General features: G+C 70.5%; 55 protein-coding genes and 1 other RNA gene (1 of these 56 running past the window's edge). 34 read left to right on the top strand and 22 right to left on the bottom strand.

Features of this window, described 5'->3' with window-relative positions:
• On the top strand, positions 1-38 hold the 3' end of the coding sequence (locus QUV83_RS03505; protein WP_289562680.1) for a PadR family transcriptional regulator. 631 nt of this gene lie to the left of the window's left edge; 38 of the gene's 669 nt are visible here — the last part of the coding sequence; its start codon lies off the left edge, out of view; its stop codon occupies positions 36-38.
• A 4-nt stretch (positions 39-42) separates the two neighbouring features.
• Here QUV83_RS03505 and QUV83_RS03500 read toward each other — a convergent pair whose 3' ends face one another.
• The gene (locus QUV83_RS03500; protein WP_289562678.1) at positions 43-648 is read right to left on the bottom strand and encodes a GDSL-type esterase/lipase family protein; all 606 of its coding nucleotides are present in this window, start codon (positions 646-648) and stop codon (positions 43-45) included.
• 163 nt (positions 649-811) lie between these two features.
• Complete coding sequence (locus QUV83_RS03495; RefSeq protein ID WP_289562676.1) at positions 812-973, bottom strand: hypothetical protein; 162 nt, start codon at positions 971-973, stop codon at positions 812-814.
• Positions 974-1,066: 93 nt separating this feature from the next.
• Between QUV83_RS03495 and QUV83_RS03490 the strand changes: the two genes are divergently transcribed.
• Entirely contained in the window at positions 1,067-2,059 is a 993-nt protein-coding gene (locus QUV83_RS03490; protein ID WP_289562674.1) for a GlxA family transcriptional regulator, read from the top strand.
• Between the two features lie 83 nt (positions 2,060-2,142).
• On the opposite strand, the gene QUV83_RS03485 is transcribed toward QUV83_RS03490, so the two are convergent.
• The 7 genes from QUV83_RS03485 to QUV83_RS03455 form a co-directional block, all read right to left on the bottom strand.
• Positions 2,143-2,919: a hypothetical protein gene (locus QUV83_RS03485; RefSeq protein ID WP_289562673.1), complete on the bottom strand. Its 777-nt coding sequence runs from the start codon at positions 2,917-2,919 to the stop codon at positions 2,143-2,145.
• A 136-nt stretch (positions 2,920-3,055) separates the two neighbouring features.
• Positions 3,056-3,697, bottom strand: a complete 642-nt coding sequence (locus tag QUV83_RS03480) for a DUF6318 family protein (RefSeq protein ID WP_289562671.1) — start codon at positions 3,695-3,697, stop codon at positions 3,056-3,058.
• A gap of 132 nt (positions 3,698-3,829) precedes the next feature.
• Positions 3,830-7,573: a multifunctional oxoglutarate decarboxylase/oxoglutarate dehydrogenase thiamine pyrophosphate-binding subunit/dihydrolipoyllysine-residue succinyltransferase subunit gene (locus QUV83_RS03475; RefSeq protein WP_289562669.1), complete on the bottom strand. Its 3,744-nt coding sequence runs from the start codon at positions 7,571-7,573 to the stop codon at positions 3,830-3,832.
• Positions 7,574-7,777: 204 nt separating this feature from the next.
• Positions 7,778-8,581, bottom strand: a complete 804-nt coding sequence (locus QUV83_RS03470; RefSeq protein WP_289562667.1) for an ABC transporter permease — start codon at positions 8,579-8,581, stop codon at positions 7,778-7,780.
• A complete protein-coding gene (locus QUV83_RS03465) occupies positions 8,578-9,513 on the bottom strand; it encodes an ABC transporter ATP-binding protein (protein ID WP_289562665.1) in 936 nt (311 codons plus the stop codon). Before QUV83_RS03465 ends, QUV83_RS03470 begins: the two co-directional genes overlap by 4 nt.
• Before the next feature lie 94 nt (positions 9,514-9,607).
• Entirely contained in the window at positions 9,608-10,654 is a 1,047-nt protein-coding gene (locus QUV83_RS03460; RefSeq protein WP_289562663.1) for a sensor histidine kinase, read from the bottom strand.
• Entirely contained in the window at positions 10,651-11,424 is a 774-nt protein-coding gene (locus QUV83_RS03455; protein WP_289562661.1) for a response regulator transcription factor, read from the bottom strand. The genes QUV83_RS03460 and QUV83_RS03455 overlap by 4 nt, the downstream gene beginning before the upstream one ends.
• A 281-nt stretch (positions 11,425-11,705) precedes the next feature.
• Here QUV83_RS03455 and QUV83_RS03450 point away from each other — a divergent pair, with 281 nt between their 5' ends.
• From QUV83_RS03450 to QUV83_RS03440, 3 genes are all read left to right on the top strand, one after another.
• Positions 11,706-13,073 (top strand): hemolysin family protein, encoded by a 1,368-nt coding sequence (locus QUV83_RS03450; protein WP_289562659.1) that lies wholly within the window; start codon positions 11,706-11,708, stop codon positions 13,071-13,073.
• On the top strand, positions 13,070-14,113 hold the full coding sequence (locus QUV83_RS03445; protein ID WP_289562658.1) for a hemolysin family protein: 1,044 nt from the start codon (positions 13,070-13,072) through the stop codon (positions 14,111-14,113). Before QUV83_RS03450 ends, QUV83_RS03445 begins: the two co-directional genes overlap by 4 nt.
• Before the next feature lie 204 nt (positions 14,114-14,317).
• Positions 14,318-15,244 (top strand): M15 family metallopeptidase, encoded by a 927-nt coding sequence (locus tag QUV83_RS03440; protein WP_289562656.1) that lies wholly within the window; start codon positions 14,318-14,320, stop codon positions 15,242-15,244.
• A gap of 91 nt (positions 15,245-15,335) precedes the next feature.
• Here QUV83_RS03440 and QUV83_RS03435 read toward each other — a convergent pair whose 3' ends face one another.
• Positions 15,336-16,247: an aldose 1-epimerase family protein gene (locus tag QUV83_RS03435; protein ID WP_289562654.1), complete on the bottom strand. Its 912-nt coding sequence runs from the start codon at positions 16,245-16,247 to the stop codon at positions 15,336-15,338.
• Between the two features lie 540 nt (positions 16,248-16,787).
• On the opposite strand from QUV83_RS03435, the gene QUV83_RS03430 reads away from it, so the two are divergent.
• The 16 genes from QUV83_RS03430 (at position 16,788) to QUV83_RS03355 (ending at position 30,490) form a co-directional block, all read left to right on the top strand.
• Entirely contained in the window at positions 16,788-17,618 is an 831-nt protein-coding gene (locus QUV83_RS03430; RefSeq protein WP_289562652.1) for a DUF3800 domain-containing protein, read from the top strand.
• A 545-nt stretch (positions 17,619-18,163) separates the two neighbouring features.
• Positions 18,164-18,451: a hypothetical protein gene (locus QUV83_RS03425; RefSeq protein ID WP_289562651.1), complete on the top strand. Its 288-nt coding sequence runs from the start codon at positions 18,164-18,166 to the stop codon at positions 18,449-18,451.
• Between the two features lie 63 nt (positions 18,452-18,514).
• Entirely contained in the window at positions 18,515-18,787 is a 273-nt protein-coding gene (locus tag QUV83_RS03420; RefSeq protein WP_289562650.1) for a hypothetical protein, read from the top strand.
• A 265-nt stretch (positions 18,788-19,052) separates the two neighbouring features.
• A complete protein-coding gene (locus tag QUV83_RS03415) occupies positions 19,053-20,279 on the top strand; it encodes a CpaF family protein (RefSeq protein ID WP_289562648.1) in 1,227 nt (408 codons plus the stop codon).
• Positions 20,280-20,289: 10 nt separating this feature from the next.
• Complete coding sequence (locus QUV83_RS03410) at positions 20,290-21,150, top strand: type II secretion system F family protein (RefSeq protein WP_289562646.1); 861 nt, start codon at positions 20,290-20,292, stop codon at positions 21,148-21,150.
• Positions 21,147-22,079: a type II secretion system F family protein gene (locus tag QUV83_RS03405; protein WP_289562645.1), complete on the top strand. Its 933-nt coding sequence runs from the start codon at positions 21,147-21,149 to the stop codon at positions 22,077-22,079. The genes QUV83_RS03410 and QUV83_RS03405 overlap by 4 nt, the downstream gene beginning before the upstream one ends.
• 53 nt (positions 22,080-22,132) lie before the next feature.
• A complete protein-coding gene (locus QUV83_RS03400) occupies positions 22,133-22,369 on the top strand; it encodes a hypothetical protein (RefSeq protein ID WP_436231877.1) in 237 nt (78 codons plus the stop codon).
• A gap of 56 nt (positions 22,370-22,425) precedes the next feature.
• Positions 22,426-22,806: a TadE family protein gene (locus tag QUV83_RS03395; RefSeq protein WP_289562643.1), complete on the top strand. Its 381-nt coding sequence runs from the start codon at positions 22,426-22,428 to the stop codon at positions 22,804-22,806.
• A complete protein-coding gene (locus QUV83_RS03390; protein ID WP_289562641.1) occupies positions 22,803-23,279 on the top strand; it encodes a pilus assembly protein in 477 nt (158 codons plus the stop codon). Before QUV83_RS03395 ends, QUV83_RS03390 begins: the two co-directional genes overlap by 4 nt.
• The gene (locus QUV83_RS03385; protein WP_289562639.1) at positions 23,276-23,743 is read left to right on the top strand and encodes a pilus assembly protein TadG-related protein; all 468 of its coding nucleotides are present in this window, start codon (positions 23,276-23,278) and stop codon (positions 23,741-23,743) included. Before QUV83_RS03390 ends, QUV83_RS03385 begins: the two co-directional genes overlap by 4 nt.
• Before the next feature lie 51 nt (positions 23,744-23,794).
• Positions 23,795-24,910 carry a peptide chain release factor 2 gene (gene prfB, locus QUV83_RS03380; protein ID WP_289562637.1) on the top strand — a complete coding sequence of 372 codons (1,116 nt, stop codon included), beginning with the start codon at positions 23,795-23,797 and terminating at the stop codon, positions 24,908-24,910.
• 115 nt (positions 24,911-25,025) lie between these two features.
• Positions 25,026-25,715: a cell division ATP-binding protein FtsE gene (gene ftsE, locus QUV83_RS03375; RefSeq protein WP_066582583.1), complete on the top strand. Its 690-nt coding sequence runs from the start codon at positions 25,026-25,028 to the stop codon at positions 25,713-25,715.
• 12 nt (positions 25,716-25,727) lie between these two features.
• The gene (gene ftsX, locus QUV83_RS03370; protein ID WP_066582582.1) at positions 25,728-26,642 is read left to right on the top strand and encodes a permease-like cell division protein FtsX; all 915 of its coding nucleotides are present in this window, start codon (positions 25,728-25,730) and stop codon (positions 26,640-26,642) included.
• Between the two features lie 4 nt (positions 26,643-26,646).
• Complete coding sequence (locus tag QUV83_RS03365) at positions 26,647-27,969, top strand: peptidoglycan DD-metalloendopeptidase family protein (RefSeq protein WP_289562632.1); 1,323 nt, start codon at positions 26,647-26,649, stop codon at positions 27,967-27,969.
• Positions 27,970-28,108: 139 nt separating this feature from the next.
• The gene (smpB, locus tag QUV83_RS03360) at positions 28,109-28,579 is read left to right on the top strand and encodes an SsrA-binding protein SmpB (protein WP_289562630.1); all 471 of its coding nucleotides are present in this window, start codon (positions 28,109-28,111) and stop codon (positions 28,577-28,579) included.
• Positions 28,580-30,490 carry a DUF2207 domain-containing protein gene (locus QUV83_RS03355; protein ID WP_289562628.1) on the top strand — a complete coding sequence of 637 codons (1,911 nt, stop codon included), beginning with the start codon at positions 28,580-28,582 and terminating at the stop codon, positions 30,488-30,490.
• 3 nt (positions 30,491-30,493) lie between these two features.
• On the opposite strand, the gene QUV83_RS03350 is transcribed toward QUV83_RS03355, so the two are convergent.
• Positions 30,494-31,075, bottom strand: a complete 582-nt coding sequence (locus QUV83_RS03350) for a TIGR03086 family metal-binding protein (RefSeq protein WP_289562626.1) — start codon at positions 31,073-31,075, stop codon at positions 30,494-30,496.
• A 3-nt stretch (positions 31,076-31,078) separates the two neighbouring features.
• Entirely contained in the window at positions 31,079-33,181 is a 2,103-nt protein-coding gene (locus tag QUV83_RS03345; RefSeq protein ID WP_289562625.1) for a thioredoxin domain-containing protein, read from the bottom strand.
• A 90-nt stretch (positions 33,182-33,271) separates the two neighbouring features.
• Here QUV83_RS03345 and QUV83_RS03340 point away from each other — a divergent pair, with 90 nt between their 5' ends.
• The 5 genes from QUV83_RS03340 (at position 33,272) to QUV83_RS03320 (ending at position 39,058) form a co-directional block, all read left to right on the top strand.
• Complete coding sequence (locus tag QUV83_RS03340) at positions 33,272-34,123, top strand: CPBP family glutamic-type intramembrane protease (RefSeq protein ID WP_436231871.1); 852 nt, start codon at positions 33,272-33,274, stop codon at positions 34,121-34,123.
• Positions 34,124-34,185: 62 nt separating this feature from the next.
• Entirely contained in the window at positions 34,186-35,004 is an 819-nt protein-coding gene (locus QUV83_RS03335) for an SDR family oxidoreductase (RefSeq protein ID WP_289562623.1), read from the top strand.
• Between the two features lie 36 nt (positions 35,005-35,040).
• Positions 35,041-36,717, top strand: coding sequence for a class I adenylate-forming enzyme family protein (locus QUV83_RS03330; protein ID WP_289562622.1), 1,677 nt, complete (start codon positions 35,041-35,043; stop codon positions 36,715-36,717).
• Positions 36,710-37,948 carry a beta-ketoacyl-[acyl-carrier-protein] synthase family protein gene (locus tag QUV83_RS03325; RefSeq protein WP_289562620.1) on the top strand — a complete coding sequence of 413 codons (1,239 nt, stop codon included), beginning with the start codon at positions 36,710-36,712 and terminating at the stop codon, positions 37,946-37,948. Before QUV83_RS03330 ends, QUV83_RS03325 begins: the two co-directional genes overlap by 8 nt.
• A 51-nt stretch (positions 37,949-37,999) precedes the next feature.
• Positions 38,000-39,058, top strand: coding sequence for an ATP-dependent DNA ligase (locus QUV83_RS03320; RefSeq protein WP_289562619.1), 1,059 nt, complete (start codon positions 38,000-38,002; stop codon positions 39,056-39,058).
• An 11-nt stretch (positions 39,059-39,069) separates the two neighbouring features.
• Here the strand turns inward: QUV83_RS03320 and QUV83_RS03315 are convergent, their stop codons facing one another.
• Positions 39,070-39,366, bottom strand: coding sequence for a hypothetical protein (locus tag QUV83_RS03315; protein WP_289562617.1), 297 nt, complete (start codon positions 39,364-39,366; stop codon positions 39,070-39,072).
• An 86-nt stretch (positions 39,367-39,452) separates the two neighbouring features.
• Positions 39,453-39,956 carry a DUF6328 family protein gene (locus QUV83_RS03310; RefSeq protein ID WP_289562615.1) on the bottom strand — a complete coding sequence of 168 codons (504 nt, stop codon included), beginning with the start codon at positions 39,954-39,956 and terminating at the stop codon, positions 39,453-39,455.
• Between the two features lie 249 nt (positions 39,957-40,205).
• Between QUV83_RS03310 and ssrA the strand changes: the two genes are divergently transcribed.
• Positions 40,206-40,575, top strand: a transfer-messenger RNA (tmRNA) gene (gene ssrA / locus QUV83_RS03305).
• Between the two features lie 96 nt (positions 40,576-40,671).
• Here ssrA and QUV83_RS03300 read toward each other — a convergent pair.
• The 4 genes from QUV83_RS03300 to QUV83_RS03285 all read right to left on the bottom strand — a co-directional run bounded on the left by QUV83_RS03300 (position 40,672) and on the right by QUV83_RS03285 (position 45,538).
• On the bottom strand, positions 40,672-41,646 hold the full coding sequence (locus QUV83_RS03300; RefSeq protein WP_289562613.1) for a 5'-nucleotidase: 975 nt from the start codon (positions 41,644-41,646) through the stop codon (positions 40,672-40,674).
• A gap of 62 nt (positions 41,647-41,708) precedes the next feature.
• Positions 41,709-43,556, bottom strand: coding sequence for a hypothetical protein (locus tag QUV83_RS03295; protein WP_289562612.1), 1,848 nt, complete (start codon positions 43,554-43,556; stop codon positions 41,709-41,711).
• A gap of 65 nt (positions 43,557-43,621) precedes the next feature.
• Entirely contained in the window at positions 43,622-44,641 is a 1,020-nt protein-coding gene (locus tag QUV83_RS03290) for a hypothetical protein (RefSeq protein WP_289562609.1), read from the bottom strand.
• Between the two features lie 81 nt (positions 44,642-44,722).
• The gene (locus QUV83_RS03285; RefSeq protein ID WP_289562607.1) at positions 44,723-45,538 is read right to left on the bottom strand and encodes a hypothetical protein; all 816 of its coding nucleotides are present in this window, start codon (positions 45,536-45,538) and stop codon (positions 44,723-44,725) included.
• A 538-nt stretch (positions 45,539-46,076) separates the two neighbouring features.
• On the opposite strand from QUV83_RS03285, the gene QUV83_RS03280 reads away from it, so the two are divergent.
• Positions 46,077-46,436: a hypothetical protein gene (locus QUV83_RS03280; RefSeq protein ID WP_289562605.1), complete on the top strand. Its 360-nt coding sequence runs from the start codon at positions 46,077-46,079 to the stop codon at positions 46,434-46,436.
• A 57-nt stretch (positions 46,437-46,493) separates the two neighbouring features.
• Here the strand turns inward: QUV83_RS03280 and QUV83_RS03275 are convergent, their stop codons facing one another.
• Entirely contained in the window at positions 46,494-47,801 is a 1,308-nt protein-coding gene (locus QUV83_RS03275) for an AAA family ATPase (protein ID WP_289562603.1), read from the bottom strand.
• 477 nt (positions 47,802-48,278) lie between these two features.
• Here QUV83_RS03275 and QUV83_RS03270 point away from each other — a divergent pair, with 477 nt between their 5' ends.
• From QUV83_RS03270 to QUV83_RS03260, 3 genes are read left to right on the top strand one after another with little or no spacing between them, the layout of a single operon-like run.
• Positions 48,279-48,923 (top strand): hypothetical protein, encoded by a 645-nt coding sequence (locus QUV83_RS03270; RefSeq protein ID WP_289562601.1) that lies wholly within the window; start codon positions 48,279-48,281, stop codon positions 48,921-48,923.
• Positions 48,916-50,070, top strand: a complete 1,155-nt coding sequence (locus QUV83_RS03265; protein ID WP_289562599.1) for an ImmA/IrrE family metallo-endopeptidase — start codon at positions 48,916-48,918, stop codon at positions 50,068-50,070. Before QUV83_RS03270 ends, QUV83_RS03265 begins: the two co-directional genes overlap by 8 nt.
• A gap of 46 nt (positions 50,071-50,116) precedes the next feature.
• A complete protein-coding gene (locus QUV83_RS03260; protein WP_289562597.1) occupies positions 50,117-50,464 on the top strand; it encodes a hypothetical protein in 348 nt (115 codons plus the stop codon).
• A gap of 33 nt (positions 50,465-50,497) precedes the next feature.
• Here the strand turns inward: QUV83_RS03260 and QUV83_RS03255 are convergent, their stop codons facing one another.
• Both QUV83_RS03255 and QUV83_RS03250 read right to left on the bottom strand, forming a co-directional pair.
• On the bottom strand, positions 50,498-50,848 hold the full coding sequence (locus QUV83_RS03255) for a hypothetical protein (RefSeq protein WP_289562595.1): 351 nt from the start codon (positions 50,846-50,848) through the stop codon (positions 50,498-50,500).
• Between the two features lie 215 nt (positions 50,849-51,063).
• Positions 51,064-51,198 (bottom strand): hypothetical protein, encoded by a 135-nt coding sequence (locus tag QUV83_RS03250; RefSeq protein ID WP_289562594.1) that lies wholly within the window; start codon positions 51,196-51,198, stop codon positions 51,064-51,066.
• A 185-nt stretch (positions 51,199-51,383) separates the two neighbouring features.
• On the opposite strand from QUV83_RS03250, the gene QUV83_RS03245 reads away from it, so the two are divergent.
• The gene (locus QUV83_RS03245; RefSeq protein WP_289562592.1) at positions 51,384-51,842 is read left to right on the top strand and encodes a hypothetical protein; all 459 of its coding nucleotides are present in this window, start codon (positions 51,384-51,386) and stop codon (positions 51,840-51,842) included.
• A 61-nt stretch (positions 51,843-51,903) separates the two neighbouring features.
• Positions 51,904-52,821 carry a hypothetical protein gene (locus QUV83_RS03240; RefSeq protein WP_289562591.1) on the top strand — a complete coding sequence of 306 codons (918 nt, stop codon included), beginning with the start codon at positions 51,904-51,906 and terminating at the stop codon, positions 52,819-52,821.
• A gap of 17 nt (positions 52,822-52,838) precedes the next feature.
• Here the strand turns inward: QUV83_RS03240 and QUV83_RS03235 are convergent, their stop codons facing one another.
• On the bottom strand, positions 52,839-53,861 hold the full coding sequence (locus tag QUV83_RS03235) for a hypothetical protein (protein ID WP_289562589.1): 1,023 nt from the start codon (positions 53,859-53,861) through the stop codon (positions 52,839-52,841).
• A 593-nt stretch (positions 53,862-54,454) separates the two neighbouring features.
• Here QUV83_RS03235 and QUV83_RS03230 point away from each other — a divergent pair.
• Entirely contained in the window at positions 54,455-56,425 is a 1,971-nt protein-coding gene (locus tag QUV83_RS03230) for a competence protein CoiA family protein (RefSeq protein ID WP_289562587.1), read from the top strand.
• Positions 56,426-56,613: the final 188 nt, after the last annotated feature.

The raw sequence follows: 56,613 nt of genomic DNA, 5'->3' as shown, positions 1-56,613 counted from the left end.
ACAGCGCCCTGGCGGCGGTCCGGTCGACGCTGCGCTGAGCGCTCAGACGGTGTCGTCGGGCAGGCCGAGCCAGGTGTGCCAGCCGGTGTGCAGCACCAGCCACGCCATCAGGCCGTAGCCGGCCTGGCCGGGGAGCAGGCCGTCACCCGACGCCATGTCGGCGAGCCACTGCTCGTGCGCGGCGAGCGGGGTGAAGGTGTCGACGTAGGGCACGCGGCGGCGGGTCGCGACGTCGGCGTAGGCGGCCGAGAGGTCGGCGAGCCGGTCCGCGTCGGCGGCGCGTCCGGGCGGCGGGCCCACGACGAACGCGGGGATGCGTCGCTGCTCCGCGATGTCGAGGATGTTGGCGAGGTTGAGGCGGCTGCGGGCCAGTGACAGCCCGGCGCCGATGTCCGCGCGGCCCAGGCCGATGACGAGGCGGTTGTCCGCGTCGGAGGCGAACCGGCGGTCGGCCTCCTCCTCCCAGCGGGCGCCGAGCGCGGTGCTGGTCTCGCCGGGAACTGCGAGCGTGAGGACGGCCGGCGGCGCGGCGGTGGGGGTGCGGGCCGTCACGCGACCGACCCATCCGAGGCCCTTCGGGTCGCCGACGCCGGCTGCCAGCTCGTCGCCGACCACCGCGAGGCGCAGCGGCTGCTCGCCCACACTCATCACTCCAGCCCATCTCGTGTGCGCGCACCTGGCGCCTGCGGGCTCCAGGGACGCGCGCGTCCGGGGCCCAGTGTCTCAGGCGGGGCACTGCCGCACGGGATGATCTGCGGGCGCGGCGCGACCACGATCGTGGAGCGCGCCGGGGTGCGCCGGGGCGAACAGGTCAGAAGTAGGGCGTTCCACGCGTCGTGTCGACGGCGGGAGTGGAGGCGTGGGAGGCGGGCGGAGGCGTCGATCCGTACCCATCCCGACGGACCTGCTGTGCCAGGGCCACGAGCAATGCGATGAGGGCGGCCAGCCCCAGGATGATCCACAGAATGTCCATGGCAGAAAGTCTCCACTCGTGAGAATCCTGCCACCAGTGGCGGAAATGCTGGTTCCCGTTGAGTTCCTGCCAAAGCGGGTCGACACTGGGAAGATGCTGCGCACAGTCACGGCCATCGTGCTTCCCGGCGTCGCCCCGTTCGAGCTGGGCGTGGTGTGCGAAGTGTTCGGCATCGACCGCAGCGACACCGGCGGCCCATGCTTCGACCTCACCGTGTGCGGGATCGAGCCTGGCGTCGTGCCCACCAAGATCGGCATGAGCATCGTCGTCGAGCACGGCCTAGAGGCTGCGGCGCACGCCGACCTGGTGGTCATGCCCGCCTACGACGCCGCGTCCACGCCACCGCCGCAGGTGCTCGACGCGCTGCGCGAAGCCCACGCCCGGGGCGCCTGGGTGCTGAGCGTGTGCAGCGGGGCCTTCGCCCTCGGCGCCGCCGGGCTGCTCGACGGCAAACGCTGCACCACCCACTGGATGTACACCGAGGAGCTCGCCCACCGGCACCCCACAGCGATGGTCGACCCGGCAGTGCTGTACGTCGAGGACGACCGCGTGATCACCAGCGCCGGCACAGCCGCCGGCATCGACGCATGCCTGCACCTGGTCCGGCGTGAGCTCGGCGCAGCCGCAGCGGCAGCCGTCGCCCGGCGCATGGTGGTCGCGCCCCACCGGGACGGCGGGCAGGCCCAGTACGTCGAGACGCCGCTCCCGCCCGACGCCGACACCCTCGCCCCGCTGCTCGCCTGGATGCAGGAGCGCCTGGACGCGGACCTCTCAGTGCCAGTGCTCGCCAGCCACGCGCTCATGTCCGAGCGGACCTTCGCCCGGCGCTTCCGGGCCGAGACGGGAGCAACCCCCGCCGCCTGGGTCACCCGCCAGCGCGTGGCGCGCGCACAGGAGCTGCTTGAGCGGACCGACGCCAGCGTCGAGGAGGTCGCCCGCCGCAGCGGCCTCGGCACGGCAGCGGTGCTGCGCCACCACTTCGCACGTCTGCTGGGCACCAGCCCCGTGGCCTACCGCCGAACGTTCGCTGGCACGACGCGCAGTGCGCCGCGCGAGCACGCCATCGCCGCGACGACGCCCGCCTAACGGGCCCGCCCCGTCGTCTGCCGCTCCACCGGTCAGGTGGATGCCAGGTCGCGTCTCAGACGCCACTGCTGGCCCGTGATCGATCAGCAGCCGGGTGCTGTGGGGTTGTCGTGGCAGGTGTCGGCGACGAGGTGGGAGCGGGATTCGTGGATGGTGACTGGGGGGTGGGTTGTGGTGGTGGTGGCGGTGCCGGTGATGGGGTGCCAGGTGGTGGTGCCGGCGATCTGGTACTCGCCGGTCCAGGTGGTGGTGAGGGTGATGGTGTAGGTGCCCAGGTGGGGGTAGGGGTGGCCGATGACGCCGGTGGGGAAGGTGCCGGCGCGGACCTGTCCGGTGGTGGGGAAGGGTTCGCCGGGGTTGGTGGTGGTCACCGGTGGGGTGGTGTCGCCGAAGTCCCAGGTGTAGTGGGCGGGGGTGGCGCGCACGGTGATGGGGAAGCCCAGGAGTGTGGTGGTGAGTTCTTGGGTGGTGGGGGTGGCGGTGACCACGACGCCGAGGCCGGTGAGCAGGTTCGGGTCGTCGGGGTGCAGGCGTGTGGTGGTGGGGGCCAGGGGGAGGCGGCGGAAGTCCTCGGCGGTGAACGCGGGCAGGACGTCTTGGGGGCAGGACGCGTCGGCGACCTTGGCCCAGGGGCCCCAGGGGTCGTCGGCGGTGGGGCGGGTGTGCCGCCACAGGTGCAGCAGCGGTGGGTATCCGCCGCAGTCGGGTAGCGGGACGGCGCCGTCGGCTGGTGGGCAGGGAGCTGTCTCGGCGGGGTAGACCTGCCCGGCCACCTCGCACTGCTCCATGCGCTTGTACTCCGTCAGCACCGCAGCGGGATCAGCCGCGGCCTTCGCCGCTTCCCAGGCCGCCAGGCCCATCGCCGATTGCCTGGCCTCGACTTGAGCTGCATTGTCGCCCAAGGTCGCCTTCAACGAGTGGGATGGAGGAGGTGACGGGGCCGGGGACGGGGTCGCCACCGCGAGGACTAAGGCCGTCACGACAACAGCCAGGGCGTTACCCATCGGAGTCCGAGGTCTCGAGAGCACGCACGAGCCACTCGTCCCCCTCCCAGAACATGACGATTTTCGCGTCGGAGGTCTGCGTTGCGGAGGTCTGCGACACCACGGCTCCTGTGGCGTCGATCTCAGTGGTCGGGCCTTGCGACAGGGTGGCTTGCACCGTGAACGAGTGCCCCGGGTTCAGTTCGACTGCGCTGGCGTTCGCGACGACCATTTCGGCGCCCACTGAGTGATTCCCGCGGTTGTGCATCTCCTCCACGCCGTCAACGACGCTCGCACAGAAGATGCACTCGGGGTGGCTGAGCGCGTTCCACTCCGCGAGGTCGCCGGTGTTGTAGACGTACGGGTAGAGCGAGATGAAGTACGTCGCGGCAGCGACCGCGCCGTCGACGGTGGCGTCGGTCATCGCGGCGGGGCGCGCGGGCGGGGCCGAGCGGGTCGGGCTCGGGGCGGGCGTCAGGCTGGGCGTGGCGGCGGCGCCGGTCGCCGTGGGCTCAGCCCTCGGCCTCTCGTCGGCCTGTGTGCACCCGGCGAGCCCGAGCGTTGTGGCCAAGACGAGTGCGGCTACACCCGCGCACGAGGGACGACGCCTCGGCTCGTCGCGGGCGAAGGGGCGCGGGCGCAGCGGCGGGGGCATGCGTGTGAACCTAGCGAGAACCCGACATCTCGGTCACCCATGATCTCTCGCTGTGGACAACGGGCCTCATGACGACGGACGCCCCACCCCGAGATGGGGCAGGGCGTCCGTCGTCAGGTCAGCGACCGCCGGTCAGCGCGCGAACGCGTCTTCCAGCAGCTGGGCCTGCTCGGCCTGGTGCTTCTTCGCCGAGCCGGTGGCGGGGGAGGCCGACGCGGGCCGCGAGACGACCCGGATCGAGCGCCCGACGAGCTGCGGCATGTTCATCGACACGTGCGTCCACGGGCCCTGGTTCTCGGGCTCGTCCTGGACCCACACCAGTTCCGCGTCGCCGAACGGCGCGATCGCCTCGCGCAGCCCGTCCTCGTCGAGCGGGTAGAGCTGCTCGAGCCGGACGATCGCGGTGCGCTCGTCACCGGTCTTCACGCGCTGCGCGAGCAGGTCCCAGTAGACCTTGCCCGAGCACAGCAGCACCCGGTCGACCTGGCCGGCCTTCGCGGTGGCCAGCTCGTCGGCGATCACCGGCAGGAACGTGCCGGAGGTGAACTCGGAGACGTCCGACGAGGCCGCCTTGAGCCGCAGCATCGACTTCGGGGTGAAGACGACCAGCGGGCGGCGCGGACGGGCGTAGGCCTGGCGGCGCAGCAGGTGGAAGTACGACGCGGGCGTCGACGGCTGCGCGACGGTGAGGTTCTCCTCCGCGCACATCTGCAGGAACCGCTCGATGCGCGCCGACGAGTGGTCGGGCCCCTGGCCCTCGTAGCCGTGGGGGAGCAGCAGCACGACGGACGACCGCTGGCCCCACTTCTGCTCGGCGGAGGAGATGAACTCGTCGATGACGGTCTGGGCGCCGTTGACGAAGTCGCCGAACTGCGCCTCCCAGAGCACCAGCGCGTCCGGCCGCTCCACCGAGTAGCCGTATTCGAAGCCGAGGGCCGCGTACTCGCTGAGCGAGGAGTCGTACACCCAGAACTTCGCCTGGTCCGCCGTGAGGTAGAGCAGCGGTGTCCACTCGGCGCCGGTCTCGCGGTCGTGCATCACGGCGTGCCGCTGCACGAACGTGCCGCGTCGCGAGTCCTGCCCGGCGAGGCGCACCGGAGTGCCCTCGACCAGCAGCGACCCGAAGGCCAGCAGCTCGCCGAAGCCCCAGTCGATGCCGCCCTCGCGGGACATCTGCTCGCGCTTGGCGAGGAGCTGGGCGAGCTTCGGGTGGACGGTGAAGCCCTCGGGCGGGCGGATGTGCGCGCGTCCGATGCGCTCGAGCACGCTCACGTCGACGGCTGTCTTCCAGCCGACCATGACGCCGGCGTCCTCGAGCTGCGACTCGGGCCGCTCGAGCCCGGCGATCGGCTCGCTCTCGGCCGGCGGGGTGTAGCCGCCCTCGCGGGTCTCGGTGAAGACCCGTTCGAGCTGCTTCTGGTAGTCCTGCAGCACCTGCTCGGCCTCGTCGACGGTGATGTCGCCGCGGGAGACGAGCGTCTCGGTGTAGATCTTGCGCACCGAGCGCTTGGCCTCGATGAGGTTGTACATCAGCGGCTGCGTCATCGAGGGGTCGTCGCCCTCGTTGTGGCCGCGTCGGCGGTAGCAGAGCATGTCGATGATGACGTCGCGGCCGAACTGCTCGCGGTACTCGAACGCCAGCTCGGCGACGCGCACGCAGGCCTCGGGGTCGTCCCCGTTGACGTGGAAGATCGGCAGCTGCAGGCCCTTGGCCACGTCGGTCGCGTACTGCGAGGAGCGCGACGAGGACGGGCCGGTGGTGAACCCGACCTGGTTGTTGATGATGACGTGGACGGTGCCGCCGGTGCGGTACCCGCGCAGCTGCGCCAGGTTCAGCGTCTCGAAGACCACGCCCTGCCCGGCGAACGCCGCGTCGCCGTGGATGAGGATCGGCAGCACGGAGAAGCCGTCGCCGCCCAGGTCGATGCGGTCCTGCTTGGCGCGCACGATGCCCTCGAGCACCGGGTCGACTGCCTCGAGGTGCGAGGGGTTCGCCGCGAGGTACACCCGCGTGGTGGCGCCCGACTCGGCGGTGAAGGTGCCCTCAGTGCCGAGGTGGTACTTCACGTCGCCGGAGCCCTGCACGGACTTCGGGTCCTGGTTGCCCTCGAACTCGCTGAAGATCTGCCCGTAGCTCTTGCCGGCGATGTTCGCGAGCACGTTGAGCCGGCCGCGGTGGGCCATGCCGATGCCCACCTCGTCGAGCCCGTTGTCGGCGGCCTTGGACAGGATGGCGTCGAGCAGCGGGATGACGGACTCGCCGCCCTCGAGTGAGAAGCGCTTCTGGCCGACGTACTTGGTCTGCAGGAACGTCTCGAAGGCCTCGGCCGCGTTCAGGCGGCGCAGGATGCGCAGCTGGTCCTCACGCGGGGTGCGGGCGTAGCCCGTCTCGAGCCGCTCCTGGAGCCAGCGGCGCTGCCGCGGGTCCTGCAGGTGCATGTACTCGACGCCCACGGAGCGGCAGTACGAGTCGCGCAGCAGCCCGAGCACCTCGCGCATCTTGGCGCGCGACTTGCCGGTGAACCCGCCGGTGGGGAAGGTGCGGTCCAGGTCCCACAGCGTCAGGCCGTGGGTCTGGATGTCCAGGTCCGGGTGCTTGCGCTGGCGGTAGGCGAGCGGGTCGGTGTCCGCCATGAGGTGCCCGCGCGAGCGGTAGGAGTGGATCAGCTCGGCGATGCGGGCCGGCTTGATGGCCTCCGCGTCCGGGTCGGACGAGACGTCGCGGACCCAGCGCACGGGCTCGTAGGGCACGCGCAGCGCGGCGAACACGCGGTCGTAGAACCCGTCCTCGCCGAGCAGCTTCTGGCCGAGGATGCGCAGGAAGTCGCCGGACTGGGCGCCCTGGATGATCCGGTGGTCGTACGTCGAGGTGATCGTGATGGTCTTGGAGATGCCCATCCGGTTGAGCTGCTCCTCGGACGTCCCGGCGAACTCGGCCGGGTAGTCCATGGCGCCGACGCCGATGATGGCGCCCTGGCCGGCCATCAGGCGCGGCACGGAGTGCACGGTGCCGATGGTGCCGGGGTTCGTCAGGGAGATCGTCGTCCCAGCGAAGTCCTCGACGGTGAGCTTGCCGCCGCGCGCCCGGCGCACCACGTCCTCGTACGCGCTCCAGAAGTGCGCGAAGTCGAGCGTGTCGGCTTTCTTGATGCTGGGCACCAGGAGCTGCCGGGTGCCGTCGGGCTTGGCCAGGTCGATCGCGAGCCCGAGGTTCACGTGTCCGGGGGTCAGCACGGCCGGCTTGCCGTCGAGCTGGGTGTAGCCCGCGTTCATGGCCGGCATGTCGGCAAGCGCTTCGACGAGCGCGTAGCCGATGAGGTGCGTGAACGAGATCTTCCCGCCCCGGCCGCGTGCCAGGTGGTTGTTGATGACGATGCGGTTGTCGACCATCAGCTTGGCCGGGATCGCGCGGACCGACGTCGCCGTCGGCACCTCGAGGGAGGCCTCCATGTTGGTGACGACGCGCGCGGCCGGGCCGCGGAGCTTCTGCACCGAGTCCTCGGTGGGCTGGGCCTCCGCGGCCAGGCGGCGCGCCGGGGCGACCTCGGCGTACGGGGCGGTCGCCGGCTGGGCGGTCGCTATCGGCGCCGTGGTGCTCACCGGGGTCGGCTCGTCGCCCGCGGCCGCCGGTCGCGGGGTGGGCGCGGGCTCGGTGGCTGCAGGCTTCGCCCGCCCGTTCGACCCGGAAGCCGGCGCGGAGGCGCCGTCGGCCGGGGCCGAGGGCTTCTCCTCGGGCTTGTAGCCCTCGAAGAACTCCCACCACGCGGGATCGACCGCGTTCTTGTCCTGGAGATACTGCTCGTAGAGCTCGTCAACAAGCCATTCATTGGCGCCGAAATCGGCCCGCGTCGAATCTGGCTCTGCCTTCTGGGACACGCGAGGTTCGCCCACTTCCGCCGCGGCGTCGCCGCGTCATCGCCGGTTCTGTTGACGACAACACTACGGCCTGGACCCTGGGAAGTCAGACCGGCAGGGCGTGTCTGGGAGGCGAGTCACCCCACCGCCACGCGGGTGGTCAACGCCGGGCAACGTGAGCGTCGACGCTGCCCAAAGCAGGGGTCGACGCCGCGTCTTTCCAGGTCATGTGATGTCCCGGCGCAGTGTCGTCGCCCGACCGATCGCGGCGAAGACCAACGCGTAGGCGACCAGCACCAGGAAGCCCTGCCACGGCGCGAGCAGGTCGGAGATGCCTCCGGCCGAGTAGAAGCTGGACCCGACGATCGCCTCGCCTGCCGCTCCGGGGAGGTAGGGGGCGACGCCCTTGCCCCAGGAGACGAATCCGAAGACGACGCGCAGCACCGGCTCGACGAACTGGGTGAAGGCGAGCAGGACGACGATGGCCGCGACCTGGTTGGTCAGGAGCGTGCCGAACCCGACGCCGACCACCGCCCACACCGCGAGCGCGACGACGGACAGTGCGAGGGTGCGCAGCACGTCCGGGTCCGTCAGGTACGTCTGCTCGCCGAGCGCCGCGAGGACGCCGGCTCCCACGCCGACCGTCGCGAGCGTGCCCACCAGTCCGAAGGCGAGGCCGAACACGCCTGACGACACGAGCTTCGCGCCGAGGACGACCGTGCGGCGCGGCTCGGCGAGCAGTGCGGGGGTGATCGTCTGGTGGCGGAACTCGTTGGTCATGGCGAGCGCGCCGACGATCAGCGGGAACACGTAGCCGAGGGACGGCGCGAGCGTGTAGACGACGCGGCTGAGCTCGTTGGCGGTGAGCGCCACACCGCCCTCCGCCGTGGACATCTCATTGCCCTGCGTGAGGGTCCATGCCATCACCGCGGCGAGGAAGGCCATGTACAGGGCCATCGCGAGGAGCAGGATCCACCACAGGCGGGTGGTGACGAGCTTGCGGTACTCGGTGGTCAGCGCGGCCCTCATCGGGCGACTCCGTTCGTGGCGTCCTGGGCGGGGGAGGTGAGGTCGAGGAAGATCGACTCGAGCCCGGGATCGTGCGGGGTGAGCTCGGACAGCTCGAGGCGGGCGGCGAACGCGGCGGCCCCGACGGTCGCGGCGTCGACGCCGAGCAGCTCGACGCGACCGGGCGTCGGGGCCTCGGCGGGCGCCGTCTCCCAGCCGGCCTGGGCGACGAGGGCGGCGAGCCCGTCGGCGTGTGGGGAGGCCACCCGAACCCTGGGCAGCGCGAGGCGCGCCAGGGCGTCGAGGGTGGAGGAGTGCACGAGCCGGCCGCGGGCGATGATGATGACGTCGTCCACCGTCTGCTCGACCTCGGACAGCACGTGGCTGGAGACGAGCACGGTGCGGCCCTGGGCGGCCAGTGAGCGCAGGAACACGCGCAGCCACCGGATCCCCTCGGGGTCCAACCCGTTGGCGGGCTCGTCGAGGAGCAGCACCGGGGGGTCGGCGAGCAGCGTGGTCGCCAGACCGAGCCGCTGCCGCATGCCGAGCGAGAAGCCGCCGACGCGGCGGTCCGCCGCGAAGGACAGGCCCACGAGGTCGAGCACCTCGGACGCGCGGGAGTCGGGCACCCCGGCCTGGGGGGCGTAGACGCGCAGGTGGTCGAGCGCGGTGCGACCGGGGTGGAAGCTGGCGGCCTCGAGCGCGGCGCCGACGGTGCGCGTCGGCTTGTCGAGCTCGCGGTAGGGCTTGCCGCCGATGGTGGCGGAGCCGCTGGTGGGGGTCACCAGGCCGAGCAGCATGCGCAGCGTGGTGGTCTTGCCGGCTCCGTTGGGGCCGAGGAACCCGGTCACGCGCCCGGGCTGGACCTGGAAGGTGAGGTCGTCGACGGCGCGGACGGCGCCGAACGACTTGGACAGGTGGGCGACCTCGATGACGCCGTCGGTCGATGACATGCCGGTGAGCCTAACTGTAATAGTTGGACTAGAACAAGTCCCCACTCTCACAGATCATCAACAGCCGGGCCCCAGGTCAGGGGCGCGCCAGCCCTCAGGTCCGATATGCCGGCAGCGTCAGCCGCATCGTGCAGCCGACCTCGGTGTCGGCCACCTCGATGGTCCCGCCGTGCAGGTCCACCGCCCACCGCACGATCGCCAAGCCCAGGCCCGTGCCGCCCGTCGAGATCTGCCCGGTCGTCGCCGGCATATTGCCGCGCGCGAACCGATCGAAGACCCGGGTGCGCTGATCCCGCGCGATCCCCGGCCCCCGGTCCACCACGTCGATGCGCACGTCCTGCCCGGAGCGCACCGCCACCAGCCGCACCTCCTCGCCCGCGGGGGAGTGCCGCACAGCGTTGTGCAACAGGTTCGCCACCACTTGGTGCAGGCGCTCGGTGTCGGCGGGCACCGTCAGGTCCGGCGGGGTCACCTCCACCGGGAAGGTCAGGCCCTTGTCCGCCCCGACCAGGGCAGCGCTCTCCGCGGCGTCCAGCAGGAAGTCGCGCAACGGCACGTCGGTGATGTCCAGCCCCACAGCGCCGGCCTCGACGCGGGACAGGTCCAAGAGGTACGTCACGAGCCGGCCGAGCCGCTCGGTCTGCGACAGCGCGGCCTGCAGCGTGGCGGCGTCCGGCTCGCTCACCCCGTCGACGATGTTCTCGAGCTGGGCCTGCAACGCCGTCACCGGCGTGCGCAGCTCATGGGAGACATTCGCGACCAGCTCGCGGCGCAGCGTGTCCGCCGACTCCAAGTCCTCGGCCATCGTGTTGAACGCCGAGGCGAGCTGCCCCACCTCGTCGCGACTCGTGGCCTGCACGCGCTGCGAGTAGTCGCCCGCGGCCATGGCCTGGGCGGCGGCGGTCATCTCCCGCAGCGGCGACGTCATCCCGCGCGCGAGCAGCTGCGTCACCACGAGCGACGCGAGGATCGCCAGCGGGAGCGTGCGGGACGGGCCCAGGTGATTGTTGAGGCCGAGCCACGTGACGAAGGCGGCCAGCGTCACCGTCGCGGCGACGAGCACGCCCAACTTGATCTTGATCGACCGGAGGCGGTCGAGCGGACGGACGTCCGGCAGCCTGCGGGCGTGCCGAGGGCTCATACGTCGGCCTCGGCGGCCGCGGACGGCTCCGAGGGCTCGAACGCGTACCCGACGCCGTGCACAGTGCGGATCAGGTCAGCGCCGAGCTTGCGGCGCAACGCCTTGACATGGGAGTCGACGGTGCGGGTGCCGCTCGCGTCGACCCAGTCCCACACCTCGGCCAGCAGCCGCTCGCGCGTCAACACGGTGCGCGGGCTCGACGCGAGCGCGACCAGCAGGTCGAACTCCGTCGGGGTCAGGTGCACCTCGACCCCGCCCCGGTGCACACGGCGCTGCGCGCGGTCCACCACCACGTCGCCGATCTCCAGGGCGGGCACCGGCGTCGACTGCGTGCTCATCAGCTCGGCCGCCCGCGCGGCGCGCTCGGTGCGGCGCAGCAGCGCCTTGATCCGCGCCACGAGCTCGCGCATCGAGAACGGCTTGGTCATGTAGTCGTCGGCGCCCACGCCCAGGCCGATGAGCATGTCCGTCTCATCGTCGCGCGCGGTCAGCATCAGCACCGGCACCGGGCGCTCCGCCTGGATCCGCCGGCACACCTCAAGGCCGTCGATGCCGGGCAGCATCACGTCCAGCACCACCACGTCGGGCTTGAGCCGCGACGCCGCCGCGACACCCGCATGGCCGTCACCGACCGTCTCCACCCGCCAGCCCTCGGCTGACAGGCGGTGCGCCACCGCCTGGGCGATCGCTGGCTCGTCCTCGACGACGAGCACCATGGTCGACGAGGGACCCGTGCCGGTGCTCGCGCCGGCTCCATGACTGATCGACATGCGCCCCAGGGTGGCACAACGTCCTTGGGAGCCGGGCCAGGCTTGCGGGGGGAATTCGGGCGACGCCGGGCGTGGCCCGCGGCGCGGCTGTGTACGACGTCGAGGAGCGTTCCGTAGGATGTCCTCACCATGAGCAGCTCAAGTAGCTGCCGGCGTCCCGCCCGGGCCTCAGAGCCCGGGTGCGACCATGCCGGCTCCTTTCCTGTCCTGATCATCCGCGCCCTCCACACGGCTCACCCCGTGCGCACGGCGCCTGCCCGCGCGACGGGCGGTGGTCTCCCGTGCTGACCGAATGGCTCCTCGTGGGCCTCGGTGTGCTGCTCACCATGGGGACGGCGGTGTTCGTCGCCAGCGAGTTCTCCCTGGTGACGCTCGACGCCGGGCTCATGGACAAGCAGACCCGCCCGGACGACCGCCGCGGCCAGTCCGTGCTCAAGGCGCTGCGGCAGCTCTCCACCGAGCTGTCCGGAGCCCAGGTGGGCATCACCGTCACCACCATCCTGCTCGGCTACACCACACAGCCCGCCGTCGCGCGGATGCTGAGCGGTGCGCTGGAGGGCTCCCCGCTCAGCCCGGCCGTCGTCGCGGGCGTCGCGGGGCTTGGCACCGCCATCCTCGTCAACGGCTACTCCATGCTGTTCGGCGAGCTGGTGCCCAAGAACTTCGCGATCAGCCACCCCGAGGGGACGGCCCGGCTGGCGGCGCCGTTCCAGCGCGCGTTCACCGCCGCGCTGCGCCCGCTCATCACCCTGTTCAACAACAGCGCCAACGCGCTGCTGCGCCGCGTCGGCGTCGAGCCGCGCGAGGAGCTCTCCGGTGGGCGCTCCTCGCAGGAGCTCGCGTCGCTGGTGCGCCGCTCCGCCCAGGTCGGCACCCTCGACATGTCCACAGCGACACTGCTCACGAACTCGCTCGACTTCGAGGAGCTCACCGCCGTGGACGCGATGACCGACCGGCAGCGCCTGGTCGTGCTGCGCCGCGACGACTCCGCCGCCGACGTGGTCGCGCGCTCGCGGGAGACCGGGCACTCGCGCTTCCCGGTGATCGGCGAGGACCGGGACGACATCCTCGGCCTGGTGCACCTGCGCCGGGCGATCGCGGTGCCCTATGAGCGGCGCGCCGACGTGCCCGCCGCCGCGCTGATGGTCGAGGCGCCGCGCGTGCCCGAGACCGTGCACCTGGGCCCACTGCTCGACGAGCTGCGCGAGCTGGGCCTGCAGATGGCCGTGGTGGTCGACGAGTACGGCGGCACGTCCGGCATCGTCACCCTGGAGGACGTCGTCGAGGAGCTCGTCGGGGACGTCGCCGACGAGCACGACAGGCGCCGCAACCCCGCCTCGCTGCGGGCCGATGGCTCCTGGGTGCTGCCCGGGCTGCTGCGGCCCGACGAGCTGACCGAGGTCACCGGGCTCACCGTGCCCGCCGACGGCCCCTACGAGACGCTCGGCGGGCTGGTGATGGCGCTGCTTGGCCGCGTGCCCGAGACCGGCGACGAGGTCTCCGCCGCCGGTGTGCGGCTGCGCGTCGAGCAGATGCAGGGCCGACGCGTCGAACGGGTGGCCGTCACCCCGGAACCCCCGGGCGAGGATCTCGACGACGAGCGCGGGCGCACCGTGCCGGATCGCGACCAGCGGGGTGAGCGCGCGTGAACAGCACAGTCGCCCTGCTCCTGGCCGTCATCCTGCTCGCGGGCAACGCGTTCTTCGTCGGCGCGGAGTTCGCCATCATCTCCGCGCGGCGCAGCGCCATCGAGCCGCTCGCCGAGGCGGGCAACCGGCGCGCGCGCACCGTGCTGTGGGCCATGGAGCACGTGTCGCTCATGCTCGCGTGCGCCCAACTCGGCGTGACCGTCTGCTCGACCACCCTGGGCCTGGTCGCCGAGCCCGCGCTGGCGCATCTCATCGAGGACCCGCTGCGCGCCCTGGGGGTGAGCACGAGCCTCGCGCACCCCATCGCGTTCGTGATGGCGCTCGCCATCGTGGTCTACCTGCACGTGGTGCTCGGCGAGATGGTGCCCAAGAACCTCGCCGTCGCCGGCCCGGACCGTGCGGTGCTGTGGTTCGGGCCACCGCTGGTGTGGCTCGGCCGGGTGCTGCGCCCGGTGATCGCCGCGCTCAACTGGCTCGCCAACCACGTGCTGCGCCTGTTCGGCGTGGAGCCCAAGGACGAGGTGGCCTCCGCCTTCACCGCGCAGGAGGTGCGCTCGATCGTGGAGCTGTCGCAGGCCGAGGGGCTCATCGACGACGCGCAGGGGCTGCTCTCCGGCGCGATCCAGTTCTCCGACCGGACCGCGGCCGAGGTGATGGTCCCGCTCGCGGACCTGGTGACGCTCGACGTGGCGGCGACGCCCGCCGATGTCGAGAGGCATGTGGCGCGCACCGGCTACAGCCGGTTCCCGGTGCTGGACGCCGGCGGTGTCCCCACGGGCTACCTGCACCTCAAGGACGTCCTGTACGCCGATGAGGACTCCCGCGACCTGCCGGTCCCCACCTGGCGGGTGCGGGCGCTGGCCGTCGTCGAGCCCGGCGCGGAAGTGGAGGAGGCGCTCGCCGCGATGCAGCGCTCCGGCACCCACCTGGCGCGCGTCGAGCGCGACGGGCGCACCGAGGGCGTTGTGTTCCTGGAGGACATCCTCGAAGAGCTGGTGGGTGAAGTTCGCGACGCGATGCAGCGAGACGGCCTGCGCTGACGTGCGAGATGTCCGTTTCGTTGGTTACCTGGAAGCGCAACCGGGGGAATCTGGCCTGGACGACCGTCCAAGCCAGTTGGAACAGACGCCTGTGTCCGTTATGGTTTCGTGACCGCTCAGGGCGTAGGGCCTCCGGCAGAAGCACGCCGCGACCTGCACCAGGACGGATCAAACTCTCGTCCTGGTCCGAGCTCTGGAGGTGCCGTGGGGTCGCAGCCCGATCCGCGCGCGCCAGTCGTCTCGCGACGCCAGCTCCGTGAGCAAGCAGCCCAGGCCGAGCGCGCACAGCGCCGCGGCAAGCCGGCGCCCACGACCGTCCACGCGGCCGCGCAGGAGCCCGCCAGCACTGTGTTGGAGAGCGGCCAGCGGCACGCCCCGAAGCCCGCGAAGAGCCAGCAGCAGAGCGTGCCCCGGGGGCCGGTGAGCCGGTCCGCGAGTTGGACGGTGCGACTCGGCGTCCTCGCGGCGCTCGCCGGGGTGACAGTCGTCGTCCCCCTCACGCAGAAGTCCCTGCCGACCGGTGGCATCGCCGCCGACCTGCAGGCCCAAGTGGAGCTGCCGAGCACCGTCGAGGCGCTCACCTCCTCGGCGGTCCCCGGGCTGCCGTCCTCCCTCATCTCCACCGACGCCACGGCGCTGCGCTCGATGGTCACCACGAGCCGCTCCGAAGAGCGCGAGGAGCTCGCCGGCTGCGACGGCTCCACCCGAGCCCCGGGCACCAACGGACAGCTCAAGACCGCCGACCTGTGCACCCTCTGGGACGGCAAGACCCAGCTCCGCGCCGACGCCGCCGTCTCCCTCGCGGTGCTCAACGAGGCGTTCGTCGCCCGGTTCGGCGCCGACATGTGCCTGTCCAGCGGCTACCGCACGCTGTCCCAGCAGATATCCGTCAAGGCCCAGAAGGGCGGCTTGGCAGCGGCGCCGGGCAAGTCCAACCACGGCTGGGGCCTCGCCGTGGACCTCTGCTCGTCCGAGACGAGCGGCAGCAAGTGGACCTGGCTCAACCAGAACGCGCCGTCCTACGGCTGGGACAACCCCGAGTGGGCCCGCCCCGGGGGATCCGGCCCGTATGAGCGCTGGCACTGGGAGTACACGCAGGGCGTCAAGGACGACGGCGAGTACTACGGCTGACGCTCGGCGCATGGCGCTGGCCCGCAGGACATGACAGAGCCCGACCACGCCAGGCGCGGTCGGGCTCCTTGGTGTCCGGGGGAGTCCCCGATCAGCTCAGCGTCAGGCCCCACGTCACGGTGTGCGTGTCGCCCGGGGCGAGGCGCACCAGGCGCTCACCGGTGCGGAACGCGTCGGCGATGCAGCTCATCGGCTCGGCGGCGACACCGCCACGGTCGATGCCGGGGATCCCGTTGCCCGTGCACACCTGCCAGGTGTCCATCGTCCCGTCCATCCACACCGACGCGGTGCGCCCATCCGGGGCCGCCAGGTGGATCCAGGACAGGCCGTCCGCGTCGCGCAGCGGGTCGACGAACGCGTCGTCCAACACGATCCCCGCGAGCAGGCGCGGCGCCCGGAGGTCGAAGTCGCCGTCGACCGGCTCGACGCCGATCGGCAACAGACGCTCGTCGTTGACCACATGCGTCGCCGCGTCCAACCGCAGCGTGCACTCGTCGACGCTCGCGTCGCCGGGGGACAGCCACGGGTGGAAGCCGACGCCATACGGCGCCTCGGAGCCGCTCAGGTTCGTGGCCGACACCTCCACGCGCAGGCCCTCGTCGGACAGCGTGTACGTGGACTCGACCCGCAGCTCCCACGGGTAACCGGGCGTCGGCACGATGTCGTGGCGCAGCGTGACCGACGTGCCGGTGGGCTCGCCCACAGGGGTGAACCGCGCGTGGCTGACCAGCCCGTGCAGGGCCGTGCGCCGGTCGTGCTCGTTGAGCGGCACCTCGTACGTGACGCCGTCGACGGTGTACTCGCCGTCCCGCAGCCGGTTGGGCCACGGGGCGAGCACGGCGCCCGAGTACGCGGGCGCGATGACGTCCTCGGCGAAGGGGAGGGTGACAGGACGCTCGGCCACCGCGTACTCGCGGATGCTGGCGCCGACCTCGGCGATGGTGGCGCGGTGGTCGCCATGGACCAGGTGGTGCTGGCGACCGGACGGGGAGGGAGTGTTCACGCTCACAACGGTAGCGGGGCGTGGGACACCTTCGCGCGCCCTTGGCGCCGGCCAAGGATGACGGTCATCGCCTATAAAGGATCGGCCCCGCCTGTTCGGTTCATAGTTGCTTCGTGCCATGCTGGTGCGGTTCAACCGACGCCACCCCAGACGAACTGACGCCGAAGATCAGTTTTAGTAGGCGGGGCGAACTTCTCGACCTGACCAGGCCTAAAATAGAGCAGAAGCAATACCCACATCGCCGCGCTGCAATCCGGTTTCACCGGGTGGCACCTCAGTGCGCCGGTGTCGGTGGGCGGTGTGCTCTGCGAGCACCAGTGCGGGATCGACCTCGCGGCTGGGGTGCGCGGCGGCATCCCGAAGCGCGAATGGGCGCTCACCCTCGATGACGCGCTGCACAGCCTGCGGAGTGCCCTGGTCCGCGGCTGGAACCCCCATCGGGCTTGGGTTGCCGCCCGACGCATTCTTTCCCTAGCCTGGCGAGCTTGGCTAGAAGCAATGCAGGCACCGTAGGGCGGTGAGAGAGAGGAAGGGGAATACATGCGAATCGCGTACGTTGACGACACGAAGCAGCGCGGGAAGCGTGCGGGGATGGGGAGCCTGGTTGCCCTCGGGGCCGCGATCTTCGATGAGGAAATGATCCAGCCGTTCGCGCAGGCGTTCCGTGCTGTCTACAGGGATTTCGACGTGCCCCCTAACGTCGAACTCAAATGGGCGAACCCGCGGGAAAAGAGCTGGTGGGCGGAGTCGGCGGAGAATCGCGCGAAGCAGACGCCTTTCCGGAAGCGGATGCTTGAAGTGGCGGAGGCGCACGAGGTCAAGGTGATCGTCGTGATCTGGGATCTGGGCGCGGGAATCTCATCCGCAGGCGGAGAGGGCCCCGAGGATGCGGTCGTCACGTTCATGTTCGAGCGGATTTCGATGCAGATCGAGAACTCTGGCGAGCGAGGGATAATTGTGTTCGATAAGCCCGGCGGTGACCATCGTGACGAGGCGGCCTGGCTTACGAGTCGTGAGGAGATGGTCCGCGTCGGTACGGAGTACGTGAAGCCGAATGCGATCGTGACTCAGGTCCTGACAGCCCCGTCCCACCTCCATCCGCATCTCCAGCTCGCTGACCTGGTCGCCGGAAGCGTGACTGCCGCAGTGGCTGGCAACCGATACGGCACGGAGTTGATCCCGCTCATCAAGCCGATGTTCTGCACCGGTAACTGGGGTATCGGGCAGGCGGGACTAAAGCTCTACCCCGACGCGCTGAATAACCTCCACTACTGGGTACACGGCGGTACTTCTTACGGGCGGGGGCAGTCGGGGATCGGCCTGCCGTACGAGGGCGCGGGGTGGCGGTACGCCACGCATGACGGCCTCTAAAGATAGTGCCTAGGTGGGCCTGGCCCTGCGACACGGGTTCGTGGAGGCGGTGCTGACCCTTGGCTGGTCGAGCGCGTCTTGCCTGGCACCCGGCAGCGCGGTTATGCGCATTGGTGCCCGTGCCTTCGCGCCGTCTTTCCTGTGCGACGTCGTACCGTTGGAGAGCAGCGTGGGAGTCCTGCCCTCGCTCGGACGCGAGCCATGTGTCGACATTCACCGTTGGTGATGCTGCCGGGCTCGATCTGGGTGTGCTCGAATGTGCCACCGAGCGTGAGGCGCGTGAGGGTGTGGCAGGTCGCCTGCGACGGGCCGTCCTTGGAGTCGGTGACGACCGGCTGCTGCCGCTGACTCGTGCCGAGTGCGGCCCGGGCGGCCCGACCTCACCGAGCTCGAGCAGGGCGCACGGCCTGGTGGGCCACCTCGGCGACTGAGAGTAGGTCGCGCCAGCGGCCACACCGACCGGCGGCGGGTGCGGCCGGGTGAAAGTCGTACCGATTCTCGCTCTTTCGGTCGTCTTGCCCGCGGCCCGCGGGATGATGCAGCCCATGGTCAAGCCGTCTGCCCCGCTCCTAGCCACTGGGCTCCTGCTCACACTCCTCGGCGGTTTCTTCACAACGCTTGCTGCGGCAGCCCAGTGGGGCAGCGGCGCCGCATTCGTGGGCGCGTTCCTGGGGGGCGTTGGCACTGCCGTCCTGGTCGTCGGGGTGTACCGGCTTGCTTCCAACGTCGACGCGGCGGCAGGTCTCGAGTACGCGCCCAGCGCGCCGGCTCCGGTCAGCGACGACGAGCGCTCCCGCCAGGCTGCGGCCCGCCGCGCCCTGGCGCGGGATTGAAGCCTCAGGTCACGGTGCCGGCCTGGGCAAATCGCAGCGACGCCTGACGGCACACGCGCATCGATGCCTGCATCGACGGAGCAGCACCGACCGAAGGGCCCGCCCGAGCGGCGCGGGCGCGGGTTGGGCGAGGCGAGGTTGCAGCAGCAGTCGATGAACGTTTCCCGGCACGGCCTGGCCTGGCCGCGGGGGTGGATCATGTCGGCCATCGCCAGTGCGAACCCGTCGGCGTCGTCGAACGGGTGCACGCGCGTCGTGACCTTGACGCGGCGGCTGATGGCGGTCGGCACCGCCGATCAGGAATCGGCACTCCGGTGGGGCTTCGCGTATGCGTGACCGGCGCATGTCCAAACGCCTGCCGCCAGGCCCCCACCCAGCACGCCGACGACGAGATGTCGACTGAGCTAGAGGTCTGGTCTGGCGCCGTCATTCCGGAGTGATTCTCGGGCGAGTAGCAGGGAGGCGTGGTCGTTCCAGACGGGAGGCGCTCACTCCCGCGCTGGGCCCGGCTTGTGGACGGACAGTGCGGTCTGTCCGGTTCCTCCCCTAGTGTCGGGTCGCCCGCGCGTCAGCCGGGTGGCATCGGCCCAAGGGAGCAGCCGTGGACGGGGTGGCGATCCTCGAGACTGAGGTCCGCGAGCTGATCCGCCGACGTGGCCTGGACCCGGTGCGCGACCGCAACGGTGTGCGGCAGCTCGTCACCGACGCGATCGCCGATTACGACGCCCGGAGCGTTGTGGGCGCCGTGCCGCCGTTGGCTGACTCGGCGGGCGCGTTGAAGAGCGTCGTGGACGCGGTCGCCGGGCTCGGGCCGTTGCAGCGGTACCTCGACGACCCGGAGGTCGAGGAGATCTGGATCAACTCGCCCACCGAGGTGTTCGTCGCCCGGCGCGGCGAGCCCGAGCTGACGACCACGATCCTCACCGCCGGGCAGGTGCGCGACCTGGTGGAGCAGATGCTCAAGGCGTCCGGTCGACGGCTCGACCTGTCCAGCCCGTTCGTCGACGCGAGCCTTCCGGGTGGCGAGCGCTTGCACGTGGTGATCCCCGATGTGACGCGGCGCGACTGGGCCGTCAACATCCGCAAGTTCGTGGCCCGCGCGCAACGGCTCGACGACCTCGTCGCCCTGGGGTCGCTGCCCGTCGCGGCGGCGGTCTTCCTCGACGCCGCCGTGCGGGTGGGGCTCAACGTGCTCGTGGCCGGGTCGACGCAGGCGGGCAAGACGACGATGCTCGGCGCGCTCGCGGGCTCGGTGCCCGCCCGGCAGCGGATCGTCACGTGCGAGGAGGTCTTCGAGCTGCGGCTCGTGCACCGGGACGTCGTGGCCCTGCAGTGCCGCCAGCCCAGCCTGGAGGGCACCGGCGAGATCCCGCTGCGGCGCCTGGTCAAGGAGGCGCTGCGGATGCGCCCTGACCGGCTGCTCATCGGCGAGGTCCGCGAGGCGGAGGCGCTGGACCTGCTGGTGGCTCTCAACGCGGGCGTGCCGGGGATGTGCACGCTGCACGCGAACTCCGCCCGTGAGGCGCTGACCAAGCTGTGCACGCTGCCGCTGCTCGCGGGGGAGAACATCTCCGACCGCTTCGTGGTGCCGACCGTCGCGGCGGCCATCGACGTCGTGGTGCACCTGGGGTTGGACGCGCGGGGCCGGCGCCGGGTCCGCGAGATCGTCGCGGTGCCGGGCCGGGTGGAGAACGGGATCGTGGAGACGGCCGACCTGTTCCACCTGCGCGGTGAGGAGCTCGTGCGGGGCGAGGGGTACCCGCCGCATCCCGAGCGGTTCGCGATCGCCGGCATCGACCTGCCCGCGCTGCTGCGCGCCGGGCGCTGAGGGGCGCGTCGTGGGCGTCGTGATCGGCCTGCTGCTCGGGGCGGGACTGTGCTGCGTGTGGTGGTCGTGGTGGGCGCCGCCCCGCCGTTCGACGGCGGCCTCCGACGGCTGGGCGGTGCGCACCCAGGACCTGCTGGTGCAGGCGGGCGCGCCGCAGGTGACTCCGGGCGCGCTGGTGACCGCGTGCACCGGGCTGGGCGCCCTCGTGCTGCTGATCGGGGTGGCGCTGACCAGGTCGCCGGCGGTGGCCGCCTGCTTCGCCGCGATGGCCGCTGGGGCGCCCGTCGCGCTGGTGAGGGGGAGGGCGCGGCGCCGCCGAATCCGGTTGCGCGATGTGTGGCCGGAGGTGGTGGACCACCTGGGCTCGGGCATCCGGGCCGGGCTGTCACTGCCGGAGGCGCTCGCGCAGCTGGGCGATCGGGGCCCGGTGGAGCTGCGTGAGCCGTTCGCCGCCTTCGCCGAGGACTACCGGGTCAGTGGGAGGTTCGGGGACTGCCTCGACGACCTGAAGGCACGGCTCGCCGACCCGGTCGCGGACCGGATCATCGAGGCGCTGCGCCTGACGCGCGACGTGGGCGGCACCGACCTGGGCCGCCTGTTGCGCACGCTGTCGGGGTTCCTGCGCGAGGACGCGCGCACCCGCGGCGAGCTCGAGGCCCGGCAGGGCTGGACGGTGTACGCGGCGCGGCTCGCCGTCGCGGCGCCGTGGGTGGTGCTCGCGATGCTGGCCACCCGCACCGAGGCCGCCAGCGCCTACAACTCCGTGGCCGGCTCGCTGGTGCTGCTCATGGGCGCCGCCTGCTCCGTGGCGGCCTACCTGATCATGGTGCGGATCGGGCGCCTGCCCGAGGACCCGCGGGTGCTGCGATGAGCGCCGTGCTGCTGGGCGCCGGGGTGGGCGCCCTGGGCGGGCTGGGGCTCGCCCTCGTGACGTGGCGGCTCGGCGCGCGGCGCATCACCTTCGACGAGCGGCTCGCCCCCTACCTGCGACCGCAGCGCACCGGGTCGCGCCTCCTGCGCGCCTCGGCCACCCGCACCCCCTTCCCGACGCTCGAGCGGCTCATCGCCCCGGTGATGGCCGACGGGGTGCGCTTCGTCTCCCGGATCGGCTCGCCTGCCGCCGAGCTGCGCCGCCGGCTCGAGCGCGCGGGGCGGAGTGAGACCGTCGAGGAGTTCCGCGCCGGCCAGGTGGTGTGGGGTGTGGTCGGCCTCGCGGCGGGACTGGCCCTGGCCCTGATGATCGCCGCCGGGCGCTCGGCCGGCGTGGTCCCGTTGCTCGTCCTGGTGCTCGTGGCGGGCGCCACTGGTGTGCTGTTCCGCGACTATCAGCTCACCCGTGAGATCGCGGCGCGCGAGGAGCGGCTCCTGGCCGAGCTGCCCACCATCGCCGAACTGCTCGCGCTGTCTGTCAGCGCCGGGGAGGGCGCCGTCGGCGCGCTGGAGCGGGTGGTGCGCACGACGCACGGGGAGCTGTCCGGCGAGCTGGCCCGCACCCTCGCGGACGCCCGCTCCGGGACACCGCTGGCCTACGCGTTGGAGAACCTCGCCGACCGGACGGGCCTGGCCGCGTTGGCGCGCTTCGCCGAGGGGGTGGCCGTCGCCGTGGAGCGCGGCACCCCGCTGGCCGAGGTGCTGCGCTCCCAGGCGCAGGACGTCCGCGAGCAGCGACGTCGCGGGCTGATGGAGCTGGGCGGCCGCAAGGAGGTGCTGATGATGGTGCCGGTGGTGTTCCTCATCCTGCCGGTGACGGTCGTCTTCGCGGTGTTCCCGAGCATCGCGGTGCTCAAGGTCGGGCTGTGAGCGCATGTGGACGGAGTCGAATGATGAAGGAGAGCGCCATGCACGACGAGACGATGATTCAGGCCGACGGTGGGGACACACCCGTGGGGGATGGCTCCGCTACGCCGCAGGCGACGCCGGGGGCCGCCCGTCGAAGGCGCTGGGCGGGGGGCGACCGGGGGGACGTGCCCGGTTGGGTTCTGATCACCCTGATGACGGCAGGGCTGGTGGTCGCGTTGTGGGCGGTGGCCGGGCCGTTGCTCGCCGACCTCTTCGAGACCTCGATCGCGAGCGTGACCGGCCCCGAGTGACGGTGGTGGGCGCGCCCCCGGCCCCGGCCCCGGCCGACGTGAGGGCGGCGGATGCGGTGGCCGAGCGTGAGCGTGGCTCGGCGATCGTCGACTTCGTGCTCGTCGGCGCCCTCACCTCGTTGCTGTTCGCCGCCGTGCTGCAGCTCGCGCTCGTCCAGCACGTGCGCAACACCCTCGTGGACTGCGCCGCCGAGGGCGCCCGGTACGCCGCGCTCGCGGACCGCAGCGAGGAGGACGGCGCCGAGCGGACGCGTGCGCTGGTCACGGCGGCGTTGTCGGCCGACTACGCGCAGGACGTGACGGCCCGGCGCGCCGAGGTCGACGGGCTGGACGTCGTCGAGGTGCGGATCACCGCGCCGCTGCCCGTCGCCGGGCTGCTCGGGCCGGGGCGTGGGCTCACCGTCGTGGGGCATGCGCTCGCCGAGGGGGATCCGTGAGGCGCGTCGTGACGTGGTGGCGGGCCCGGCTGGCCGCCGCGGGGGATGACAGTGGCAACGCCATCGTCGAGTTCCTGGGTGTGGCGCTGCTGCTCTTGGTCCCCGTCGTGTACCTGGTGCTCGTCCTGGGCCGGGTGCAGGCGGCGACGTTCGCCGTCGAGGGGGCCGCGCGGGAGGCCGGAAGGGCATTCGCCCGGGCGGACGACCCGGCGACGGGCGCCGACCGCGCGGTGGCGGCGGTGGGCTTGGCCCTGGGCGACCAGGGGTTCTCCGATGTGGACCCGGCTGAGGCGCTGACGCTCGACTGCTCGAGCGTGCCGTGCCTGGCGCCAGGCAGTGAGGTCGTCGCGGAGGTCGTCGTCGCGGTGCCGTTGCCGTTCGTGCCGTCGTTCGTGCGCGAGGAGGTCCCGTTGGAGATCCCGGTCAGCGCTCGGCATGTGGCGCCGGTGGACCGGTTCCGGGAGGCGTCGTGAGCAGGCGTTGGCGGATGCCGGCGGGGGAGGACGGGCAGACGTCGGTTCTGGCGATCGGCTTCGTGGTGCTGGCGCTGCTGCTGGTCACCGGCGTGGTCTCGGCCACCGGGGTGCACCTGGACCGCAAGCGGCTGCTGGCGACGGCGGACGCGGCGGCCATCAACGCCTCCGACGCGCTGTCCGACCCCGGGTACTACGCGGAGGGCCGGCGCCCGACGGCCGAGGGGCATGTGCCGATCACCGACGAGGATGTGCGGCGCGCGGTGCTCGAGCATCTGGCCGACCACCCGGAGCTCACCGAGGGCCTGGAGCGCGTCGAGGTGCTAGAGGCCGCGGCGCCAGATGGGCGCACCGCCGTGGTGCGGCTCGGCGCGTACACCCGGCCTGCGCTGATCAGCTGGGTCACGGCGCCGTGGTCGGACGGCATCGCGCTCGAGGCGGAGTCGAGCGCGCGAGCGTGGTGACGGCGGGCGCGCAGGCCGCGTGTCCAGTCTGAGCGGGTAACCTGGACCGCCGTGGCCACCACTGACTTCTCCGCGGAGATCCGCGACCTCCGTACGACGCTGGAATCCATCCAGGCGGTGAGCGACCCGACGGTGCTCCACGCCAAGATCGCCGAGCTGTCCGAGAAGGCGTCCGCGCCGGATCTGTGGGACGACCCGGAGGCGGCGCAGCGCATCACGTCGGCCCTGTCGGCGACGCAGGCGGAGCTGGACCGGGTGCAGAAGCTCGGCGGCCGCATCGACGACCTCGAGACGCTCGTCGAGATGGCCACCGAGGACGGCGGCGACGAGGAGACCCTGGCCGAGGCCGAGGCCGACCTCGTGAAGATCCGCAAGGACCTCGACGCGCTCGAGGTCCGCACGCTGCTCGCCGGCGAGTACGACCAGCGCGAGGCCGTCGTGACGATCCGCGCGGGCGCCGGTGGCGTCGACGCCGCCGACTTCGCGGAGATGCTGCTGCGCATGTACCTGCGCTGGGCGGAGCGCCACGGCTACCCGACGGCCGTGCTGGACACGTCCTACGCGGAGGAGGCCGGCCTGAAGTCGGCGACCTTCGAGGTGAAGGTCCCGTACGCGTTCGGGCACCTGTCCGTCGAGGCGGGCACCCACCGCCTGGTGCGGATCTCGCCGTTCGACAACCAGGGCCGTCGGCAGACGTCCTTCGCGGCGGTCGAGGTCATCCCGCTCATCGAGCAGACGGACTCCATCGAGATCCCCGAGAACGAGATCAAGGTCGACGTGTTCCGCTCGTCGGGCCCGGGTGGCCAGTCGGTCAACACCACCGACTCGGCGGTGCGCATGACGCACATCCCCACGGGCATCGTCGTGTCGATGCAGAACGAGAAGTCGCAGATCCAGAACCGCGCCGCCGCGCTGCGCGTGCTCCAGTCCCGGCTGCTGCTGCAGCGCCAGGCGGAGGAGAACGCCGCGAAGAAGGCCCTGGCCGGCGACATCAAGGCGAGCTGGGGCGACCAGATGCGCTCCTACGTGCTGCACCCGTACCAGATGGTCAAGGACCTGCGCACGGAGCACGAGGTCGGGAACACGGCTGCCGTGTTCGACGGCGACATCGACGGCTTCCTCGAGGCGGGCATCCGCTGGCGCCGCAGCCAGGACGTCCGCGAGTAGGAACACTCACAGGTTCCCGGCGGCGTGTCTGCGGGGGATCGTCGGGGGCGGCTGCCTAGGCTCGTCGCGGCCAGAGCCGCACCGCCCTCCCATCCCCGAAGACTGGCCGCGAGCCGTGATCCGATTCGAGAACGTCACCAAGGTCTATGCGCGCGGCGCGAGGCCTGCCCTCGACCAGGTCTCCCTGGAGGTCGAGCGAGGGGAGTTCGTGTTCCTCGTCGGGTCGTCGGGCTCGGGGAAGTCGACCTTCCTGCGGCTGGTGCTGCGTGAGGAGCGGCCGTCGGCGGGGCGGGTCTTCGTCGCCGGCAAGGACCTGACGACGCTGTCGTCGTGGAAGGTGCCGCACCTGCGCCGGCAGATCGGCGCGGTGTTCCAGGACTTCCGGCTGCTGCCCAACAAGACGGTCTTCGAGAACGTGGCGTTCGCGTTGCAGGTCATCGGCAAGCCGCGGCACCACATCCTGACGACGGTGCCGGACACCCTCGAGATGGTGGGCCTGGCGGGCAAGGAGAAGCGGCGCCCGCATGAGCTCTCGGGTGGCGAGCAGCAGCGCGTGGCGATCGCGCGCGCGTTCGTGAACCGTCCGTCGATCCTGCTGGCCGACGAGCCCACCGGGAACCTCGACCCGACGACGTCGCTGGGCATCATGCGGCTGCTCGACCGGATCAACCGGACGGGCACCACCGTGGTGATGGCCACCCATGACGACGAGATCGTCGACCAGATGCGCAAGCGCGTGATCGAGCTGTCGTCGGGCGAGCTGGTCCGGGACCAGTCGCGCGGCGTCTACGGCTCGGCGCGCTGAGGGGGCACGGCAGTGAGACTTCAGTTCATCCTCTCCGAGATTGGCATCGGGTTGCGGCGCAACCTGTCGATGACGATCTCGGTCGTCCTCGTCACGTTCGTCTCGCTCACGTTCGTGGGCGCCGCGGCGCTGCTGCAGATGCAGATCGGCGCGATGAAGGACGACTGGTACGACAAGGTCGAGGTCTCGGTGTACCTGTGCCCGCAGGTGTCGTCGAAGGCGACGTGCGCGGGCGGCGAGGTCACGGACGACCAGAAGGGCGCCATCGAGGCCGAGCTGGCGTCGGCGGACATCGGGCCGTACGTCGAGAAGGTGTACTTCGAGACGAAGGAAGAGGCGTACGAGTCCTTCCAGAAGATGTACTCCGACCAGTGGTGGGCGGAGGAGACGACAGCCGACGACATGAGCTCGTCGTTCCGGATCAAGTTGGCCGACCCCACGAAGTACCAGGTGGTGGCCGACGTGCTGTCCGGGCGGCAGGGCGTCGAGGAGGTCCAGGACCAGCGCAAGCTCTTCGACTCGCTGTTCCTGGTGCTGAACCGCGCGACGCTGCTGTCGGTGGGGCTGGCCGCGGTGATGCTGTTGGCGGCGATGCTGCTGATCACCACGACGATCCGGCTGTCCGCGATGAGCCGCCGCCGCGAGACGGGGATCATGCGGCTGGTCGGCGCCTCGAACATGTTCATCCAGCTGCCGTTCATGCTCGAGGGCGCCATCGCCGCGACGCTGGGCGCCGCGCTCGCCGTGGGGGCGCTGTGGGCGGGCGTGCACTATCTGATCGCGGACTGGCTGGGGAACTCGCTGACCTGGATCCCGTACGTCACGACGGCCGATGTGATGGTCATCGCGCCGTTCCTGGCCGTCGTGGCCATCGGCTTGGCGGCCATCGCCTCGCTGGTGACCCTGAGCCGTTACACCAAGGTGTGATCACATGAGCCGACGACCTCGTGCGCTGAGCAGGATGCTCGCACTCGTGCTGGTGGGAGCCCTCGCCGCGCTGACGACCGTGGGCGGCCCGGCGATCGCCGACACGCTGTCCGACAAGCGGGCCGCCGCGAAGAAGCTCGAGCGGGAGAACGCCGCGAAGCGTGAGCAGCTCGCCGCGTCGCTCGAGGGCCTGAGCGCTGAGCTGAGCCAGGCGCTGCTGGACCTGCAGGCCATGGAGGCGCGGATGCCCCAGGCCCAGTTCGAGCTGGCGGAGGCCGAGGCGTCACTGGAGCGCTCGCAGCGGGAGGCCACGCTCGTCGCGGCCCGCCTGCAGGACGCGCAGGACCAGGAGACGTCCATCGGCACGACGATCGAGCAGGACACGGCGCGGGCCACCCAGATCCGCGAGTCGATCGGGCAGATGGCCCGTGAGGCGTACAAGGGCCGCGGCGCGGCGTCGAGCATGGGCGTCGTGCTGGGCGCGGAGAGCACCGAGGACTTCATCGAGCAGTACGGCCTGGTCAGCACGGCGCTGCGCACGCAGACCAGCACCCTGGAGGAGATGCGCACGCTGCAAGCCCAGAACGTCAACAGCCAGGCGCGGCTGGAGGCGGTGCGCGGCCGCATCCAGGAGCTCAAGGCCGAGGCCGATCAGAAGGTCGTCGAGGCGGACGCGGCGCGGGCCCAGGCGGAGGATCGCAAGAACGAGATCGAGCAGCTCATCGTCGAGCAGGCCGCCAAGAAGGCGCAGATCGAGGACCAGAAGGCCGCCGCCGAGGCCGAGGCAGCAGCCGCGGACGCGGAGGCCGCGAAGATCACCGCCGAGCTCGCCGCGATCGCCGAGGCACAGCGGGCCGCCGACGCCGCCGCGGCCGCCGCGGCGGGCAAGCCGCAGACGCCGGCCGGCCCGGTCTCCGGGAGCCTGTTCGCGAACCCCACCAGCATCAAGCCGATGTACGTCACGTCGAACTACGGCATGCGCCTGCACCCCACGCTCGGGTACGTGCGGCTGCACGCCGGCATCGACCTGCGCACCTACTGCGGCAACCCGATCTACGCGGGGCGCGCCGGCACTGTGCAGTGGGCCCGGTACCGGTACGGCTTCGGCAACCAGGTGATGCTCGACCACGGGCTGGTCAACGGCAGCTCGCTGATGTCGAGCTACAACCACATGACCAGCTTCGTGGTGGGGGCTGGCCAGCGCGTGGAGCAGGGCACGCTGCTGGGCTACTCGGGCAACACGGGGACGTCGGCGGCATGCCACCTGCACCTCGAGGTGTACGTGAACGGCGCCACGCAGGACCCGGGCCCGCTGCTGGGCCTCTGAGCCTCTGTGCCGAACGCCCCGACACCTCGCCGCGGCGATAAGGACTCGGGCCGGATGTCTTCCGAGCGGTAGGCTCGACGACCGGGAACTGGAGCGCGTGCTGCCCAGCAGCATGCGGTGAGGCGAGGAAGGGGAGGTCGTGGCCAAGGACACTGGGCGCAAGCTCGTCGCGTCCAACAAGAAGGCACGTCACGACTACCTGATCGAGGACGTCTTCGAGGCGGGAGTGGTGCTCACGGGCACCGAGGTCAAGGCGCTGCGCGCGGGCCGGGCGTCGCTGGTGGACGGCTGGTGCGAGGTGGAGAACGGGGAGGCGTGGCTCGAAGGGGTGCACATCCCCGAGTACACGCAGGGCACCTGGACCAACCACGCGCCGCGGCGCAAGCGCAAGCTGCTGCTGCACCGCTCGGAGATCGACCGCCTCGACATGAAGGTGCGGGCCAAGGGCCAGACGATCATCCCGCTGTCGCTGTACTTCCTCGACGGCCGGGCCAAGGTCGAGATCGCCCTGGCGCGCGGCAAGCGCGAGTACGACAAGCGCCAGGCGCTGCGTGAGCGTCAGGACAACCTCGAGGCCCACCGGGCGATTCGCGAGAAGAGAGACCTCTAGGTGATCCACGACTCCACCCCCGCCCGACGACGCGCGGGGGAGCGGGGAGCGCGCGCCCTGGCGCTCGCCGGCGCCGTGCTCGTGGCTGTGGCGCTCCTCGTGGGCCCCTGGGCCTCGCGCGCCTCGGCCGAGACGACGGGCCGGCAGATCCTCCGGTACGACGCGCAGGTGGCCGTCGCCGAGGACGGCACGATGCGCGTCGAGCTGGACTTCGACTTCGCGTTCGGCGACGAGCCGGGGCACGGCCCGTACCTGTCGTGGCCGACCCGCATGGACGCCGGGGAGAACCGCGACCGCGTCTACACGATCGACGACGTGACGGCGTCCAGCCCGTCGGGCGCCCCCGCGGACGTCAACCTCGACGAGCGGTCGGACGCGCTGGTGGTGCGGGTGGGCGACCCGGACGTCGGCGACGTCGACGGCGTGCACACGTACCGCATCGGCTACACCGTCTCCGGGATGCCCAACCCGGACGTCACCGACACCGCCACGGGCGCGCAGGTCGACGAGCTCAACTGGAACGCGATCGGCGCCGACTGGGAGATCCCGCTCGCGCACGTCAGCGTCACAGTGACCGGTCCTGCGGAGATCTTGCAGGCCGCCTGCTACGCGGGACCCGCCGGCTCGGAGGCATCCTGCGACGGGGTCGACGTGGCCGCAGACGCCGCGACGTTCACGCAGGCGGCGGTGCCGGTGCGGGACCAGCTCACCGTCGCCGTCGGCTGGCCCGTGGGCACACTCGTCGACGCCGCGCCCGTGTTCGAGGAGCGCCCGGAGCCGGTGGACGTGCTGACGCCGACCCCGCTGACCGGCTCGCTCGCGCTGCTGGTGGGCGTCGGGGGCATCGGCCTGGCCACCCACCGGGTGCGCACGCGCGGCCGTGACCGGGCCTACCTGGGCCTCACCCCGGGCCTCATGCCCGTCGACGGCGCGGAGCCGGCCGTCGGCTTCCGTGACCGGCGGGCGCCCGTCGCTGTGCAGTTCGCCCCGCCGGCGGGGGTCCGGCCCGGCGAGCTCGGCACGCTGCTCGACGAGGTCGCCCACCCGAAGGACGTCACGGCCACGCTGATCGACTTGGCGGTCCGCGGCTACCTGCGCATCGAGGAGGTGCCGCGCAGCAAGCCGGGCAAGAAGCCGAAGGACTGGACGCTGGTGCGGCTGCGGGACGCGGAGGGCCTGATCGACTTCGAGCGCAGCCTGTACGACGGCCTGTTCACGGGCCGCTCCGAGGTCGCGCTCTCGGAGCTGAAGACCACCTTCGCGGCGACGATGGCCTCGGTGCAGAGCGGCCTGTACGAGGAGGTCATCGCCCGCGGCTGGTTCCGCACCTCACCGGCGGTCGTGCGCATGCACTGGCGCTGGGCGGGCCTGGGGCTGATCGCCCTGGCCGGCGCCCTGGGGGTCGCGGCCCTGATGTTCGAGGTCTCCGGCGCGTTCCTGCCGCCCGTCGCGCTCGGCCTCGTCGGCGTCACAGTGCTGTTGATGGCGAACGCGGCGCCTGCGCGCACCGCCGACGGCACCGCGGTCCTCGCCGAGGCGCGGGGCTTCCAGCAGTACCTGGCCACCGCCGAGGCGGAGCAGCTCAGGTTCGAGGAGGGCGTGGACGTCTTCTCCCGCTACCTGCCGTACGCGATCGTCTTCGGGCTCACCGAGCGGTGGGCGCGGGTCTTCGGCACGCTCGCCGCCCAGGGCGGAGCCGTGGCCGAGCCTGAGTGGTACGTCGGGTCGTACGGGCACACAGGGGCGTTCTGGGTCTCGTACGCGGCATTCGGCAGCAACCTGGAACGGTTCAGCCAGGTCGCGACGACGTCGTTGTCCGCGACTCCCGGGTCGTCGGGCGACTCGGGCTTCTCGGGCGGGGGCGGCTTCTCCGGCGGCGGCGGTGGTGGCGGTGGCGGCGGGGGCTGGTGAGCCTCAGGCGCGCCGGCCGAACAGGGCCAGCAGCCGGGTCTGAGCCTCCTCCTCGTCGGAGACGTCGATGGGCTGAGGCGGCTCGTCGGGTCCGGTGAACATGGGCCCGCGCAGGGACTCCTCGGCGCGGCCAGTCCACTCCACGAGCAGGCGGTCCACCGTCGCGGGGTCGATGTCGGCGTCGGCGTCGATGGCCGTCGCCAGGTCCCAGCTGTGCAGGGCCAGGTCGGTGACCATCTGATCGAGGTACTCGGCGGCGGTCAGGGACTTGTCCCCGAAGTGGACCGAGCGGTCGAGGGCCCCAGGCTCCGCGAAGGCCGCGAGTGCCGCCTCGACGGCCAGCCTCCAGGCGGCGAGGGGCTCGCTCCCCAGCACGTCCCCCTCGAAGCGGTGGCCGATCTCCTGGACGCTGCGCCCGGCCAGCAGCTCAGGGGCCCACAGCTGCTCAGCGGTGAGGTGGTTGACGAGGTCGCGGACAGTCCAGTCGGCGTAGGGAGTCTGCGTGTCCCAGCGGTCGCCCACCTGGGTCACGAGCGAGGTGATCTTGTCCGCGTTGACGCGGTGGAGAAGGTGGAGTTCGTCCATACCTCATCGTGCGCCCGCCGCGGTGGCCCCGCCACCGAGCGACCGCGCGAGCTGTGCGGGCTGGGTGGTCGGCAGGTCGCACACGAACCCCCGGCACACGTAGGCGGCGGCGAGGCCGTCGACCAGGGTCCGGCCCTCCAAGAGGGGCACCCGCGTGCCGACGACCTCCATGCGCTCCGGGTCGCCCACCGCGAGCACGTGGCCCGGCGCCGTGGAACGCCAGGCCACCTGGGCGAGCTCGGCGGTGGACGGGTCGAGGCCGCGCCCGACGACGGCCACCTGCACCGGGCCGTCCAGCATCGCGTCAGCGGTGGCGAGCGCCCACCCGCAGGCCCGGGGCGCCCGGGGCGCGATGGCCAGCGGGGCCGCCAGCGCGAGCTCCGCCGCTTGGCGGTGGCGGGCGAAGCCGGAGAGCGCCGAGTAGGCGAGCAGCGCACCGGCGGCGGCCGACTGGCCTGAGGGCGCGGGACCGTCGGCGATCTCCTGGGGGCGTTGCAGGCGGGCGAGGACCGGGTCGGTGCGGTCGTCAGCGGTGTCGAAGAAGCCGCCCTCGCCGTCGGCGAAGCGCGTCAGGACTGTCTCCAGGAGCTCGCCTGCGCGCACGTACCAGTGCTCGTCGTCGGTCGCGGAGTACAGGGTCAAGAACCCCTCGGCCACGTGGGCGTAGTCGGCGAGGACGCCCGGCGCGGAGCCGGCCACACCGTCGCGGGAGGTGCGCAGGAGCCGGGTCTGCGGCGCCCCGTCCGGGCCGGTGGGCTCGGTGCGCAGGTGGACGGTGTCGAGCAGCGCCGCGGCGCGCAGGGCGGCCCCCACCCACTGCCGGTGGCCCAGCATGGCGCCAGCCTCGGCCAGCGCTGCGATGGCCAGGCCGTTCCAGGCTGCGACGACCTTGTCGTCGCGAGCCGGCTGGGGGCGTGCGCGGCGGGCCTTGAGCAGGCGGCGGCGCACGGAGGCCAGCCGCTCGGCGGCGTCGGCGCCGGGATCGTGCCTCAGCTGCAGCACCGACGTCCCGTGCTCGAAGGTCCCCGCCTCGGTGACCGCGTAGACCTCGGCGGCCCACGTCCCGTCCTCCTCGCCCAGCACCTCGACGAGCTGCGCGGGCGTCCACACGTAGGTGAGGCCCTCCACCCCGTCGGTGTCGGCGTCGAGGGAGGAGGCGAAGGCGCCCTGGTCGGTGTGCAGCGCGCGCGTCATCCACCGGGCGGTTCGCTCCACGACGTCCAGCGCGAGCGCCGAGCCCGTCGCGCGCCACCAGTGCAGGTACACGCGCAGCAGCAGCGCGTTGTCCTCGAGCATCTTCTCGAAGTGCGGCACGGTCCAGCGCCCGTCCACCGAGTACCGCGCGAAGCCGCCGCCGATCTGATCCGCCATCCCGCCGCGGGCCATCGCCGTGAGCGTGTGCTCGGCCATGTCCATCGCGACGATGTCGTGTGCGCGCGCGGCCCGGCGCAGCAGCCACTCGAGCACCAGCGACGGCGGGAACTTGGGCGCGGCGCCGAAGCCGCCGTTCTGGGCGTCGTAGTCGCCGGTGACCTCGTCGCGGGCGGCGGCGGTGGCGGCCTCCAGGGCGGCGTCCGACAGCGGGCCCTGGCCCGGGCCGACGGCAGGCCGGGAGCCGAGCGCGTCACCGAGGAGGCCAGCGTTGTGCTCCAGGTCGGCGCGCTGCGTCCTCCACGCGTCTGCCACGGCCTCGAGCACCTGCCGGAAGGACGCCAACCCGCCCACCGGCTGCGGTGGGAAGTAGGTGCCGCAGTAGAAGGGGCGGCCGTCGGGGGTGGTGAAGACCGTCATCGGCCAACCGCCCTGCCCCGTCGTGGCCTGCGTCGCGGCCATGAACACGGCGTCCACATCGGGCCGCTCCTCGCGGTCGACCTTCACGTTGACGAAGTGCTCGTTCATGTACGCGGCGGTGCCCTCGTCCTCGAAGGACTCATGCGCCATGACGTGGCACCAGTGGCAGGACGCATAGCCGATCGACACCAGCAACGGGACGTCGCGGCGTCGGGCCTCGGCGAAGGCGTCCTCGCCCCACTCCTGCCAGTGGACCGGGTTCTGCGCGTGCTGCTGCAGGTAGGGGCTGGTGCTGGCCGCGAGACGGTTGGTCACATTCCCCACTCTCTCGTGTGGGCGCCCGCGCGGCGATCCGGAGGGCGCGCCCGGCTGGTCGCAGTTGCCGAGGTGCGGCAAGGTACCGCTGTGACCGACACCCTGCACGGGTCCGCGCCGCTGCGGATCCAGCCGACCGGCCATCTGGCGGCCGCGGGCCGCCTGCTCGCCGCCGCGCTGGTCTGCGGCTCCGCGGTGCTGCTGTTCGCGATCCACCTGCGCCCCATCGCCTACCTGCCGCTCATCGCGGGCGTGCTGCTCGGCTGGGCGGTGGACCGCGCGCTCGGGGCGGACCTGACGCTGATCGGCGTCGGCATGGGGATCATCAGCGCCATCTCGTTGAGGGCGGACCTGTCGAATGCGGGCATCGCCAAGTTCGCCGTGGTGCTCTCGCTCGCGGTGGCTGTCCCGTTCGCGCTGTCGCGGTGGTGGCTGCGGCATGACGCGATCACGTTCCCGTGGCGGGTCGGCCGCCCGTGGACCCGGGTGCACTGGACGTATCTGATCGTGGTGGTGGTCGCCGGGTATGTGGTGCTGCCCTGGTACTTCCTCACCTCTGGCGTGTGGCAGAACTGGCCGGCGCTCGACGGCTCGGGGGAGATCGCGCGGCTGTTCGTCGGCGTCGCGGCCGTGGGGACGTGGGACGAGCTGTTCTTCATCTGCACCGTGTTCGCGCTGCTGCGCCGCCACTTCTCGATGTGGACGGCGAACGTGCTGCAGGCGGCGGTCTTCGTCTCGTTCCTGTGGGAGCTCGGCTACCAGGAGTGGGGGCCGCTGCTCACCGTGCCATTCGCCTTGGTGCAGGGGCTCACCTACGCCAAGACGGCATCGCTCACGTACGTGCTGGTGGTGCACCTGCTGTTCGACGCGGTGGTGTTCGCGGTGCTGGTGCACGCCCACCACCCGCACCTGTTCAACCTGTTCCTCACGGTTTCGGTATAGCCACCGTGGGCGGCGCCAGGCCAGACTGACCAGGTCGGCGTACCAGGGGCAGGGGAGACGACGTGGAGCAGAGCAACGACAAGATCGCGCTGGTGACCGGGGGGTCCCGGGGGATCGGGCGCCGGGTGGCCGAGCGCTTGGCCGAGCGCGGCTGCCAGGTGGTGGTCGGGTATCGCAAGAACCACGAGCTGGCCGACGACGTGGTGCGCGAGCTCAAGCGGCTGGGCGGCGGAGGCTTCGCCGTGCGGGCCGACGTGGAGCACCCGGAGGAGGTGGCCAGCCTCTTCGACACCGTCGCCGAGGAGTACGGCCGGCTCGACTACTTCGTCAACAGCGCAGCCGCCGCCGCGTTCAAGCATGTGGTCGACCTCAAGCCGCACCACCTGGACCGGGCGTACGCCGTGAACGTGCGGCCGTTCGTGCTGGGCACGCAGGAGGCCGTGAAGCTCATGGACCGGGGCGGGCGCATCGTCGCGCTGACCAGCTACGGCAGCATCCGGGCGTTCCCCACCTATGCGGCGCTCGGCTCGTACAAGGCGGCCGTCGAGGCGTTCGTGCGGTTCATGGCCGTGGAGCTCGCCGGCTACGGCATCAACGTGAACGCCGTCAGCGGGGGCCTCATCGAGTCGGACTCGCTCGACTACTACTACTCGATGGACGGCATCCCGCCGATCGAGAGCGTGCTGTCCCGCATCCCCAAGCGCCGCGCGGGCACCGCCGACGAGATGGCCGCGACCGTCGAGTTCCTGCTCTCACCCGACTCGGAGTACATCACCGGCCAGACCCTCGTGGTGGACGGGGGCCTGTCCCTCACCGCGCCGCCGTTCCACGTCGACGCGACAGCGCCGATCGCCCTCCCGGAGCGACCACGCCGGGACTGACACGTGCCCGGCTGACGACCCGAGAGGACCCGCACCGTGAGCTACGACCCGACCCGGTTCCAGCAGTACTTCGAGCGCGAGCTGACCTACGCCGCCGGGTTCCGGCGCAACGTGGCGCGGTATGGCGGCAGCGTGGCCGTCACCGACCCGGCGAGCGGGCGGACGTGGACCTACCGCCAGCTCGGCGAGGATGTGGACCGCACCGCGACCATGCTCATGGAGCGGGGTGTCGGCCGCGGCGACCCGGTGGTCTTCCAGCTTTACAACGGCGTCGAGTTCGCGCTGCTGTACCTGGCGACGCACCGGCTCGGCGCGGTCAGCGTGCCGGTCAACTACCGGCTGGCCCCCGCCGAGATCGCGCACATCCTGCGCGACAGCATGCCGGTCGTGTTCGTCTACGACCAGGAGTGCGCCCCCGCCGCGCAGCGGGCCCTCGACCTGGCGGCCACCTCGCCCGCAGTGCTGGTGGTGGGGCCGGGCGGCAACGGCGCGCACACCTTCGACGCCGCGCTCGCACAGTCCGGCGGCGGGGCGCCCGCGCTGCCCGAGGACTTCTCCACGTACGAGGAGACGACCCGGCTGTACACCTCGGGCACCACTGGGATGCCCAAGGGTGTGGCGCTGCCGTCCGTCGTGGAGGTGATGTCCGCCCACGACGTGATCATGCACTTCCCGCTCACCCCGAACGACCGCAGCCTCAACATGACCCCCTGGTTCCACCGGGGCGGACTGCACTCCGGGGGGCCGACGCCCGCGTTCTACATCGGCGCCAGCGTGGTCCCGCTGCGCGCGTTCGACGCGGCCACAGTCCTCGACTGGGTGGGGGAGCACGCCCTGACCTTCCTGATCGGCGCGCCCACCACGCTCGAGCTGCTCGCCGCCGAGCAGGAGCGGGAGCCGCGCGATCTCAATTCCCTCAACGGCATCGTCACGATGGGCGCGCCCCTGGACCGCGCCGCGGCGCTGCGCTACCAGCAGGTGCTCACGCCGCGGATCTTCAACGGATACGGCACCACCGAGGCGTTCTGGAACACCTTCCTGCGGCCCGAGGACCTGCCCGAGCACGCGGGCACCGCCGGGCGGGCGTGCACCGACGACGACGTCGCCGTGGTCAAGGTCTTCGAGGACCGGCGCGCCGCACCCGACGAGCTCGCCGCGCAGGACGGCGTCGAGGCCGGCGAGCTGATCATGCGCTCGCCCAAGTCCGGCTACAGCTACGTGAACCTGCCGGGCCTCGAGGAGGAGAAGTTCCACGACGGGTGGCTCTACCCCGGGGACATGGCCACGTGGGACGCCGACGGGTACGTGACGATCCTGGGCCGCAAGGACGACATGATCATCTCCGGCGGGGAGAACGTGCACCCCGTGCAGGTCGAGGCCGCGCTCGCGGACCACCCCGATGTCGCGAACGCCGTGGTGGTGGGGCTGCCGGACGACCAGTGGGGGCAGCGGATCGTCGCGTACGTGATCCGCCGCGACGGGACGGTGACCGTCGACGAGCTGGACGCGTTCTGCCGGGGGCATGACGCGCTCGCGGACTTCAAGCGGCCGCGCGCCTACCGGTTCGTGGACGAGGTGCCGCTGACCGCGACGGGCAAGAAGATGCACTTCAAGGTCGTCGAGCAGGCGGTGCGGGACGAGCGGGACGGGTTGCTCGAGTCGCCGTCGGCCGGGGTCGGCCCGGCGGTTGTGGACGCGGACCACCGTGGCTGACGATCGACGGGTGGTCATCACCGGGATGGGCGCCCTCACCCCGCTGGGCAACTCCTGGCCCGAGACCTGGGCGGGGCTGCTGGAGGGCCGATCCGGCATCGACAAGATCACGGCATTCGACGCCTCCGACTTCCCGACCCGCATCGCGGGGGAGGTGCGCGGCTTCGACCCGGCGGCGCTGCTGCCCTTCAAACGGCTCAAGCGCTCCTCCCGCGCCTCCCAGCTCGCGGTCGCGGCGTCGCGCGAGGCGGTGGCCGACGCGGGACTCGGGCCGACGCTCGACGACGTCGACGCCGGGATCGTCATCAACAGCGCCGTCTCCGGCTACCCGGAGATCCAGGAGGCCACCGAGGCGTACGGCATGGAGGGCATCCGGGCCATCAGCCCCAGCTTCGTCGCGTCGTCGCTCACCAACATGGCGGCCTGCGAGGTGGCGATCGACCTGGGGGTGCACGGCCCCGTCAACGCGTCCGCGCTCGCCTGCGCCAGCGGGACCGCCGCCCTGCTCGACGCCCGCCGGACCCTGCTGTCCGGTGAGGCCGACGTCGTCATCGCCGGTGGGACCGACGCCGCCATCACCCCCGTGATGTTCGCCGGGCTCACCACCATGCGCGGGCTCTCCCGCAACAACGACTCCCCGCAGGAGGCCAGCCGGCCCTTCGACGCCGACCGCGACGGCTTCGTGTTCTCCGAGGGCGCCGTGGTCTGCGCGATGGAGCTGCTGTCGCACGCCCGGGCCCGCGGAGCGCGCGTCTACGCCGAGGTGCTGGGCGGCGCGATGACCTCCGACGCGTTCCACATCGTCGCCCCCGACCCCACCGGGAAGTACGCCGCACAGGCCATCGCGCAAGCGCTGCGCCGAGCGCGCCTCGACCCGTCGGACATCGAGCTGGTCGCCGCGCACGGCACCTCCACCCTGGCCAACGACCGCACCGAGACCGCTGCCCTGCGGCAGGTCTTCGGAGCGCACGCCGACGGCCTGTCGGTCACGGCGCCCAAGTCGATGACCGGGCACCTCATCGGCGCCGCCGGGACGCTGGCGTCGCTGCTGTGCGCGATGTCCATCGTCGAGGGCGTCATCCCGCCGACCATCAACTACACGACGCCCGACCCCGAATGCGACCTCGACTACGTGCCCGGCGTCGCCCGGGAGCAGCGCGTGCGGCACGCCGTGACCAACGCGTTCGGGTTCGGCGGGCAGAACTGCGTGCTGGCGTTCGGGCCGGTGTAGGCCCGGAGGCCACCTGTGGCCAGCGTGCGGAGTGCGGGCCACACTGGGCCGATGGACCTGCCTGTGATGCCGCCGGTGGACCCGATGCTGGCCAAGTCCGTGCCGGCGATCCCCGCGGGGGAGTTGTACGAGCCCAAGTGGGACGGCTTCCGCGCGATCGTCTTCCGGGATGGCGACGAGGTGGAGATCGGCAGCCGCAACACGCGCCCCATGCAGCGGTACTTCCCCGACATCGTGGACGCGGCACTGGCACAGTTGCCTGAACGGTGCGTCGTCGACGGGGAGATCGTCGTCCCGTCCGCCACCACTGGGGGGCTGGACTGGGACGCCCTCCAACAGCGCATCCACCCTGCCGCCTCGCGCGTGCGACTGCTCTCCCGGGAGACGCCCGCGCTGCTGATCCTCTTCGACCTGCTCGCCCTGGACGACACCGACCTGACCGGCAAGCCGTTCGCGGAACGCCGGGCCCTGATGGAGCAGATCGTCAGACCCAACCCCCAGGTCTATGTCACTGCGCAGACCGACGACGAGGCCGTCGCCGCCGACTGGTTCCAGAGCTTCGAGGGCGCCGGGCTCGACGGGGTCGTCGCGAAGCGGGCTGACCTGCTCTACGAGCCCGGCAAGCGGGTCATGTCGAAGGTCAAGCACGAGCGCACCGCCGACTGCGTGGTCGCCGGGTACCGCCCGCACAAGTCCGGCGACGACGCCGTGGGCTCCCTGCTGCTCGGCCTCTACACCTCCGCGGGTGTACTCGCGTCCGTCGGTGTCGCCGCCGCGTTCTCGATGGCCCGGCGCCGCGAGCTCGTCACCGAGCTCGCCCCGCTGGTCACCTCGCTCGAGGACCACCCGTGGAACTACGACGCCGCGGGCCGCACCCCCCGCGAGTCCGAGCAGAGCCGCTGGAGCGCCGGCAAGGACCTCTCGTTCATCCCGCTACGCCCCGAGCTGGTGGTCGAGGTCGGCTACGACCACCTCGAGGGCGACAGGTTCCGGCACGTCGCTCAGTTCCGGCGGTGGCGGCCCGACCGCGACCCGTCCTCGTGCACCTACGAGCAACTCGAGGAGCCGGTGTCCTATGCGCTCGCGGATGTGCTGGCGGCCGGGGAGTAGTCCCGGTCCCGTCAGGTGATCGAGGCGAGCGTCGCGATGACGACGACGGCCGCGATCGCGATGAGCAGGCCGAAGCGCCACCACCAGTGCAGCGTCAACTCAGTCGTGGGGCCTCCCGCCTCGACCTCGGCAGGGGACAACGGGCGGGTGGCCCAACCCTCGTCCGTGAGGGTGGCGACGCTGTACCTGAGCCCGAAAGCCACGCGGAAAAGCCAGAAGAGGTGGAAGTAGTTGAAACTCAAAATCAACGCCTGATGCGTGCCGAGCTGCTGCGTCTTGTTCTTGCGGCCCCAACCGAAAAAGATCATCGGATGACAATAGGTGGGAACTATGACGATCTCGGCTTTTGCAAGCGTGTCGCCGGGTGAACTCGTCTCGTTGGCTTGTCGACCCGCTACTGGCCCGGGCGTGACTCCCCGGCCAGCCTGGCCAGGCGCAGCGGCACCACCAGCCACAGCATCGTCAGCGCCACCAGCACCGTGGCCCCCGCGATGATCCCCTCGGTGCGCCCCACCACCACGTCGAACAGCAGCATCGTGGTCCCCGACAGCACCAGCGCCAACGTCGCCAAACCCGCCCGTGCCAACCGATCGGCCGCCGTCACCAGCTCCCGCTTCAACCGCTTGCGGAACAAGATCCGGTGCACGCTCACCGGCGCCACGATCAGGCCGGTCGTCACCACCGCCAGCACCACCAGCTCCAAGTACAGGTTGCGCTGGTAGGCGTCCAGGTCGGCGAACCGCTGCTGGAACGGCACCGTCAGCAGGAACCCCGTGAGGATCTGCACGCCGGTCTGGGTGACGCGCAGCTCCTGGAGCAGCTCGTTCCAGTTGCGGTCCATCCGCTCCGTCGGGGTCTCGTTGCGGTCGCCACTGGGTGTCTCATCGGGGTCGGACATGGTCACCTCGGGGGGATCGGCGCGGACACTCCGTGCATAGTGGCGCTCGGCGGCTCATCGCGCGCGGGGAACGCGACAGGTGGTGCGTGGGCGAGAGGTGTGGACGGCGCGCCGGGCCGTCTGCGCTGGTGGTGATGGAGGCGGCCCGGACCCGTCCGAGGGAATCTTGGCGACGTCTGGCGCGTTCTCACGTAGACTGACAGTGCACGTCCGCCCCCCGGGGCAGTCGTGCGGTTGATAACTGCACATGGGGGTGATCGGTTTCGACGGTGGTCGTTCAGCCAGGAGAAGCGGGCCGAGGACGCACGGTTATCTCGTTAACGATCCGCGCAAACCAATAGGTGCCGATTCCAAGCGCACCGACTTCGCACTCGCCGCCTGAGCGAGTCCTGAAGTCCGTCAGCCCGAGAGTGCTCTCGACTCGGTAACTGGCGTCATCTAGAGAGCCACTGCTCACAGCCTTCGTTGTCGGGGCTGTGGGGACTCTTAGACAACTGAGCCCGCTTTCGCGACACGCTTGCTAGATCGCGAGGGCTGAGAAAGAGCGCAGCGAGCTGCGCCCGGAGAAGTCCTGGTTCCACGTCATCGGACGCGGGTTCGATTCCCGCCACCTCCACCATGAGGTCTTCGTAGAATGCGAGAGCATTCTTCGTAGATTGCGATGAGGCCCGTCCCCTGCTGGGGGCGGGCCTCACTTGTCTTCTGCGCAGGACGTTCAGGACGGTGGGCTCGAGGTCTCGGACGCGACGATGTCGGCGTGCTGCTGGTTGATCACGCCGAAGGGCACGTGCACGCTGGGCGCGACCTTGGCGGCGTTGGCGAGGTGGCCGCGTTGGTCGTCGAAGAAGATGTGCGGCTTGAGAATCTCGAGTACTCGCGCCTTCTCGACGCCGCCGAGGAAGAACGCGTCATTGACGCGAACGCCCCACTGCTTGAGGCTCGCCATCGCGCGCTCGTGTGAGGGTGCGTTGCGCGCCGTGACGAGCGCGACGTGCACGCGGATGCGGTATTCAGGATCGCGAAGTCGCTTCGCCTCCTCGTGGTCCTGGATGCGGTTGACTGCTTCGAGGAATCGCTTGAGCGGCCCCGGGTTGTGAGGTTCCGTGAGGTTCGCGACCTCGTGCGCATGGAAGGCGGGAAGTCCATCTGCCTGCATCACGCTCTCAGAGGCGTCATCCGCGAGGACACCGTCGAAGTCGAAGGCGATGCGTAGGTCCTTCGAGCCGTCCTCGACGGTAAGCGACGGCAGCACCTGGCCCGCGGGCAGGCCCTCGCCGACTGCCTCTCGAACGTCGTCCGCACTTGCGGACAAGAACAGCGACATGTTGAACGCGGGCATGAACCTGTGCGGCGATCGACCCTGCATGAAGACGGCTCGGGTGATCGCGAGCTTGTGCGTCTCGATCGACTTCATGACGCGAAGACCCGTGTCCGGGTCGTTGCGTGACAGCACGATGACCTCGACGAGCGGGTCGCCCGGGGTGTCGGCCAAGTCGTTGAGCGAGAGGAGACGCTTGATGAAGGTGAACGCCACGCCGGGGTCCAGCGTGTTGTGGAGGTTCTCCTCCTGGTACTTCCGGTACTCCGCCTCGCCCTTCGCTCGGAAGACCCCGTCGGACTCGGTGAGATCGAACAGAGCGCTCGAGGCAATGCCGACGACGAGCGTGTTGTCCAGCTGAATCGGTGCCATGTAGCCCCTCCAGGGTGGAGGTTAGGGCACCGGGCGACACGCCCTGGAGCGCCGCGCCGAGCTCAAGCCGCCGGCTTTGCGATGGAACGCGCCCCCGCAGGCAGCGTCAGGTGCTGGCGGTCGATGGCTTCGGACTCGTCCTGGGTGAGGTTGCGATAGCCCCAGTCGGGCTGGTCGGGCTGGAGAAGAGGGTGGTCGACGGGGCCGTCCTCGGTGCGGGCGTGCCACAGGCGGAGCTGCTCTTCATTGAAGACGGAGATCTTCACGGCGGCGACGAGGGTCGCCATGGCGAGGCCGGGCAGGCGGTTCTGCCCGCGGCGCAGACGCTGTCGGCTGGGGTTCTTCAGGATCCCGAAGGTGCCTTCGACGAGGGTGCGCAGGTTGGTGCGCTGCCGCCAGCGGCGGGTGGCGACGTAGTCGCGCTGGGCGATCTTGCGTTGGTGGTTCGGGTCGCGGAGGCTGGGGGTGAAGTCGATGGTCTTGCGGATGCAGCAGGGGCGGTTGGCCCAGTCCTGCGGCGGGGTGATCAGGGGCATGTTGAGGTCGATGGCGCCCTGGACGGTGTCGGGGCGGGCGTAGCAGCCGACGCGTCCGGCGGCGGCGGGGCAGATCCACTTGGACGTCAGAGTGGTGGACAGCCCGGACTCCTTGCGGTCGAAGGCCCAGTGGCGCTTGAAGTCCTCGGCGGCGTCGTAGATCTCGTGCCACCGGTCCTCGGTGGCGTTGTCCTCGGGCAGGGGTCGCTGGGTCATGGGCGCGGACGGGCAGTGCAGCCAGGCGTGCTGCATCTGGGCGCCCTGGATGTCGACGACCCTGTGCTGGTCGGTGCGCAGTCGCAGAGCCTGTTCGATGCCGCGCTGGGCGAGGGGGTAGGCCCAACGGTCGGCGCGCAGGTTGCTGTAGAGGAGGTCGCCGAGCAGTAGGGTGAACGGGTGGCGGCTGCGGATGCGGTCGATGAGGTCGAGGGAGACGTCGACGACGTCGGCGTTGGCCGGGACGAGGACGAACCCGTCGACCAGGAGCGGTTCGCTTCCGCGGGCTCCGGGTTCGGGGACGCGCACGATGGTGTGCTGGTGGAAGCCGTAGCCGACTTCCTTGCGGCCGTCCTTGCCGGTCTTGTACCCCCAGGCGGCGTCGCTCATCGAGACCTGCCGGCGGTTCGGGACGCGGGCGTCCTGGTCGACGGGTGCGGTGCTTCCGTCGGCGTCGTCGATGGCGATGTTGGCGACGATCATGTCGTCGATCTGCTCGCCGGACTTGTCGGCGGCGGCGGTCTGCAGGTCGCGCTTGCCACGTGCGGCGCCTCGTTCCCACGCCCACTGCCCGGTGCCGTCGATGGCGAACGTGCCGCCGGTGCGGTCGATCGTGGTGGCGTCGATGAGCGCCTGCGCGACGTCGCCGATCACCGCGGCGCGTCGGGCGCGCTCGTCGGGGTCCAGGTCGGGTGCGGACCCGTGGCCGTAGTCCCAGCGCTCACGCAGGATCCGGGTGGCGTTGTGCAGGTCGTCGTAGCTGATCTCCTCGACGCCGTTGGGGAACACCCGCTTGCGTTGCTTGCCGTTCTCGACCAGCGCGGGTGAGAGCATTCCGGGCACAGCCCCCTTCGGGTGCCGGGTGTCGGACTTCGTGACGCGGGGGCGCAGGACACCGAGGGTCCACTGGGTCTCGCGGTCGAGGCACTCGGTGAGGACCTCGTGCACGCCCTTGACGGTGGTCTCGTACCCGAGCCGGGTGCACAGGGACAGCCCGATCAGGAACAGACGGGTGTTCTCCCGCAGCTTGCCGATGCGGCCGCGGGCTCCCGGGACGCGCGGCGGGACCAGCATGTCGAGGATGCCGCTGGTGTCGATGACGTGGGCGGTGCGGGCGATCGCGTCGGGCCGCAGCCGCTTCCCGCTCAACTTGGTCACCGTGGGGGCCTCAACGCTGCCTGCCACCTGCGGGGTCTGGGTCGGGACGAGGCGTAGGTCGGCGTTCACTTGGCACCTCCGCGCACGAGTGTCGTGCCGGGGATGGTCTTGGCCTGCAGCCAGGCGCTGGTGTGCGGCAGGACATCGGTGAGGGTGCGCGCGGACTTCAAGCCGGCGGCCTGCAGGATGACGGCGAGCGGGACGGTGTCGGTCATTAGGTCGGCGAGCCAGGTCGCGCGCATCCGGGCCGGTTCGATGTGCGGAACCTTGTAGAGCGCGGCGTGGGCGATGACTCGAGCGGCGGTGTTCCGGCGGGTGACCTCCTGCCCGATCACGAGCTCGTCAGGTGCCCGCCCTGCGATGGCCTGTCGCAGCAGGTCCTCAACGACCCGCCGCACGGGCACGATCCGGGGCCGGGATCCGTGGAAGGCCACGGTCAGCCCGTCGAGGCCGTGGTCGGTGATGTCGTGGATCCAGAGCTCGCGCAGATCGATCGAGTCAGCGCCGGCACCGAACCCGAGCGCCACGACGGCGGCAAGCTGCTGTCCGCCGCGCTCGGTCGGCTGGGTGCGCGCAGCGCGCAGGATCGTCGCGCGCTCGTCGGGGGTGTAGGGCGCTTTGACCGCCTGGTAGCCGACCGGGGCGAGCCGGGCCGGGACTGTGGGGCCGGGGTTGGCGGACTGCGCGACCCACAGCAGGCGGCGGCGTCGCTCGGCGCGGTTGTCCCGGGACTCGGCGTGCATCCCGCGGCGGATGTAGTCGTCGATGTTGTCCGTGGTGAGCACCACCTCGACTCTCAGCGGCAGCCCCTGGGCGTCGGAGAACACCGCCAGGGCCGTCAGGTGCCGGCAGTGCTTGCGGATGCTCTCTAGCCCGGTGAGCCGGCTGCGGGTGATCGCGTCGGTCAGGAACGGCCGCACCGGCTGCGTGGTCGTGCCGTACCGGGTGATGTCGAAGGTCGCGATGATGCGGACGGCCTGGGGGGAGAGGTCCCGGTGTGCGGACGCCTGGGCAGCCAGTGCCTCGCGGTGGCGCAGCGCCTGGGCTTTCGATACGCGCCGGGCGCGCTGGGGGGTGGGGGACATGGCAGCGGCCTTCCGTCCTGTCGGGTCAGTGAACGAGACGGAACGTGCTCGCCGGGGAGGGCGGCGCAATGGCCGCACGCCTTACCCGCGCAGCAGCGCGGCGTGCTCGGGCGCGGGCTCGACGGGGAGCATGGCGAGCTGGGTCAGCCCGAGTTCGAGATCACGGCGGGTCAGGTGGAACCGGCTCGCGAGAACCGCCACCGGCTCAGGGCGCTCGAAGACCTCGAAGACGGCACGGGCGTCGAGAAGGCGCTTGGTCAGCGCCACGTTGTTCGCCCGGGCGTAGGAGCGCGCCGCCGCCCACACCTTCGGGTCGAGCTCATGGTCGGCGTGTGGTGTCTGGCTCCCATCGGCCACGGTCTCGGCATCGGGCGCCTTGACGCGCGCGCGTCGGGCGGCGTCGAGGGCGGACTGCACGGCGCCGGCGCCCAAGCGCCCGCCGGCACGGTCGGCCGGGAGCAGGGACACGATCTGCGCGACGTCGCCGGGCTGCGGCAGGGACTCGATGCGCTGCCCGTCGTCGCGTCGCGGCTTACGCCACGGCACACCGCGGTAGGCGGCCTGCAGCCGATGGAACCGGGCGCGCTTGTTTGTGCGGGTCCCGGGCGCACGTCCGGCGACCGCCTGCTGACCATCCAGCCCAGTCAGCGCCGTGTCGGCGAGTGCCGCGTCGAGAGTGATCTGCGCGCCCGTGCGGCTCAGGTACGAGGCCAGGTCCGCGATCAGCTGCAGGTCCTTGCCTGCCCGCTCCCAGCGCGGGGGACCGGCGGCGAGAACGAGGTCGATCGCGGGCCCCTGCAGGGGCGACCACACCCGTGCCTCGACGCCAGCGGGGACGTACTGCTTGAGGGTGTCGCGCAGCTCGGTCGGTTCCATCAACGTGTTCGCAGCAGTCATGGCGGGGATCGTCCGGTCCGAGCCACCAGCGTCAACCGACTCACATCCAGCCGCGTGCCGAGCGCTTCCCACCCACGCGAGCCAGAGCCGGTCCGGCCGCCGCGCGACCGGGCGGAGCTCGTGGTGTGCGGTCATTGCGCCCCGCCGAAGCCGCCCGACGATGCCTGACGCGATCACCGCACCGCACCTTGAGAACTCCACAGAGACGCAGACAGAGAACGCCAGCAGCCAGGACGGCTGCGGCAAGCGGCAGTCCTGCCTGCCCGGTCCGGAAGAGAGGAGTTGATACCGACCTGGGCCGAGGTCTTGCAGGGCTCGAGCGCGCCCGTCATCAGCGGGGCGGCGGGGCCGGGTCGTCATGAGAAAGGAGGTGATACCGCAACGACCCGACCCGACCCGACGCCCACACGCAACGGGTCACGCCCGCGCGTCCTTGCGCCCCCGTACGCAGCGCCAACGGAGTGCCTGCGAGCGCATCCGCGCTCCGCACGACGGACCGACACCCTGCCGGCGAGCGTGCCCAACCCAGGAGGTCACCATGACCGCCACACCGCACCCCGACACCATCGAGCCCGTCCGGGACGAGGAGTACGCCGTGCCCCTGACCGGGCGTCGACGCCGCCGACACCTGGACCGGCTGCTACAGATGCGCGAGGTGTTCGCCGCCGTCTCCACGGAGCGGTACTGCCACGGCCTGCCCGACGCCGCGGACGCCTTCATCCAGATGGCACACGTCGAGGACGAGATCGCTGTGTTCTACCCCGACGTGCACGCTGCCCTGTTCGCGGACTGGGTCAGCAACGTCCCCGAGGCCGTCCATGAGCCCGGTGAGTACAACCCGCAATGCGGGATCTGCCTGGCCTCGCGGCCAGACAACCAGCTCGCGCGCGCCGCGTGAGCACCAGTGCCACCACTTCCTTCCTGGAGGTGGTGGCACCTCGCATGAACTAAGGCTTTAACGCTGATCCCAGGCGAGATCTACTTGCTCGGCGACTCCCTCGTAGATCGACGGCCTCATCCGGACATACGCCTTGAACATCTCGTTTCTGAACCGGACGAGCCCTCGGCGCTGAAAGGTCGGAACGAACAGGACAGAGCCGTGTTCAGGGCGACAAAGGTGCGATCGATAGGTCGAGCCGCCGTCGACCCCGAGACGTTCGAGAACGCGGTACACCTCGCCCGTTGGGATGTCCGCATCAGTCCATCGAGCAAATGCCCGGAGGACGGTCTCCCGGCGGGATGAGTCTCGGACAGCCATCTGATAGATGTCCGAGAACTGCTGCGCGAACGTGTTGCTGACGATCGAACTTGCGGCTCGTGAGATGTCCTGTGTGTGGATCATGGTGTCGCCGCGCGCGTCGGCGTCGACGAGAGCTTGCTGTCCAAGTACGTGCACGAACCAGGGAAACCCAGCCGCAATGCGTGCGAGGGCGATGATCGCGCGTTCGGAAAATGTAATGTCGATCTGATTCGCACCAAGGTAGGACTGTGCTTTTGTGACGATCTGTCCGAGTTCCACCTGAGTCATAAGCGGCACCCGTACGGGGATGAGTCGACGCTCCAATGATTGGTGGTCACCGAGCAGGTCAGCGACACTGCCGGCGATTCCCACCAGCAGAAACTTCAGGTACTGACTCGAAAACGCCTTTAGGAAGCTCGCCAGCCCGGTGGTGTCGCCCATTCGGTCTATCTCGTCGATTACAAATAGGACGGGCTGGCCATACGTCGCCGTGAGAAGTTCGCACAGTTGTACGAGCTTCTCCTCGAGGTTTAGGTCCTGATAGGAGAGTCGCGCGCTTTCGACTTGGTACTTCTTCGAGCTCTCGAACTCGAAGACTTTCAGCGTTAGTTTTTTCCTTGTAGTCCGGTCCACAAGTTGGGATGTGCCGACCGTCTTTGAGTCAGGGACGTTGTCGATGCTCTCTGCAGCGTTCACGAGAGCCTGCAGGAGGTCCGCAAACGTCTGGGTGGAGTCTGTGCATGTCACCGCAAATGTGAGATACGCACTCGCCTCCGGCAGTGCCAGTCGCTCAGCCTTGAGGTGGGCGAGAAGTTCGACGTCGCCCATGGCAATTCTGCGAACTTGCAGCGCAAGGCTAGATTTCCCCAGGCCGCGGTCGCCAAAGATCAGTGGCACCGACCCGTTTGAGTGTAGTGAGTCGGCGAGCTGCCGGACCTGTTGACCGCGACCAGCAAAGCGCTCAGGATCGTCAACCTCTGCAGCCGGTTGAAACGCGTTCAATAGTATTCCCCGGTCGATCATGGCGGCCAGGCCTCCTGTGGTTGGAAGGGTGCAATGTCTGCAGGTTTGCGTTCTCGTATCGGCGATCTGGTCGCCAGGTGGTTCGCGCGAGTTGTGGGCCCGGCTGGTGAGCTCGTGATCGTGGGGCTGGGTTCTGTGGGCGCGGAGATCCGCGGGATGGATCTTGGCAGGGGCGCGCGCTGGTCAGAGGAGGTCCGGCTCGGTTGTCACTCAACTGCCGCGCCATGGGTTGCTCGTGGGTAGCTTCGGCCCGAGGTGCGGTGGTCGTTGGAGTGTCGAAGTGGGATGGCGATGAAGCAATGGGGTCCAGAATTCGTGCGAAACTGAAGTTGAACTGCTAGTGTCACCAGTCTCGGAGGGCGAGTGTGTGTCGATGGGTCAGGAGGCCTCATGGTGCGCGGAGAGCAGTGGGCGGTTGAGACCTTCGGCGAGGTCGGGTCGAGCCTCAGGGCTCGCGTGCCGGAGTTGGTCCGAGAGGTGCAGATCGCGACCGCGGACGCTCAGGAGGCATCTGGGCAGCGCAGCAAGGGCGTCTTCGGCCAGTTCTGGCGGGGCATCCTCGAGGGCTTCGAGGAGTTCGCCACCCTTCCGGGGTCGTCGTTGGAGAATCCTGGCGGGCGCGCGCCGTACAAGGTTCCCGCCGTCAACGGTGTCGTGCTGTTCCCATGGCGGTACGGCGACGGGCGACGTGGCACCCCCTCTGAGTCCCGCTTCGTGACGTCGGAAGCCCGCGCGGCCATGTTCCGCATGAAGCCCAGCCCGCTGCAGGGAGAGCTGGACCTCGGCCTGCTTGGCCACGACTGGGATGCGGCGCTCGTCGAGCTGCTCGAGTCCGCGCGAGTGGAAACCGTCGGAGGCGACGGTGCCGCCTACCGCGTCGTGGTCGTCGCCATCGCTTGTTCGGTCACCGGCCTGCACGACGTCATCTGGGGCGAGGTGGTTCTCGCCGATGACGGGCGGATCGATTTCGTCAACCCGGAGAGCCTGCTCTACGAGGTCCGCAAGCCGTCGCCGGTTGCCGAACCCGAGCGGCGATTCGACTCCGGCGAGCCGCCGAGCAGGCGGCTGCGTCTGCAGGGCGAGAATGACGAGCTCTCGGGGACTACAGACGACGATGCGTGACGAGCGGCAGGGCGAGTTCGAACTGCACTCATCCACGCCGGGCCGAACCGCTCACGACGTCGCGCGAGTGTTCGAGCCCGCGCGCCTGACGCAGGCGCGCGTGCTCGCGGAGATGACGAAGGCCGAGCTTGCCGAGAAGGTCCATGTCTCACCGGCTGCCGTGGGGCAGTACGAGACCGGTGCGATCACGCCCCGCCCGGAGCTCTTGCCCGCGTTGGCGCGCACTCTCGCGGTGCCCGTCGAGTTCTTTACGGCGGGGCGCCCTCTGGGCAGGGTGGACGCCGCCGACGCCCACTTCCGGAGTCTTCGCTCTACCCGGGCCAAGGACCGTGCGAAGGCCGCGACCCATGCCGAGCAACTGTGGGAGCTGACGCATGCTCTCGAAGCGCGTGTGCAGCTACCACCCGTTGACTTGCCCGAGATGAGTGAGGGCACAGTGCCCGGCGTCGCTGCCCGTGCGTTGCGATCGGCCTGGGGCATCGGCGCCGGCCCGGTGGCGCACCTGGCATCGACCATGGAAGACCACGGTATCGTCGTCGGTCTGATCCCGATGACTGACGAAGCGGTCACGCGCGTGAGCGCGTACTCGACCTGGGCCGGCGATCGCCCGATGGTGATCATCACACCCGAGCGCGCGGCTTCCGTGTTTAGGTTCCGTTTCACCTGCGCGCACGAGCTCGGGCACCTCCTGCTCCACCCCAACCCGAGACCCGGCGATCGGCTTCAGGAACGGGAGGCCGACGAGTTCGCCGCGGAGTTCTTGACACCTCGAACCGAGATCGAGCCCTTCCTGCCCAGGACGATGCGCCTGAACGTGCTAACGCAGCTCAGTTCCACCTGGGGTGTGTCGACCGAGTCGTTGGTGCGACGCATGGGCGAGTGCCGCATCGTCTCTGACGTCTCGGTCCGGCGCGCGTACCAGCGCCTCAACACCATGTCCGACCTGCGTCGAGACGAACCACTGACCAGCTTTCCAGGTGAGGTGCCGTCGCTGCTGCGCGATGCCCTGGCGCTCGCCGAACGGCACGGGCTGACGCGCGTGGATCTTGCGTCAGAGCTGTGCTGGACGCCGCATCACTTGGCCAGGATGCTCGGTGAGGACGACCCTCGCCCTCGCCTTCGCCTTGTCCGGACCACGGCACCGTAGCGACCAATGTCACTGCCACTGGAGCGTGTGTGCGCACGGTGACCGCATGGCAGCAGAACTGGAGAAGACCGAGCTCAGCATCGACGATGGCGGTTTTTGGGCGGTTCGGAGTACGAGCAGCACGGTGTGCTACCTCGATCTCGACCGCCTGCTGCTGCTACGTGACCGCGGGCCCGGCAGCCAGGCGTTTCCGTTCGACGGCGATTGGGTGCCGCTGGTGCGGATCGCGTCGCAGCGCGGCGACTTCGGCGTCGTGCGGGTCGGCGACCGCCACGAGTACCTGACCGACCCCGGCGGCATCGGCTCCGATGATGACTACCGGTGGTGGATCCCGCGGACGGGCGTGGCGATCGAACGGGTGGACGCCGAAGAGGTGCTGGGGGGCCGCAGCTGACTCGTCAGCCCGCTGCGACGCCCCGGCCGGCGCCTACGGCACGGCGCCGGAGTTGAGGGCGTCCTCGTGCTCCTGGGCCGAGTCCATGATCTCGTTCTCCGTGACGAACGAGTCCCACTCACGCAGGTAGGGGCGGTCGACGTTGATCCCGTCGCTGCACTCGACGTCGTTGTGCCAGTCGTCGTCGTAGGTGGGGGAGTAGACGCATACCCACACCGGAGCAGGGTCAGGCGCCGGCTCGATCGGTGGCTCGGGCTCGTCGATCTCCTGAGGCTCGTTCCAGTACGAGTCGTCCTGGGTGTCGCCGTAGAGCGGGTCGTACCCGGTGCACCCGGCCAGGATCACCAGGCAGATGCCCACGACGGCGCTGCGTGCGACCTTCATCGTCCCCCCCCGTCGCTGGCCCCGGTCTCGGGTAGCCGAGCGGGAGCGTAGCGACCCCGAGTATCTCGATGGTGTGGTCGAGTCGACGCTCACCCAGACGGCTCTACCGGTGCCCGGCGGCGAACAGCCAGGCCGTCGTGCTGTCATGCGGGGCTGTCCGCGTCGGGCAGAACGGTCCAGACCGACAGCTCCCCGCGCGTGCCGGTCAGATGCTCCTAGGCGGGCGCCTCGCTGTAGAAGAGCACCCAGCAAGCCCGGGTCGGCAGATCACACCGGGTGAGGGACTCGTCGAGGACGTGCAGCGCGGCGGACGCGAGGACGTCGATGCCGGGCGCCGAGGGCTGGGCCATTTCGAGGTCCTCGCGGTCTCGCGACGTGGGTCTCGTTGGCGTCGGTCAGCGTGAACTCGGCGAGATTGGCGCCGCCGTCGGTGAGCTCCAGCCGAATGCCCTCGACGGGCCCGTATGCGCTCGCCGAGTTGGCGGCTGGTCGGGCGCAGCGAGAGGTGTCAGAGCCGGGTAGCACGATGTGCGGCATGGATCAGGACGCCGTCAATGTCGCCAACCTCTGGGTCCAGAGCATCGTCGCGCTGGCTGCGGTTGTCGCCGCGGTCGTGGCGCTGATGATCGGGGCTCTGGACCGAAGGAACGCTCGATCGATCGCTGCGGAGGATCGCAGAGCGTCGCTGGCTCACGCCAAGCTGATGTTCGACCTCGACGTCCTCTCTCGACTCCTCGAGAACCTGAATCGTGGCGGGTCGAGCGATCCCGCCGAGACGAAGCGGATGGGTGCTGAGGCTCTCACCTTGATCGGACTACTCGGGCCCGACCTGCTCCCGACGCAATGGACCAAACGTGTGGGTGATGAGGCGAAGCTCCAGGGGCTGCTGACCGACGACGACTTCCCGGAGTGGAAGAAGAACGCGATCGAGGCTCAGGTCGCGGTGAACACCGTCCTTGCCAAGATTCGCGCCGAGCTCGCAAGGTCCGCGTAGCGGCCGGTAGTGGGAGAGTTGCGGCGCGAGACACCGAGGTTCGATCGCTGAGGAGCGCCAGGTGCAGGTCGGGGACGAGGTGATCTACCGGCTGCGTGACTACGCGCCCTCCGAGCGCGTGCGAGTCGTGGCAGTTCAGGCCGGGAAGAAGAGCCAGCGCTACGACATCGAGTTCCTCGATGGCCCCACGCAGGGCAAGCAGGAGAACGTTCCGGCTGCCCGCATTCGCGGTCCGTGGTCAGGTGTCGCGGCGTACGACGAGGTGTGGGGCAACTGGGAAAGGGCTGCCGAGGCGGATCTGACCGAACACGAGTCCGACGGCATCTTTCAGGTGTTCGAGTTGCTCATCCCTGCCGACGTCGCGACTCTGTCGTGGCGCCCGGTACGCCAGGCAGTCTTCGTCGCCGACACGGTGAAGCTCGAGACCCTCACCGGCATCCCCTTCGTGGAACTCGCGTCGCAGGTGCACTCCTTCACCCTTGATGGTGACCAGGTCGTGTCTCCCGAGGGCGCGCTGGTGATCGCTGAACTGGCTTGCCACGTCAATCCGATGCCCGTCCTGGAGTGGATCGTCAAGGCGGAGAAGGAGTACCAGCAGTCCGCCAAGCACGGTCGGACGATCTCGACCACTCGCGGTGAGTCCTACACAAGTTCGCCGGAGTGGGAGTACGAGTGGTACCTGGAGCGCGTACGGCCGCGGCACGAGCTGCTTCGGGCGTGGTGCGGTCAGAGAGCCGTCTCGATGCAAGAGCGCTTGGGGGCGGCTGAGGCTGAGGTCAACAGGCTGGGTGAGCTGATAGAACGGCTCCTGGATGAGCTCAAGCGCCAGGGGCACTCGCTGGCGGCCGAGCACATCGCCCTCACCTACTCCGAGGACCGGATCACGGCGTACAACTGGCGCCCGACCGTCGATCGCCCACTCAAGCCCTCCGAGATCCCCGTCCACTACATCAGGACGCGACAGCAGCGGTGGTGGTGACCTGCCGGGACGGCTGATCAGTGGCCGTACCGCGCCCACCCGGGCAAGAACGGCGCCAGGTCGGCGTCCGACGGCGAGGGAATCGCTGGCGTGCGCACGCTGTCCGGCAGAGGGTCGAGCGCTGAGGCCCGTTCCTCGATCTGCTGCGCCCATGTGGCGCCGTCGGCGGCATCGTCCTGCGCGTCGGCCGCGGCGGTTCTGACAGCCGCGGCGTATGCCCGCAGCGCTTGCGCGTCTGCCCAGCGGGTCGCCTGGTCCTGCATCGCATCCTGCAGGTACTTGCGGGTGTACGCGTCTCGGGCGCGTTCCTTCTCCTGCGCCACCCTGATCTTTCGTTCGGCTTCGCGCGCGGCTGCTTCCTCCCGTCGGCGAGCGTCCTCGAGGCGCCGCTGCGCGAGCGCGCCTTGGCGCAGCGCGATCTCCTCGAGCACCTGGTCGAGGTCGTCCTCGAGCTGATGGGTCTCGGTCTCCTTCCACCTGTTCACCAGGACCTTGCCGGTGCCTCCGTCGAGCTGCATTTCCAGCTTCTCGTCGGGCATCTCGTCGAAGTCGGGGAACAGGTACCCGCAGCGCGCACGGGAGATCTCCCGCTCGGTGGGCTGATGGGGGACTCGTACGGTGCCCTGGATCAGCCGCAGCGTGAACGCATCGCCCGCGGCCTCGATCCTGAGCTCGTCGGTCTGACCGCCTTCAGTTCCATGTTGAGCGACGGGCACCGGTTGCGCTGCCGCGATACTGACCGTCATCCCGCGGGCGCGAGCGGCACGTACGAGCGCCTCGAAGATGCGAAGCGCACGTTGGCGGGGCTCCCCAGCGATCGGGAACGTCTCGCTCTCCGCCAGCACCTTCACGACGTCGGTCGGATTCACAAGCCGTGCTACCGGCACGACCGCGCGTTCTCGAACGAGGCTCACCAGCAACTTGGCTTGCGAGGCGTTGTACTCGAACGCGACGCGCATGCCTTCGGGGATCTTGTCGTGCCTGTGAGCGTGGGCAATCAGTTTCCGGTATCGGGGCAGCTCTTGGAAGTCCACGAGCACGGGAGGATTCCCGGCGGTCAGCGTGGCTATCAGCTGTGCGACTGGTCCCGTCTCGCGCGATGTGGCCGCGCGAGATGGTGGTGGACTCGGTTGTGGGGTTGGCCGTCGCGGCTCGGCGCGACGCCTCGGGGGCGACACGCCCGCGGAAGCGGACGGCGTGCTCGGGGCTGGCTTCGTGTGGGGGTACGCGCCGTGCTCGAGGTAGTGGACACCGATCTCGGTCAGGCGGGCAGTCCACTCGGGTCCGTGCCCTTTGACTACGAGGAGGCCGCGGCTGTGCAGGGCACGGGCGGTCACCCTATGTGACCAGCCCTCGAAGGCACCGTCGGGGCAGCCGTCCCTCACCCAGTGCAGGACGTTGAGCTGCAGAGCGTTGAGAGGAGCATTACGAGAGGCCACAAAGGCCCATCTTGGCGGAGCCCAGACGAGCTGCGGGGGTGACTGGACGATGGATTTGTGCGCGGTGCAAGCACGCCAACAACGGGCGGGCGGTGGGCATCCGGTCGTGGTGGTCAGGTAGCTGATCGGTGCTTGATGCCGCCCGCGAACCGCTGGGCTGACCGCGTGTCGGGCCTCGGGTGTAGAAGTGGCCCGTGACCAGTGAGTTGATCATGGAGACGCCGCCGAGCTCAGGAGGAGAGCGGGCTGGCCGTCGCCATCCTGCGCAGTCCGCCGCTCAGGTCTTCGCTCGTGACACACGGCTGTCGAGCGAGGCGCCCTTGGTCTTTCTCGCCCCCGGCCAAGCCGACCGCCTGCGTGGCGACGCCCGAGCCGGGCACTTCGTGTGCCCGCTGGCTGACTGCCAGGACAACCGGTTCATCGTCTACGGCGGCACCGAGCGCCGGCACCACTTCAAGCACCGCAGTGGAGCCGGGCACCACGCACCGGAGAGCATCGCTCACCACACCGCCAAGCACCTGATCGCGCGATGGCTGCGGCAGCTCTACCCGGACGCGCAGGTCTTCCCTGACACTCAGGAAGTCGAGACCGGCCAGCGCCCGGACGTTCTCCTCGTCTTCGAAGACGGCACCCAGGTGGCTTACGAGGTCCAGTTCGCCTCTCTCACCGCAGACCAGTGGCAGAGCCGGAGAGACCGCTACGCGACGCTGGGCATCAAGAATGTGTGGTTGTTCGGCGGCAAGCACTACGACCGCGACGCCGCCTCACGTGACGGGACTGGCGGCCAGTTCCAACTGCACCCGGTGTTCCGGGCCGTCCTCGCTGCTGTCCACCCGATGCTGCTGATCGACCCGTTCGCCGAGACCGTCGCACTCGGAACCGGGCCAGATGTCGATGAACTCCTGATGGCGGCAGGCGTGGAGCCGCCCGACCTGTGGTCACCGCTCGCCCGCGCCCACGAACGCCGTCCCCTGATGGACATGCCCGCCACAAAGGGGGTGATCGACATCCCCGGTCTACGCGAACAGATCCAACGTGCCAGGTCCGGGCACCTGCAGTGGCTCGACCGCCTGCGACGGGAAGCTGAGCAAATGGAACGTGCCAAGGCGGAGCATCAACGACGGCTTGCCGCCCATGAGGAGGCCGAACGCCGCGAGCGCCTTCGTCAAGAGCAACTCGAACGGCAGCGCGCGGCGAGCGCGGCGGCCAGCGCGCGGGCCAACGAGGCGCGGCTGCAACGAGTCGACCGCTTGAGCGACGAGCTGCAGCAGCGCAAGGACCGGTGGCGACCCGAGCGCGAGTACATCGAGCACGCCGTTGGCGTCCTGCCCGAGGTGGTTGACGCTCCGGCCGCGGAGGCAGAGACCGCCATCACCACGGCAGCGCCCGACGAGTGGCGCTGGGCGGTCCTCGAGGCGCTCGCGGCCAACCATGGCTTTGCGGTAGACCCCCGCGGGCTGACGGACCTCGTGCCACTTCAAGCCGCCGCACGTCGGCCGGACGCTGAGCGGCTTGTCATGGCCTACCTCGTCCAGCTTCGGGCGGCGGGCTGGGTGTGGTTCTGGGGAGCGCCGGGACCTCGCCCGGGTGAGGCGGTGCTCGTGCTCGCAGGTCCCGGACAGGCGCCGAGGGCACGCGGCGACGACGCCCTTCGAGCTGTTGGCCTGCGCGTCGCGGGACCGGGCCCGGCCGGGCTCAAGTACCTGCAGGACGGGAACCCTACGATGCGCAACGTCGACAACGCGCGCCGCGTAGGCGCCAGCACCTTCGCTGAGGTGTGGGCCGAGGCTCACGCTCAGCGCGAGACAGAGGCCATCCGCGCTTCTCTCATCACCACCGGTCCCGGCCACTCCGGACCAGTCGACGCGTCCGGGATCTCGGTGCCCGACCTGATCGCAGTTCATCGAGCGCTACCTGACGCCCGACAGTGGTGCGATGCCAGGGCTTGGCCGACATGGAAGTCGCTGCCGCCGCACCTCCATGAGGCGGCGCAGCTCACCGTGTACGTGCTCACGACGGTCCACGACGGCCGAGCGCAGCCGGGCATACGCCTCGGCAACTGCACAAAGGACGACGAGCACCAGATCGTCGAGGCGCTTCGGGCGTCGGGCTACCTGACCAAGGGCTCGGCGGGTTGGCAGCCGACGTTCGGTGGCCGACTCTAGGCGTACTGACCCGGCTCGATGTCGGTCGACGACTGACCGACCCTCGCCGCGGCTCAAGCCGGAAGTTCGTCTTCGTCGACAGGGTCATGCGGGAACGCGGTCAGCACGTCCATGTGATCGACGACCAGGGCTTCAAGTCGCTCCTGCATGGCCTACCGGCACCGTGCCACAGGCTCCGGACAGTTGCG

It is taken from the genome of Cellulomonas cellasea, assembly GCF_030372105.1.
Taxonomy (GTDB): domain Bacteria; phylum Actinomycetota; class Actinomycetes; order Actinomycetales; family Cellulomonadaceae; genus Cellulomonas_A; species Cellulomonas_A cellasea_A.
The sequence above is the reverse complement of the archived record's forward strand: the minus strand, read 5'-3'. Positions and strand labels throughout refer to the sequence as shown.

Excerpts from the sequence above, each read along its gene's own strand:
- QUV83_RS03500 (WP_289562678.1), bottom strand. The coding sequence starts at position 648 with ATGAGTGTGGGCGAGCAGCCGCTGCGCCTCGCGGTGGTCGGCGACGAG.
- QUV83_RS03495 (WP_289562676.1), bottom strand. The coding sequence starts at position 973 with ATGGACATTCTGTGGATCATCCTGGGGCTGGCCGCCCTCATCGCATTG.
- QUV83_RS03490 (WP_289562674.1), top strand. The coding sequence starts at position 1,067 with ATGCTGCGCACAGTCACGGCCATCGTGCTTCCCGGCGTCGCCCCGTTC.
- QUV83_RS03485 (WP_289562673.1), bottom strand. The coding sequence starts at position 2,919 with ATGGGCCTGGCGGCCTGGGAAGCGGCGAAGGCCGCGGCTGATCCCGCT.
- QUV83_RS03480 (WP_289562671.1), bottom strand. The coding sequence starts at position 3,697 with ATGCCCCCGCCGCTGCGCCCGCGCCCCTTCGCCCGCGACGAGCCGAGG.
- QUV83_RS03470 (WP_289562667.1), bottom strand. The coding sequence starts at position 8,581 with ATGAGGGCCGCGCTGACCACCGAGTACCGCAAGCTCGTCACCACCCGC.
- QUV83_RS03465 (WP_289562665.1), bottom strand. The coding sequence starts at position 9,513 with ATGTCATCGACCGACGGCGTCATCGAGGTCGCCCACCTGTCCAAGTCG.
- QUV83_RS03460 (WP_289562663.1), bottom strand. The coding sequence starts at position 10,654 with ATGAGCCCTCGGCACGCCCGCAGGCTGCCGGACGTCCGTCCGCTCGAC.
- QUV83_RS03455 (WP_289562661.1), bottom strand. The coding sequence starts at position 11,424 with ATGTCGATCAGTCATGGAGCCGGCGCGAGCACCGGCACGGGTCCCTCG.
- QUV83_RS03430 (WP_289562652.1), top strand. The coding sequence starts at position 16,788 with ATGCGAATCGCGTACGTTGACGACACGAAGCAGCGCGGGAAGCGTGCG.
- QUV83_RS03425 (WP_289562651.1), top strand. The coding sequence starts at position 18,164 with ATGGTCAAGCCGTCTGCCCCGCTCCTAGCCACTGGGCTCCTGCTCACA.
- QUV83_RS03420 (WP_289562650.1), top strand. The coding sequence starts at position 18,515 with ATGCCTGCATCGACGGAGCAGCACCGACCGAAGGGCCCGCCCGAGCGG.
- QUV83_RS03405 (WP_289562645.1), top strand. The coding sequence starts at position 21,147 with ATGAGCGCCGTGCTGCTGGGCGCCGGGGTGGGCGCCCTGGGCGGGCTG.
- QUV83_RS03400 (WP_436231877.1), top strand. The coding sequence starts at position 22,133 with ATGATTCAGGCCGACGGTGGGGACACACCCGTGGGGGATGGCTCCGCT.
- QUV83_RS03365 (WP_289562632.1), top strand. The coding sequence starts at position 26,647 with ATGAGCCGACGACCTCGTGCGCTGAGCAGGATGCTCGCACTCGTGCTG.
- QUV83_RS03350 (WP_289562626.1), bottom strand. The coding sequence starts at position 31,075 with ATGGACGAACTCCACCTTCTCCACCGCGTCAACGCGGACAAGATCACC.
- QUV83_RS03320 (WP_289562619.1), top strand. The coding sequence starts at position 38,000 with ATGGACCTGCCTGTGATGCCGCCGGTGGACCCGATGCTGGCCAAGTCC.
- QUV83_RS03315 (WP_289562617.1), bottom strand. The coding sequence starts at position 39,366 with ATGATCTTTTTCGGTTGGGGCCGCAAGAACAAGACGCAGCAGCTCGGC.
- QUV83_RS03310 (WP_289562615.1), bottom strand. The coding sequence starts at position 39,956 with ATGTCCGACCCCGATGAGACACCCAGTGGCGACCGCAACGAGACCCCG.
- QUV83_RS03300 (WP_289562613.1), bottom strand. The coding sequence starts at position 41,646 with ATGGCACCGATTCAGCTGGACAACACGCTCGTCGTCGGCATTGCCTCG.
- QUV83_RS03290 (WP_289562609.1), bottom strand. The coding sequence starts at position 44,641 with ATGTCCCCCACCCCCCAGCGCGCCCGGCGCGTATCGAAAGCCCAGGCG.
- QUV83_RS03285 (WP_289562607.1), bottom strand. The coding sequence starts at position 45,538 with ATGACTGCTGCGAACACGTTGATGGAACCGACCGAGCTGCGCGACACC.
- QUV83_RS03280 (WP_289562605.1), top strand. The coding sequence starts at position 46,077 with ATGACCGCCACACCGCACCCCGACACCATCGAGCCCGTCCGGGACGAG.
- QUV83_RS03275 (WP_289562603.1), bottom strand. The coding sequence starts at position 47,801 with ATGATCGACCGGGGAATACTATTGAACGCGTTTCAACCGGCTGCAGAG.
- QUV83_RS03265 (WP_289562599.1), top strand. The coding sequence starts at position 48,916 with ATGCGTGACGAGCGGCAGGGCGAGTTCGAACTGCACTCATCCACGCCG.
- QUV83_RS03260 (WP_289562597.1), top strand. The coding sequence starts at position 50,117 with ATGGCAGCAGAACTGGAGAAGACCGAGCTCAGCATCGACGATGGCGGT.
- QUV83_RS03255 (WP_289562595.1), bottom strand. The coding sequence starts at position 50,848 with ATGAAGGTCGCACGCAGCGCCGTCGTGGGCATCTGCCTGGTGATCCTG.
- QUV83_RS03250 (WP_289562594.1), bottom strand. The coding sequence starts at position 51,198 with ATGGCCCAGCCCTCGGCGCCCGGCATCGACGTCCTCGCGTCCGCCGCG.
- QUV83_RS03245 (WP_289562592.1), top strand. The coding sequence starts at position 51,384 with ATGGATCAGGACGCCGTCAATGTCGCCAACCTCTGGGTCCAGAGCATC.